Raw genomic sequence first — 54542 nt, 5'->3', positions numbered from 1 at the left:
TCGGGCGCCGCGAGCGCCCACATGCGCGCCGGCCCCGCGCCGCCGCGGGGCGAGAGCGTCTCCGCCGCGAGCCGTATCGTCGCCATTGACGACCCCAACGACCCGGAGGGGGCGCAGACCTACCGGCTCACGCTCCGGGTGTGGTGAGATGTTCGTTGAACACTTCCCGGACGACCGCGGGCAGGCCCATACGCTGGAGGCGTTCACGGCGGCGCTGCTGTTGGTCACCGGCCTCATCTTCGCGACGCAGGCGACCGCCGTCACGCCGCTGTCGGCGAGCACGTCGAACCAGCACGTCGAGAACCAGGCGTCGATCGCCGCTCAGGACCTGTTGGCGACGACCGAGGAGAGCGGGAACCTGACGGCCGCGCTGCTCTACTACGACAACGGGAGCTTCGTCGGCGGGGGCGACGACGGTATCTACGCGGGCGTGCCGCCGGAGACGCACCCGCTCCACGACCCGCTGACGGAGGCGTTCGGCGAGCGCCAGGTCGCGTTCGACATCGACGTGTACTATCCAGCAGACGGCGGCAACAGGACGACGGACGTCGAGATGGTCGACATGGGGTCGCCGACCGACAACGCGGCGACGGCCAGCATCCGCGTGGCGCTGTACGGCGACGATCGGTTCGGCGCCGACGACCAGTACGAACTCGCGAAGAACGGCTCCAACGAGGGGTACTTCGCCGCCCCGGCGGACGGGACCGGTGAGGTCCTGTACACGGTCGTGGAGGTGCGAATCACCGCATGGCAGATGTGAGTCTCTTCCGCCGCGACGGCCGCGAGGACGCCGACAGCGTCGAGGACCGGGCGCAGATCATCCTCATCACGGGGCTGACGCTCGCGGTCCTGTTCGTCGCCGTCGTCCTCCTGTTGAACACCGTCATCTACACCGAGAACCTCGCGACCCGTGGCGCCGACGCCGGCGGCGCGGAGGCGATCGAGTTCCGCGACGGGGTCACCGAGGATCTCATCGAGATCATGCACCGCGAGCACCGCAACGCGAGCGCCGGCGACGTTGGCGACGAGTTCGACGCGCGCGTCGCGACGTATGCCCGAACGGTCGCCGACCTCCGCGCCCGTGACGGGGTGATAGCCGACGTGACCGTCACGGGCACGAAACCCGGTACCCTGATTTTTCAGAACGAAACGAGCACCGGACTCCGCAACATGACTAACCGCAGCGGGACGACCCCGGACTGGACCGTCGCCAGCGACGTCAACCAAACCCGAGACTACCAGTTGACGGTTGACTCGACGCGCGTCTCGAACGACGAGTCCGGCGCGTTCGCGGTCGTGACCGAGCGGCCGGGCGCGAACTGGTCGGTGACGCTGTCGAACGACGCGCCCGACGCCATCAACGTCACGGTGAGCAACGGGACCGGCAACGGCACCACAAACGTCTCGAAGCGGTTCCCGCACGAAACGGGGGCGAACGTCACGATCGACCTGACCGCCGGGACGGTCGACGGCGATCGATTCTCCCAACTCGTCTGGGCCGAGGGGGTACAGAACGGGAACGATACCTATGACATCCGATACCGGAACGGCGACGAAGCGTTCGGAACGTACAGCTTCGTCATCGACGACCCCGACGACACGGCCTCGGACTGGTCCTCGCGGCCGTACGTCGCCGACGCGCTATACAGGGTCAATGTCGAGATCCGTCACCGGACGCCCGAATTGACCTACGGCGAGGAGGTCCGGCTCGCGCCGGGTGAGCGCGATGCGTGAGGGCCCGGGCGGGACGGACCGCGCCGTGTCCGTCACCGTCGGATACGTCATGACGCTCGCCATATCGACGCTGCTGCTCTCGGGCCTGTTCGTCGCGGGCGGCTCGTTCGTCGAGACGCAGCGCGAGCGCGCGGCGCAGGGCGAACTCACGGTCGTCGGCGAGCGAGTCGCGGCCGACTTGGGCACCGTCGACCGGCTCGCGGCGAGCGCGTCGGCCCGGGGAGAACTCACGGTCAACCGATCGCTGACGCTTCCCGACAGGGCGGCCGGCACCGTCTATCGGATACGCGTGCGCGCCGGCGACACCCGGGGGACGCTCGCGCTCGAAAGCGACCGCACCGACGCGACCGTCGAGGTCCCGTTCCGCACGAGCGATGCCGTCGACGTCCGGAACACGACCGTCGCCGGCGGCGATCTCCGCATCTGGTGGGACCCGGCCGGCGGCGACAACGGCGAAGTGGTGGTGAGCGAGCGATGACGGGGGCAGATCGCGGGGCGGCCTTCCTGACCGCCGACCGCGGCGTCAGCGAGACCGTCGGGTTCGTGCTGGTGTTCGCGCTGATCACGTCCACCATCGCCGTCACGTTCACCGTCGGCCTCGGGGGGCTGGAGGACGCCCAGCTCGCGGAGCGCGACGACAACGTCGAGCGCGCGTTCGACGTCCTCCACGACAACTTCAACGACATCGGCCGGGACGGCGTACCGAGCCGGGCGACCGAACTCCGGCTCGGCGGTGGGCGGCTCGCGTTCGACCGGGTCTCAGAGTTCCGGCTCAACGACACCGGCACGGAGACGGCGATAGTCGAGGGCGGATCGATCACGTACTACGGTGCCGGCGACACCCGGATCGTCTACGAGAACGGCGCGGTCTTCCGGATGGAGGGCAACGACGGCGTGATGGTTAAGGAACCGGACCTGCTTGTCGGGGACACGATTGTCTACTCGCTGTACGGGCTCAGCCCCCCGGCGGAGTCGGTGAGCGGCGACCGGACGGTCCTCGTCGTCGCCGAACGCACGGACCGCGAGGTGGCGATAGACGATCGGACCGCCGACCAGAACGTCACGCTCGCTATCAACTCCACGCAGGCGACGGTCTGGAAGCGGTACTACGACGGCTTCGACGGGGTGACGACGAACATGAGCGGCCCCGCAGACCTCACCGTGACGTTCGCGGCGGACGACTACGATCGGTTCGTCGTTCACCGAACGACCGCCCGCGTCGAGTTCTCCGACTGACCGGGCGTTGAGCGCGCCGGACAGCGGTCGCGGGACTCAGCCGGACTCGACGACCACGCCGTGCTTGGAGACGTGGAGGTAGCTCACGACGGGGACCGTCTCGCCGTTGAACGGCCGCCGCGTTCGCAGCGCCTCGTCGTAGTGGATCTCGATGTAGCCATCCTCGAAGGAGAACCGCCTAAAGGTGAACGAACCGTTGATTTCCATCCGGTCTTTCAGCGTCACTTCGCTTTGCGGGGCGTAGAAGACGCCGGTGAACCGGATACGCTCGGCGTCGTTTTGGCCGCCCTCCATGTCGACATCGTCCCCGCTCGAATACAGCCAGAGGTTGCTCGCCACGTCGCGGTCGGCGGCGATGTTCACGCTCCCGGTCAGATCGATCCTGCCGGTGTTGTGGATGTCGATCCGGGTGTCGTTTACCGTCGTCACCGCGGCCGTGTCCCGAAGGCTGATCGAGTCGTCGACGTACAGCGTCGCTCGACCGTTCCCGGCGGCCCTGATCGTGTTGTTTCCGCTGAGGTCGACCGCTTCGTCCACCAAGACGGTGATGTTCCCGCTCGACGTGTCGAGCTCGATCCGGCTCTCTGACCCGTCGCCGGTCAGCTCCCCGGCGACGTGGAGCGTCGCGCCGTCGGTGACGCTGAGCGTCGCCCGATCGGAGAGGGAGACGTCGCCGTCGACGTACGTGGTCTCGTCTATCACCGCCGTCTCGTCGCCGGACAGATCGATGCCAGTCGACTGTTTTGGCGCGGTGTCAGCGAGGCTTCGGTTTCGCACGCCGGCGATGCGCTGTCTGATCCCGCCTTCGACCGGCGCGAGCTCGTCGAACGCCGTCTCCGTACTTTTATTGGTAACGTTCAGCTTGTCAGACTGACCGGGCGGGATGTTGAACGACTCGGCCGTGAGGTTCCCGCGAATCTTGATCCTCTCCGTGTTCCCGCCACCCCCCCTCGTGAGCGCGAATTCGCCGCGGGTCTGGACGCTCGCGTTCTCGCCGGGCGGCTGGGAGCTGTAGGTCCCGTTCGTCGAGTTGTAGCTGTCGGCGTAGAGCCAGTCGATGTCGCCCATCCGGAGCTCCGCACGCCCCGTCGCCGAGACGCTCGCGCTGAGCGTCGGGTGGACGGTCGCCGTCCGCAGCTCGATCCGCACCCGGTCGTCCGTGAGATCAGTCACCGACGCGCTCGTCCGCGACTCGAAGAACCGACCCCACGCGTCGGCGTACTCGCTTTGAACCGTGATCTCGACGGTCACGTTGCTGTCGGCGAGCGGGTTCCCGTAGTCGGTGTTCGGGAACACCGGCCGGGCGTCGGTCGCGCTCTCGCTGATCTGAACCGTCTCGCTCAGCCCCGCCGAACCCTTCTCGATCGTCACCAGTGGGAGCGTGAGCGTCTCCGGCCCGTCGGTTCCGCGGTAGTGGAACTCGGGCGGCGACACCATCTCGGAGCGGCCACCGGTCGAGCGCCACACGCCGCCGCCCTGGTACGCGACGGTCTCGCCGCCGCGCTCGTAGACAATCGCGCCGAGCGACGTCCGGTTGGTGTACGTCCCGTTCGCCCCGCCGCTCACCTCGATCTCTAACCACCCTGCGTCCTCGTCGACGCGGAGGTCCGCGCCCCGGCCGACATCCACCCGTGCGCGCTGCGACGGCGACCCGCCGTGCGCGACGAGGCTCGCCTTGGAGTCTAACTGCGTCATCGCGCCCTCGACGCGCTGGAGGTCCGCGGTCTGTTGGGAGTCGTCGAGCGCGGCGCCGCCGAGCGCGACCGTGGTGCCGACGACCGCGACGGTCAGTCCCAACAGCAACACGGTGCCGAGCACCTCGCTCTGCGCGCGCTCGGCCGCTGCGCCGCCCGCTCCCCCGTTCATACTCGGCCCTCGCACTCGCGCACGCATAAGCGTGGACTCTCGGCTATCAGTCTCGATAGCCGAGACGGGGGCGTCCGCGGACGCCCCGCGGTCGCGCTCGGTGGCCGCCGCGGAGAGCCGTGGATATATCTCGGCGGCGACCCTTCCTGTATCCGTGACCGAGCGACTCTACCTCGCGGACGACGCGGTGACGACGTTCGAGGCGACAGTCGAGCGCGTCCTCTCGGACCCGGCCCGGATCGTCCTCGACCGGACCCACTTCTACCCGACCGGCGGCGGGCAACCGCACGACACCGGGACGATCCGGGCGACCGACGGCGACGGGGACGCTCCATGGCGCGTCGTCGACACCGAGATGGCGGACACGGTCCACCACGAGGTCGAACCGACCGGAGACGCCGGTAGTTCGGACGAGGCACCCGCGCTCCCGGAGCCGGGAACCGACGTAACCTGCGAGATCGACGCCGACCGCCGCGTGGCGCACTCGCGGTACCACACCGCACAGCACCTGCTGTCGGCGCTGCTGCTCGACGAGTTCGACGCGCAGACGACCGGGAACCAGCTGTACGCCGACCGGGCGCGTCTCGACGCGGCCTACGAGCGGTTCACCGACGACGACCTCGACCGGATCGAGGCGCGGCTCAACGAGCTCGTCGCCGACGCGCGACCGGTGTCGAGCTACACGATGGACCGCGAGACCGCGGAGGCGACGCTCGACACCGACCGGACGCGGATCGACCTCCTCCCCGACTCGATCGAGGAGCTCCGGATCGTCGAGATAGCTGGCGCGGACGAGGGCGACGAGCCGTACGACCGCACCGCCTGCGCGGGGACGCACGTCGCGAACACGTCCGACATCGGCGAGGTCGTCGTCACCGGTCGAGAGACGAAGGGGCCCGAGGAGGAGCGCGTCCGCTTCGCGCTCGCCGAACACGTCGACGTGGAATGACGGGGGAGACGCCGGCGGCCCGGTCGGCGTCCGCCCGCGACTCTTCCCGGCGCTCGCCAACGCCTCCACCCGGCGTCCGTCTGCGATCCCGCCGTTTATATACGATCCGCGGTAGGTTCGGGCATGAAGTTCTGCGACGAGTGCGGATCCATGATGAAATCCGGCGCGGGCGAGGACCACTGGGTGTGCGACTCCTGCGGGTACGAGATCGGGCGCGAGGACGGCGACGACGAGTGGACGACCCAGTCGCAGGTCGAGTCCGAGATCGTCGACGTGAGCGACGCCGAGGACAAGGGGCTCCCGACGACGACCGCGCAGTGTCCCGAGTGCGACAACGATCAGGCGTACTGGTACATGCAGCAGATCCGCGCGGCCGACGAGTCGGAGACCCGGTTCTTCGTCTGTACCGAGTGCGAACACAAGTGGCGCGAAGACGACCACTGACCGGCTCTTCGACCCTCTGACCGCCTCCCGCTGCCCGTCCGTTTTATTCCCGTCCGGAGAGATACGAGTCCATGGAGCCACCGGTCGTCCCCCGCGACCGCCTCGACGGCTGGACGCTCGTCGCGGAGGCGACGGAGCGCCCCTTCGAGGCGGGACCGGTCTCGGTCACCGCGGGCACGGCGCGCTACGAGCGCGAGACCCCGCCGCCGCGGCCGTTCCTCTTCGCGAGTCGACTCCGCGTCTCGCCGGAGACCGGACCGAACCCGGCGCTCACGCGGCTCGTCGAGTCGCGGGCCAGCGAGGGGTTCCGCGACCGCCTCGCCGAGCGGGACATCACCGACCTCGCGCGGCGCGACGAGCGACGCATCGACGTCGACGATCCGGACGCGTCGCGCGCGACGCTCACCGTGTCCCACGGGCGCTGCGAGGTCGACGGCGAACGCGTCTCGGTGGAGGCGCTGCTCGCGGTGTGGGAGGCCGGAGAGTACCTGCTGGCGGGCGGCGCGTACCCGAGCGGTGACGACTTCGAGGCGACCCGACGGGAGGTGTTGTCGCTCGTCCGCGGGGTTCGTCCCCCGGACGACGACGCGGTCGAGCGGTAGGGACCCGTCAGCAGTCGACCGCGCCGGCGCTCGAACCGATCGGCGATCCGTCGTCCTCGTAGTCGGCGTCGCCCACCGACCCGGTGAACATCGGGAACCGTAGCTCGTAGGTGTACAGCACGTCGAACGCCGCGAACGGGTCTCCGTCAGCGATCGCCTGCCGCGCGGTCAGTCGCACGCCCGCGGCGAGCGTCACGATCGGTTCGCCGCCGAGTCGCCCGGCGGTCTCGACGCCGAACTCGTTGCCCGCGGCGGGGTCGGTGAGTACGGAGAGGTGGATCACCGTCTCCATCGTCGCGCTCCCCTCGTCGCCGCCGATCGCGATCGGGTACCCCGTTCCGGCGAAACACCGCGTGATCGGGCCGACCCGACTCCCGCTCGCGTTTGCTTCGGCGCCGACGGTCCCCGGACCGCCCGCGGCCCCCGCGACCGACGCGTGGGCGCCCGCCGCCGCCAAGCGAACGACCGTTTCCGACCCTGCGGCGTGCTCCGACACCGCGGGCTGGCCCGCGGCCGCGCCGGCGCCGACGGTCGCGAGGAGGAGCAGCAACGCGAACGCGAGGGCGCGGACGCGGGTTCCTGCGGGGCGAGTCATCTGTCGACCCTTGGTTCGGCCGGGTTAAATCTCCGCGGTCGGCGGTATCAGTCGAGAGAATCGCCGCCGAGCAGCCCGTCGACGAGCATCTCCGCGGACGCGACGTTCGTCGCCAGCGGTACGTCCTTCACGTCGCAGACCCGCAGCAGCGCCGAGATGTCCGGCTCGTGCGCCTGCGCGGTCAGCGGGTCGCGGAGGAAGACGACCCCGTCGATCTGGTCGCCCGCTATCATCCCGCCGATCTGGAGGTCGCCGCCGAAGGGACCGGAGGCCTGCCGGTTCACGGAGAGGCCCGTGGCCTCCGCGATCCGCTTTCCGGTCGTCCCGGTGGTCACCAGTTCGCACTCGCCGAGGGCGTCGGTGTGCGACTCGACGAACGCGACCATCTCGTCTTTCAGCTCGTCGTGAGCGATGAGCGCGAGGCGCATACAGGGGAGTCGCGGGGGCGTCGCTTAAGCGCTGGCCTCGTCGCCCGAACCGTCCCCGCCGCGGGCCGTCCCCGCCGCTGGCCGTCCGACCCGCGCCGGAACGACCGAGCGTCACCGGCTACGCGCCGGCGACCGCCGGGACCGGCGCTCCGTCCGCGAGCGTCGTCCCCGACCACACCGGGACGAACTGCGGCATCGCGCCCGCGATCGTCACGCACACCCACGCGATCAACAGCAGGTGGACGAGACCGCCGAGTCCCGGCGCCGCGTCGATGTCGCCCGGAACTACTCACATACGCGGGAGGCGGAGCGCGTCCGCCCTCCGGCTGTCCCCGAATACGCTCGCGCCCCTCGCCGCGCGCCTACTTGAACCGGAACGTCTCCAGGTTCTTCGGCGCGAACGTCCGCATGTTGTAGTCGTGGTACAGCGACGAGGAGAGGTCCTGGACGGAACTCTCGTCGCCGTGGACGCACAGCACCTTCTCCGGGCGGGGGTTCATCGTCTTCACGAAGTTCTCTAACCCCTGCCGGTCGGCGTGGCCGGAGAAGCCGTCGACGACCTCGGTGCCCATCTCCAGCGTGAGCGTGTCGCCGCGGCTCCCGCCGCCCCAGCCGTCGACCGGGATCTCGTCCCAGCCGTTCTGGATCCGGCGCCCGAGCGTTCCCTGCGCCTGGTAGCCGACGAAGACGAGGTTCGAGTCCGGGTCGGGGCCGATGTGGCGGAGCCACGACATGATGGGCCCGCCCTCGATCATCCCCGAGGTAGAGATGACGATACACTCGTCTCCGTCGGCGACCTCCTGCCGCTCCTCCTCACCGGCGTCGATGTGGTTGAACTGGTCGGCGAGGAACGGGTTCTCGTCCTCGTGGAAGATGCGGTCTCGGAGGTCGTCGCGGAGGTACTCGGGGTATGTGGTGTGGATCGCGGTCGCCTCCCAGATCATCCCGTCGAGGTGGACGGGCATCTCGGGGATCTCACCCTCGCGCATCGCCTCCTCTAAGACGAGCATGATCTCCTGTGAGCGCCCGACCGCGAAGGCGGGGATGACGACCTTCCCGCCCTGCTCGTACGTCTCGTTGATGACCTCCTTGAGCGCCTCCTCGGAGTCCTCCTGGTCGGTCTGGTAGTCGTTGCGGCCGCCGTAGGTGGACTCAAGCACGAGCGTCTCCACGCGTGGGAAATCGTTGACCGCGCCGTTGAACAGGCGGGTATCCTCGTAGTGGATGTCGCCCGAGAACGCGACGTTGTAGAGGCCGTCGCCGATGTGGAAGTGGGTGACCGCGCTGCCGAGGATGTGGCCCGCGTTGTGGAACGTGAGCTTCACGTCCGGGGCGACATCCGTCACGTCGCCGTACTCCAGCGGGATGGTGTGTTTGATCGCGTCGCGGACCTGTGCGGACTCGTACGGCGGCGTCCGCCCGTCCTTCGCGGCGACGTCGAGGTAATCGAGCGTGAGCAGCCCCATCAGGTCGCGGGTCGGCTCCGTCGTGTAGATGGGGCCGTCGTAGCCGTACTTGAACAGGAGCGGGACCAGCGCGGAGTGGTCGAGGTGGGCGTGGGTCAGGATGACCGCGTCGAGGGTCGCCGCGCCCGCGCCGAGCGCTTCGGGCACTTGGAGGTACGGCACCTCGCCCTCCGCGCCGGGCTTGTCGCCGCAGTCGATGAGGATCCGGGTCTCGGGCGTCGAGAGGATGAATGCCGCCCGGCCGACCTCGCGGCAGCAGCCGAGCGTCGTGATCCGGACCCACTCGTCGTCGGACATCTCCTCGCGGTGGATCTGCCGGCCGACCCGTTCGAGGATGTCGCGGCGCTCCTCGCGCTCGTTCTTCAGGAAGCCGCGGACGTTCGAGACGGTCGAGGACTCTATCGGCGGCGTCCGAACGACCTCTGGGGTCCACCCGACCTCCTGGGTGATCTCGCGGAGCGTCGAGCCCCGGCGGCCGATCACCATGCCGGGCTTCTCGGCCTCGATGACGACCTCGCCGGTGTCCTCGTGGAAGTCGAGGTCTGTCACGCCGGCCTCTTCCGGGATCACGTCCCGGACCTCGTCTTCTGCCCGCGCCGGCGGCGAGAGGGCGCTCGGGTCCGGGCGGACCGTGATCCGCTTTCGGAGCTTCGAGGCCAGCCGTCGGATCAGGTCGCCGTCGCCGGCGAACCGCTTGGGGTCGCGCGTGTACACGACCAGCTCCGGTCCCTCGTATTTCACGTCGGTGACCGTGATGTCGTTCGGAATCTCCTGTTCGATCTCTGATTTCAACGTATCGAGTTGCTTGTCGACTTGACTCATATCTCACTGCGGGTCGTCGGGGCCGCCGTCGTCGAATCGCGCCGCGGGTCGCGCCGCGACACGCCGCCGATCGGTCGACCGTGACGGGTAGGCATAGTGGAAGTACTGTCCGTAGTGTTCCGTGCGGGAACAGCCAGCGAAAACCCGCTTGTCTCAGGCTACTGCCCCGCCGTTATAAAAGCCTTCGCAAAGGGCAAGCCCCGGGCGGCCGAACGCCGCCCATGCGCGTCACGCCGCAGACGGTCCGCGACGAACACGCCTGGGTCCGCGACCGCGCCGACGTCGTCGTCCCGGTCCTCAACGACACCCGCGACCGCCTCGGTCGACGGTTCGAGACGACGGTGGACGAGGTGGCGCCAGACGCCTACCGCCGCGAGGTCGACGCCGTCTTCGCCGACGGCGAGGTCGCGGTCAACGTCGCGGCCTGCGTCGGGCTCCTCCGCGACCTCGACGTGGCGGGCGACTACCCGGGCTTCGTCGTCGACGAGGTCCTCGGGCGCGAGCTGGCGGCGACGATCGCCGGCGGCCGTCCCCTCTCGCTGCTCGCGCAGGCGACGTTCCACGTCGCGGACACGCACGTGGACCGCGACGCGGCGGCCGAGGCGGACGGGGCCGGCGCCGGAACGGCCGGCGCCGACGACCTCGACGCCGCGCTCGCGGCGGGGTTCCAGACGCGGCTCCCCGGCTGGAACTGGCGGGAGGGGGAGAGCCCGTTCGCGGTCGACGCGGACGGGTGACCCGCCGCCGCCGCTCGACCGGAGCGCGCCCGCGCTACGAGGTGAAGCTCCGAATGAACCCGTAGGCCTTGTCGATCAGGGCGTCGGGGAGGAACCGCGCGAGGACGCCGACGCTCGCGACGGTGCCCGGCTGGACCCGCGCGGGCGGCTGCGTCGCGCTCGCGGCGTCGTAGATGGCGTTCGCGACGAGTTCCGGCTCGACCGAGCCGGGGCCGTCGCCGCCGATCAGCTGCGCGTCCTCGAACATCGCGTAGAACTCGTCGTACGCCTCGGTCCGCTCGATCCCCTCGCGCTCCTCGGGGTCGGCTTCCGACTCCGCGCGCTTCGAGAAGTTCGTCCGCACGGGCCCCGGCTCGACGACGACCACGTCGATGCCGAGGTCGTCGACCTCGTTGCGGAGCGCGTCCGACATCGCCTCCAGGGCGAACTTCGACCCGCTGTACACGCCGCCGCCGGGGATCGACACCCGCCCCGCGACGGAGGAGACGTTGACGATGGTCCCGTCGCGCTCGCGGCGCATCGACGGGAGGACCGCCCGGATCAGTCGGTGCGGCCCGTACACGTTCACGTCGAACTGCTCGTGGACCCGCTCCGTGGTCACGTCCTCGACCGGGCCGAACTGGCCGTAGCCGGCGTTGTTGATCAGGGCGTCGATCGCGCCCTCCTCGTCTAAGATCCGCTCGACCACGCGGTCGATGTCGTCCTGATCGGTGACGTCGAGCGTGGCGAGCTCGCAGCCCGCCTCGCCGAGCGCTTCGATGTCCGCCGGGTTCCGCGCGGTGGCGTACACGGTCCATCCCTCGTCGAGGAACGCGTGCGCCGCGGCGCGACCGATGCCCGAGGAACAGCCGGTGATGAGTGCCGTCTTCTGCACGCGTTTCCGGTCTGTCTCCGACGCAATAACTCTCCCGACGCGGGCGCGGCCGACCCGCCGCGTCCCGGTCGGCTACAGCTCCTCGGTCCGGATCCCCATCGCCTTCGACGCCGGCGCGGTCCGCTCGAACCCCCACCGCTCGTAGAATCCGTCGACGTCCGCGAAGCGGTTGACGTACGCGCCGTCGGGGGCGTTCGCGCGGAGCCACGCGACGAGCGCGCCGACCATCGCCGTCCCGATCCCCCGGCCCTGATGCGGCGGCGCGACCGCCGTGTCCGAGAGGTGGAACACCGACCCGCCGTCGCCGACGAGCCGCGCCATTCCGACCGTCGACCCGGACGCCGTCTCGACGACGTGGACGCCGAACGTCGTGTTCGGGAGCCCGCGCTCGACGGCCTCCCGGGACCGGTCTGTCATGCCCGCCTCCCGCCGGAGCCGGCGGAACGCCTCGACGGAGGGGGTCGTCTCGCGGAGCTCGTACCCGTCCGAAAGCGGTGACTCGCCGAGTCCCCGGTCGGCGTCGGCAACATCGACCGCGTCGTCGCTCATGTGTCGGCGTTCGCGGCCGCAAAAGTAGTCGCTTCGGTGCCGCGCTGGCCCGCGCTACTCCTCGTCGTCGGCCTCGTCTTCGTCGGTCGCGAGCAGGTCGCGCTCGTCGAGGATCGACTCGATCTCGTCGACCGGCCGCTCGGCGTACTCGGGGTCGTCGACGGTGATCGTCGCGACGCCGACGCCGTCCGGGGACAGCTCGCCGTCGTTCGACTGCGCGAGGGTGTCGAGCGCGAGCCCGACCGCCTCGTCCGTCGAGATGCCCTCCTCGTACTCCGTCTCCAGGTAGTCGCGGAGGTCGCTGCGGTCGGAGCCGATCGAGAGCGCCTGCCACTCGTACGGCGTGCCCGACGGGTCCGTCTCGAACAGGCGCGGCTCGCCGTTCTCGATGCCGCCGACGATGAGCGCGACGCCGAACGGGCGCGCGCCGCCGACCTGCGTGTACTGCTGGATGTGGTCGGTGATGTTCTTCGTCAGCGTCTCGATGCCGACGGGCTCGCCGTAGCGGAGGCGGTTCACCTGCGCCTGCCGGCGAGCGAAGTCGATGAGCTGGCGCGCGTCGGCGACGTGGCCCGCGCTCGCGACGCCGACGTGGTCGTCGGCCTTGTGGAGCTTCTCGATGCTCTCCGGCTCCATCAGCGGGGAGCGGGCGCGCTTGTCGGCCGCGAGGACGACGCCGTCCTCGGCGCGGATCCCGACGCTCGCCGTCCCTCGTTTCACCGCCTCCCGGGCGTACTCGACCTGGTAGAGTCGGCCGTCCGGAGAGAAGATTGTGATGCCGCGGTCGTACGCCTGCTGTTGGGATTGGCCCTGCATGATATCACTCGGTGTCGAACGTCGTCGCGCCGACGCGGTCCGACTCGGTCTCCACGTCGCACGCGTCTCCGCGCACGACCGCGGGCCGCTCGGACCCCTCGAACGCGACGTCTCGCTGTGTCGAACTGGCGGTCGCGCGACCCATATATCTTTCCTCACAGGCACGTACCGTCCCCGAAATCCCCCGCACGCGGATTCCGACCGGCTCGCCGTCGACCTCGCTCACGCAGGCCACCGCCGCGCGCGCCTCGTCGACGTGGCCGTGTCTGACCCGGACGACCGCCTCCCCGGTCCCGTCGGCGTGCGCGAACGACAGCAGCGTGAGGTCCGCGTCGGCGCTGCCGGCGTCCCCGAGGAGGTTGCCGGCGCTGTACCACAGCGCGCGCTGGAACGCGCGCCGCCCGACCTCGGCGTCGGGCCACGTCTCGATCCCGACGGCGAGGTACCGCCACCGCGGCCGGAGGTGTTTGGGGAGGTGCTTCACGGCGAGATCACGCCGGGAGTTCGCGGACGCGCTCCGCGACGATCACCGCGACCTGGTCGTGAATGCGCTCGACGACCGTCACCGCGAACCCCTCGTCGGTGAACGCCTCGACCAGCGTGCCGACCGTCGCGGGGTCGTCGACCTCGGGGCTGTAGAACGGAGCCTCGGGGTCCGGCTCCTCGAAGAAGGCGACGTCGCCGAGGACGATCCGCCGAGCGCCCGTCTCGCTCATCACGCGGATCGCCTCGCGCTTCTCGTCGTCCGCGAGGTGGTGGAGCGCGAAGTTCGAGGTGACCACGTCGACCGGTCGGTCGGCGTCGATCCCGGGGTCGCGGAACTCGCCGTACGCGAACTCGACGGTTTCGAGGCCGCGGTCGGCCGCCTTCCGCCGCCCCTCGTCCATCATCCCCTCGCTGATGTCGCGGGCGAGGACGCGCTCGGCGTCCTCGGCGAGCGCCAGCGCGATGGCCCCGGTCCCGGCTCCCAGATCGAGGACCACGTCGTCCGCCCCCGGCGACGCGTGGTCGATCACGAGGCTCGCGCAGGCCTGGTACTCGTCGCTCTTCGAGTCGTCGTACGACGCGGCCTTCTCGGAGAACCGTTCGGCGTGTTCAGCGACCGTCTTCTTCATACCTGCCACGTCGGACCCCCGGCTCTATGAAGCCCTCGGAGCGCCGCTCCCGGTTACGCTCGACGAGGTCGCCCCACGCCCGGAGCCCCGCGCGGACGGCCTCGGCCTCGAAGCCGATCGCCTCGCCGACCGCGACCAACTCGCGGGGCGCGCGGAGTCCGAGGTGCGACCGCGCGTTCGCGCTCACGACGTACGGCGCGTCGTAGTGGGCGACGATCTCCCGGAGCTTCCGGAGGTCGGCGAGCGCCCGAACCCGCTTCCCGCCGGTCTCGCGGAGCGCGGGGCCGAAGTCGAACTCGACCCGGACGCCGTTGTCCCGTGCCGCCTTCGCGAGGACGTGGTTGAAGTCGCCGCCGCCCGCCATCGGCCGGACGAGGACGTCGACGCGGGCCTGCTCGACCGCGAACCGGTTCAGCGCGTCGTCGCCGCCGACCACGCAGACCACGGTTCGGTCGGACCGGTAGTTTCCGACCGCGCCCGAGGCGCTCGTCGGATCGTCGGCGTCGATCTCGACCGCGTCGACGACGTCGATCCCGTACTCCTCGCGGAGCGCCTCCGGGCCGCGAGCCGGGCTCTCGCCGCGGTCCGCAGCGCTCGGACCGCCGTCCCCGGCCGCCGTCAGCGCGTCGCGCGTCCGCACCACGATCCCGTCGTACCCGTGCCGGGCCGCGGTGGCGGCGTGGCGCGCGACGGTTGCCTCCCCGTCGGGATAGGCGTGAACGGCCTCGTACATGCCCCGCCCTTTCGCGGCCGAGCGTATCGGCGTTGCGCTTTCGGCACCGCGACGCCGGCCGCGTCCTGTCTCCTCGCCGCGTTCGCTTCCCTCCCATCGCCGACGCGACCGCGCCCCGCGTCGTCAGGCGTCTCCGACGGACTCTTCGTCCTTCTTCCAGTCACGCCTGGCGTCCTCGCCGGTAAACCACGTCGCGATCCCGTCCGGGTCGTCCTCCTGGAAGGCGCGCCGCCGGCTCCATTCGACGGTCGCCTTCCCGAGCGCGATCGGGAGGAGGTACGGAACGAGGAGGACCGCGTCGGCGACGCCGTCGAGCAGCCCGGGAGCCAGTACCACATCGATCACGGCGATTCCGAATGTCACCGAAACGACCGTCAGTATCGCGACGACGAAGTAGAAGAAGACGACGCGCTGGGCGGCCTCGACCACCATGTACGGCGACTGGTCCTCGTAGGCGCGCTCGGCGAAGAACTCCCGACGCACCTCCCCGACCTGCGCGCCGCAGACGCCGAGCGTCGCCACTCCGACCGTGGGCGTGAGGTACGAGAGCGCCTCCCAGCCGACCGCCAAGAGCGGAAACATCATGAACGCGAACACCCCGAGCGACCGGCGGACGACGCGGAAGTTCCGCCGGTAGATCGGCGGGAGCCACGAGACGAGGTGAACCGGCTCCGCGTCGGTCTCCCACACCTCGTCTCGCTCGGCGTCCTCGTCGTAGCCGGTGATGTAGAACGAGCGGTCTTCGAGCCGGATCGGTCGCTCGGCGAACATCGCGGCGGCGGCGTGGGCGATCACGAGGGCGGCGACCTCTATCCAATACACCGCGAGCAGTTCGCCGACGCGCCAGCCGAACCCGACGACGCCGGCGAGCGGGAGGAGGTTCGTCGCGACCACGAGGGCGAGGGCCGATCGGCCCCCTGCGGGAGGGCGGGACTTCATCAGTCCAGTGTAACGGGTCGCGAGCGCAAAAATACCCGACCGCTTTTGTCCGCCCGACGGAACGCTCTGACATGCCCGCCGATCTTGAGGAGAAGACGGACCGCTACGAGCGGATGCTCGCGGACGCGCTGGCCGTCGCGGAGCCGCGCCCGCCGGCGGACACGCCGCTGGGCGAGGCCGCGGCGGACGTGACCGAGATGGCGGAGTCGTACCTCGACGACGGCCGCCACTTCCGCGACGACGGCGACCCGGTGAACGCGCTCGCCTCCTACTCGTACGGCTACGGCTGGCTCGACGCCGGGGTCCGGCTCGGGCTGTTCGCGGTGCCCGACGACACGGAGCTGTTCACGACCTGAGCGCCGGCCCGCTCCGGGGCCCGCGCTCGCCGCGCCCGACGTGAGGGACGCGCTTATGCGGCGACGGCCGTCACTGAGTCCATGGACGAACTCGCGGACCTCACCGAGCGGCTCGTCTCGATCCCATCGCACGAGGACGAGACGGCAGCGGGCGACGCGATCGAGGAGTGGCTGCGCGCGGAGACGGACGCGACCGTCGAGCGCGACGACGCCGGCAACGTGCTCGCGTTCAGGGGCGCGACCGACGACCCCGATGCCGACTCGCTCGCGCTCGTCGGCCACCACGACGTCGTCCCGCCCGCGCCCGAACAGACGGCCGGCGAGGGGACGGAGGGCGAGTACGTCGTCGATCGGCGCGACGGTCGGATCTACGGCCGCGGCACGGCCGACATGAAGGGGTCGGTCGCGGCCGCGATGCTCGCGTTCCGGAACGCGACGCCGCCGGAGGGCAGGGAGCTGATCTTCGCCTCCTTCGTCGGCGAGGAGGTCGGCGGCGACGGGGCTCGCCACGCGATCGACGCGGGGTTCGCCCCGGAACGCGCGGTCGTCGCCGAGGGGTCGACGAACTACTCGAAGCCGGGCGTGACGGACGTCGCCGTCGCCCACCGCGGCCGCCGCGGGTCGCGGCTCGTCGCGCACGGGGAGGCGGCCCACGCCTCGGAGCCGGAGGCGGGCGAGAACGCGATCTACCGCGCCTGCGACGCGATCGACGCGGTCCGCGGGCTCGACGCCCCGGAGGCGACGGTCCTCGGGAACGACGTGTCGGGGTCGCTGGCGGTCACGATCGTCGACGGCGGCGAGACGTGGAACGTGATCCCGGAGCGCTGCGAGGCGACCGTCGACGAGCGTACCGTTCCGGGCGACCGAGCCGATCTGGCTGGCGTCGCCGACGCGACGGCCGGGGTCGAGCTCGTCGTCGATCAGGACCTCCCGCCGATGGCCTGCGGCGACGCGGCGTTCGCGGACGCCGCCCTCGACGTCGCCCGCGCAGTCCACGATGAGTCGGGCTTCGACGCGCCCGAACACGTCACCAAGCCGCACGCGACCGACGCCGGCTGGCTCGCGGGGGCGGGGACCGACTGTCTCGTCTGCGGGGCCTCCGAGCCGGGCGAGGCACACACCGACACTGAGAGCGCGAGCCTGGAAGCCCTCGACCGCTGTCGTCGGATCTACATGGGGGTCGCCGAACGGGAACTGTAGTGGCCGCGAGGGGGAGGCCCCGGACGGAGCGGGGACTCACGGGCGCCTCGCGCGACCCGTATGGAAGGGGTTTTATGCGCCCCGCGGAAAGTGTGCGCCACTATGGGAGACAAGTCGAAGGCTCAAAAGAAGCGTCTGGCGAAGGCGGAGCGCCAGAACACCCGCGTCCCCGCGTGGGTCATGATGAAGACGGACATGAACGTGACGCGAAACCCCAAGCGGCGCAACTGGCGCCGGAACGACCTGGACGAGTAAATGTCGACGAACGACTTCGAGGAGCGCGTCGTCACCGTCCCGCTCCGCGACGCCAAGGAGAAGCCCGTCCAGCAGCGCGCCGACTACGCGATGAAGATCACGCGGCAGCACCTCGCGAAGCACTTCTCCGTCGACGAGGGCGACGTGATCATCGACGGCTCCGTCAACGAGGCCGTCTGGGCGAACGGGCGCCAGAACCCGCCCAGCACGGTGCGGGTCCGCGCGGCTCGGTTCGTCGAGGACGGCGAACCGGTCGTCGAGGCCGAGCACGCCGAGTAACGTGTTACGGGCGACCTTCACCGGCTCGTCGTACGTGGGCGTGTTCGCCCGCGCCGTCGACGACCTCCTGTTGATCCGACCGGACGTCGACGAGGCGCTCGCCGAGGACCTCGGGGCGGAACTCGGCGCGGAGCCGCTGCTGACGACGGTCGGGAGGTCCAACACGGTCGGATCCCTCGCGACGGGCAACGAGAACGGGATCCTCGTCTCCTCGCGCGCGACCGAGCGCGAGAAGGAGCGGATCGCGGACGCCGCCGGCGTCCCGGTGCGCGAACTCCCGGGCGAGATCAACGCCGCCGGGAACGTCGTCCTCGCGAACGACTACGGCGCGTACGTCCACCCGGACCTCTCGCGCGAATCGATCCGGACGATCAAAGACGCGCTCGACGTTCCCGTGACCCGGGGCGATCTCGGGGACGTCCGGACGGTCGGAACCGCGGCGGTCGCCAACGACACGGGCGTGCTGTGTCATCCACAGTCGACGGAGTCGGAGCTTCAAGCGGTCGAGGAGGCGCTCGACGTCCGCGCCGACCTCGGCACCATCAACTACGGCGCGCCGCTCGTCGGCTCCGGCCTCCTCGCCACCGACGAGGGGTACGTCGTCGGTGACGACACGACCGGACCGGAGCTCGGCCGCATCGAGGAGACGCTCGGCTTCATCGACTGAACCGCGCTCCGCCTTCTCCCCGCCGCCCCCTCGTCGCCGCCCCCGCTTCGCTTCGCGAACCTCACTCCCACATTTAAGAGCTACAGCGGAGTTGAGGACGGTATGCCCGCTATCGAGTGCCGCGGCCTCTCCAAGTACTACGGCGACGTCCGGGGGATCGAAGACGTCTCCTTCACCGTCGAGGACGGCGAGGTGTTCGGCTTCCTCGGCCCGAACGGCGCGGGGAAGACGACCGCGATCCGCACGCTGTTGGGGTTCCTGTCGCCGACGGACGGCGGCGCGACGCTCCTCGGGCGCGACGCCACGGACCCGGTCGCGTCGCGTCGCGCACGCGAGCGGATCGGGTACCTCCCCGGGGATCCGGGGCTCGACCGCGACCGTACGGCCGGCGCGTTCTTAGACCACCAAGCGGCGCTCCGCGGGGAGTCGAGTCGCGACCGCCTCGTCGAACGCTTCGGGCTCGACGAGTCGCGCCGCATCGGCGACCTCTCCCGGGGAAACCGGCAGAAGGTCGCGCTGGTGGCCGCGTTCATGCACGACCCGGAACTCCTGTTGCTCGACGAGCCGACCTCCGGACTCGATCCGCTGCTTCAAGAGGAGTTCGCGGGCCTCGTCCGCGAGCGCGTCGGCGACGGGGCGAGCGTCCTCCTCTCGTCCCACGTGCTGGGCGAGGTGGCGGCGTTGTGCGATCGCGTCGGCGTCCTCCGAGAGGGGCACCTCGTCGCGGTCGAGTCGGTCGCGGACCTCCGCTCTCGCGGCGGCAAGCAGGTGCGGATCCGCGTCGCCGAAGACGTCGATCGCGGCGACTTCGAGCTCCGCGGGATCATGAATCTGCGCGTCGGGGAGACCGTCTCGTTCACGTGGACCGGCGAGTACGACGCGCTGGTCGACCTGCTCTCGAGGTACACCGTCCTCGACCTCGACGTCGTCGATGCGCCGCTCGAAGAGGCGTTCATGACGTTCTACGACGGCGACGTTCCGGGACCGATCGGCGGCGGCGAGCGTCAGGAGGCCGAGGCGTCGACCAACCGCGGAGCGCACGCGGATCCGACCGCCGAATCGGGGGGTGACGAGCGATGAGCGACCGCGCGACCCCGTGGCTCGCGATCGCACGGTACGACGCCGCCGGCCGGGCCCGCGGAACGGTCGTGCTGACTGGCCTGCTCTCCTCGTTCCTGTTGGTGTTCCTCGCGTTCTTCCCGTCCCTGGCGACCGCGGACGTCGACCTCGACGCGTACGTCGAGGCGTTCCCGCCCGCGGTCCGGGAGGCGTTCGGGATCATCGCCATCTCATCTATCGAGGGCTTCCTCGCGGTTGAGTTCTACCAGTTCGCCTGGCTCCTGCTGGTCGGGCTGTACCTGGCGTACCTCGCCGGCGGGACGATAGCGGGGGACGTCGCCTCCGGTCGCATGGACCTGACGCTGTCGGCGCCCGTCGCGCGACGTGACGTCGTGATCGGTCGGTTTCTCGGACTGGTTCCGCTCGTCGTCCTCCTCAATGTCGTGCTGCCGGTCGTCGCGTACGTCGGCGTCGTCGCGGTCGGCGAGACGATCGCGGTCGAACGCCTCGCGGCGGTCCACGCGCTCGCGGTGCCGTATCACGTGGCGTGCGTCGCGGCGGGTATCGCCGTCTCGACGCTGCTCTCGCGGCCGGGGGTCGCTCAGCGGGTCGCGCTCGGGGGACTGTTCGCGCTGTTCATGTTCGACTCCCTCGTCGCCAGCACCGACTACGCCGCGGCCGGGAACGTCAGCCCGACGGCCCACTACGACCCCTCCGCGGTGTTGGTGTTGGGCGAGTACGACCTCACGGGCGCCGCAGTCCTGCTCGCCGCGACGGCCGTCCTCCTCGCGATCGCTATCGTCCGATTCCGCCGCGCGGACCTCTCGGGATGACCTCCCTCGGCACACGATTTCCGTGACGCGACGCCGTGACGGCCGTCGTCGCGGGCGGTCCGCGATGACGCGGCCGCCTGTCGCCTTTTAGGAAGATACTTCCCTGTCCCTGCCGGATCGGGGAACATGAGTACCTACACGGTGAGTGGACGGTTCCAGAGCCGAGACGGCGACCAGCCGTTCACGAAGGACATCGAGGCGGAGAACGAGGACCTCGCCCGCGAGCGGATCTACACCACGGTCGGGAGCCAGCACAACCGGAAGCGCACCCAGATCGAGATCGAGGAGGTGTCCGAGGCATGATGGGCGGCGGACAACAGCAGCTCCAGCAGCTCTCACAGGAGATCCAGGCGCTCGACGAGGAGATCGAGGCCCTCGAAGGCGAAATCGCCGACTACCGCGAGGAGAAGGCCGACATCGACGACGCCGTCGAGGCCATCAAGACCCTCGACACGGGCGCGACCGTTCAGGTCCCGCTCGGCGGCGGCGCCTACCTCCGCGCGGAGGTCCAGGACATCGACGAGGTCATCGTCTCGCTCGGCGGGAACTACTCCGCGGAGCAGGAGCAGGGCGACGCGATCGACGTCCTCCGGCGCAAGCAGGAGGCGCTCGACGACCGGATCGAGGAGACGCAGGAGGAGGTCGACGAGCTGGAGTCCGAGAGCGACGAGCTCGAACAGCAGGCCCAGCAGATGCAACAGCAGATGCAGCAACAGCAGATGCAGCAGATGCAGCAGGCCGAGGAAGGCGACGGGGAGTAAGACGGAGACTATACCGTGTTCGACGGACTGAAAGACAAGCTCTCCGGCTTCCGCGAGGACGTCGAGGAGTCGACGGAGGCCGAGGAGGACGAGGCCCCGCCCGAGGAAGCGACGACCGCCGAGAGCGGCGCCGACGCGACCGCGGAATCCCGTTCGGCGGTCGACGGCGACGCGGGCGGTTCGGACGAGTCGTCGAACGACGACGAGCCGAGTACCTTCCAGCGCGCGAAGGCGTTCGCGACAGGGCGCATCATCATCGAGGAGGAGGACCTCGAGGAGCCGCTGTGGAACCTCGAGATGGCGCTGCTCGAGAGCGACGTGGAGATGAGCGTCGCCGAGCAGATCCTCGACAGCGTCCGCGAGAGCATGCTCGGCGAGTCCCGCAAGCAGGTCGAGACGACCGGCGAACTCGTCGAGTCTGCGCTCCACGACGCCCTCCTCGACGTCATCGCCGTCGGACAGTTCGACTTCGAAGAGCGGATCGCCGAGGCCGACAAACCCGTCACCATCGTCTTCACCGGCGTCAACGGCGTCGGGAAGACGACGAGCATCGCGAAGCTCTCCGAGTGGCTCGGTGACCGAGGCTACTCATCCGTCCTCGCGAACGGCGACACGTACCGCGCGGGCGCGAACGAGCAGATCCGCGAACACGCCGACCGGCTCGGCCGCGACCTGATCAGCCACGACCAGGGCGGCGACCCGGCGGCCGTCATCTACGACGGCGTCGAGTACGCCGAGGCGAACGACGTCGACGTCGTCCTCGGCGACACGGCGGGGCGGCTCCACACGAGCGACGACCTAATGGCGCAACTGGAGAAGATTGACCGCGTCGTCGACCCGGACATGACGCTGTTCGTCGACGAGGCCGTCGCGGGGCAGGACGCGGTCAACCGCGCGAAAGAGTTCAACGACGCCGCCGCGATCGACGGCGCAATCTTGACGAAGGCCGACGCCGACTCCTCCGGTGGCGCCGCCATTTCGGTCGCGTACGTCACCGGGAAACCGATCCTCTTCCTCGGAACCGGGCAGGGGTACGACGACATCACGCGATTCGACCCTGAGGCTCTCGTCGAGAGCCTCCTCGACGAGGAGTGACCGTCGGGCGGACCGCGCCCACTCTTTCCTTTCGGTCGCCTGAGCCGTTCTCCGCGCTCACCGCACCCGGAGCGCCAGCTCTCGAAGTGGGCGCTCGCGGGGTGGTAGTCTGGTTCGACGCCCGGCGGCTCCGGCGGTACGGGGCCGCCGTCGCTCCCCGCGGGCGAGAGCTTCTCGTACCAAGGCCCGGCTGGGCCGCGGTACGTGTCGACGCAGTCGACGAACCGGTTGCGCCGCTCGCGGAATCGCTCGGCGGCTACGTCGCCGCCCCGGTCGCGGGCGCGCTCCCCGAGCGCCGCGGCCGCGCCGGTCCCTTCCGCGAGCGCCCAGCCGTACCGCTCGCCGGAACCGGGTACCGGCTCGCGGTCCGCCGGCGCCGCCGCGAGGTACGGGGCTACGTCGCGAGAGCGGTCGCCGAAGCCGTTCGCCGCGCGGGACAGCCCCGGGGTCCGACACAGAGGATGGCGGTGACCGCCGTCCCGGCGAGGACGGACAGGCCGGTGAGGGCGGCACTCTCAGGAGCGCCATCGCCGTTGCTTCACCGTCTCCCGACATGTGAGTGACGCGGTGCTTCGCCGTCAGTCGACACGCGGACCGTTCGAGCGGCGGGCCGCGCCGTCGACTATTTTCGGAAGGGTTCAGCCCACCGTGCTCGTGTGCGACCACCCCGGTATCTTCGCGACCGGCCCCACAGTTTGGATATAGCCATATACGATTTACGTGGCTGCGCTCGAACGAAACGAGTCGCTACTGGGACGACGAAATTGGAACCACTCTCACGCGAAGAGTCGGTAGACGTTCGCCTCGTAAACCTCCCGGACCTGATCCCCCCAGTTGTGCGTGTACGTGTCGATCACGTCGTCGGCGACATCGCCGCGGAGGTACTTCACCACTCCGCGGTCGCCGGTTCTGTCGCGGAGGTGCGTCGTGAAGAAGTGGCGGAAGTAGTGGGGCGTGACGTTCTCGTCGGCGCCGCCGCCGGTCCGGTACCACCCCTCCTCGCGGGCGTGCCGCTCGACGACGTGTCTGACCGCCTGCGGTTCCAATCGTTCCCCCCATCCCTCCGCGGTGCCGACGAACAGCGGCTCAGCCGGCGACGGCGAGTCCGGACGCACCGCGAGCCACGCCTTCAGCGCTCTGCGGAGTTCGTCGTCGACCGGGATCACCGTCCCGCGCTTCCGTTTGTTCGCGGCCGTTCGCACCTCCCCGTTCAGCTCCTCGCCGACGGTCGCCTCGGCGGTCACGAAAATCGAGTCCGGCCGTTCGGACAGCGCCGGGCGTCCCCCGAGCGAGTACGCCGCGTTGAGGAGGTCCGGGTCGCTGACCGACAGGTCTCGCAGGTCGAGGTTACACAGCTCGCCGACCCGCATGCCGGTCTTGAGGAGCGTCACCACCAGCGCGCGGTGGAGCGGGTGCCGGATTCCGGCGACGAACGAGCGCATCGCAGGGACCGAGACGTCGCGGCGGGCCGGGTCCTTATCGACGGTCTCGTCCATTTCCTCCATCACCAGCGTCATCGGGTTACCGTCGAAGGCCTTTACCTCCGTCATGTACCCGTAAAACCGGTGGAGGTACGCCGCGTACGTCGCGACCGTGCTGTCGGCGACGTCACCCCGCAGCGAGTGGACGAACGCCATACAGTCGCGGTGCGTCGCGGCCTCCGGATCAACGTCGTCCAGGAACGCCTCGAACCGCCGGAGGACGCGCTCGTACGCCGCCCTGGTCCGGTCCGTCTTTCCGTGGTAGGTGAGGTCTTCGAGGAAGTAGCCGACGGGGTCGTCGGGGTCCGGAGACGCTCTCGCGCTACTCATCGGTCAACACGTACCCCCCTTCTCGGCCGCTGTACCGGATCCGATTGCGCTCCTGTAGCTCGTCGAGGGTCTCCTCCAGTTCGTCCTCCACGTCGCCGACCACCGCTTGGACGAGTTCGTCCCACGAGCGGGGTCCCGATTCGAGAGCCGCGTGGACGCGCTTTTCGAGGTCGCTACCCCCGGGGTCGGCGGGCTCGGAAGGGGGCTCCTCCCGACCTTCCGATCCGGTCGGCGCGAACCCCCTCCGCCCGGCCTGAACCATCGTCCTGACGAACTCGCTCAGCGACATGTCGAGCTCGTCGGCGTGGTCGCGCCACACGTCCTTCTGTTCCGTCGGCACGTACGTCTTCACCGACTGTCGATCGCCTCCCATCGTTCTCGGACGACCGTTCTCGCTGCCGTGACTTCAATCTATCCTAGATTTCTGGATAAGTGACTTTATCTCAGTGAGCAGGACCACATTTTGGCCGGGTTGAGTTTATTATCCAACTCTCTAGCACCATTAGTTCCAACCACTAGTTATACAATCCAAGATATTCGATTGGGACACGCGATTCCCAACGGACGGCAATGTGAATCTGATCGGCCCCGGATGTCGTCCGTCGGCCCAATCGCTTTCCCCGCTCTGCGCGAGCCGTTCGGTGCGGCGACGAGAGTCGTAGTGCGAGAACGCTGGGGTAACTGGCGATAGTACTCGGCGGGTGCCGGTTCGAAACGGCACACATCGGCGCCGGACGTCGTCGCGACTCGAACGCGTACATCTCATGCCGCTATACTATCTCTGGTATCAGACGCGGATCTCCGAGTCGGCCGCCTCTCGTTCGAGCGCCCGGAGGACGCGGGAGACCGAATCGTCGGTCTCGGCCGCGTTACGCATCAGGACCGTCTCGCTCGGGAAGAGGTGTTCCCCGACGGCGAGTCCGTGTTCGCGCGCCGTCGAGCCGGTGACGGTGAGGTAGACGCCGAGACCGACCCTGGCTATCGCCGCCTCCTCCTCCTCGTCGGCCTCCGGGTAGACGAACTCCACCCCGTCGAGCGCGTCGGTCCCTAACACGGCAGTGACGAGGCGCTCGTACCGCGGCGAGATACACAGTGACCCCTCGTAGTCGGCCAGATACGCGCGGTCGTACGTCTCTCCCGGTCTGCGTCGGTCCTCGCGTCCCATCAGCGTGTGGTACACCGTGTCACCGAGACCGGTCACCACGCGCACGTCGGTGTCGACCGGGTCGATCCGGTCGTTGATGTCCGAGATGTCGCCGAGTCCGCCCCCTCGGATCCCGACGACCTCCTCTAAGACGAGGTCGGCGGAGTCGAATCCGAGCGCGAACTCGTGGGTTCGGAGCGCACGGAACGGTTCCTCGCGGCCGACGAGCTTAACCGTCACGTCGCCGAGATCCACTGTGGCGGCGTCGAACACGATTCGCCGCGGCTTGCCGTCCCGGTCGTCGCGCAGCAGCGTGTACTCCGGTTCGGCCGCCGTCGTCGGGTCAGAGTACTCCGCGAGCCGCTCGTACGGGCCCTCGTCGGCGTCGACCGACCCCTTCGTGACGGCCTTCTCGTATCGGAGCGTGTTGCTCACGCCGTCCGCGAGCCGGTCGAGGCGGTCGTCGCTCGCGACGGTCGCGATCCGCTCTAAGACCGCTTCGAGCGGGCGCCCCTTCCGGGGCACGGCGACCGGGACCGGGTCTGTCATTGCCCCATCTGCGACCGCGCGCGTAAAACGGGTTGCGTTTTTCAACCGGGGTGCCGCCGACGGCGTTCGGTGTCGCCGCTCGATCGTCGAAACGGAGCGACTACGGGCCGAACGCCTCGTTGAGCCGGGTACGGAACTCGTCGAGCTCGTCGAGGTGGTCGTTGATCTCATCTAGCTCGGCGGCAACGTCGTCGAGGTCCTCTCCGAGCCGGTCCTCGATGTCGGTGAGCCGGCTGTCCACCTCCGCGAGGTCGTCCCACAGGTCGTCGAATTCCTCGTCGAAGCGGTCGAGTCCGGACTCCACGTCGTCGACGCGCTCCGCGACGCCGGCCGCGCGGTCCTCGGCGCTTTCGGCCCGCTCTTCGGCGTTCTCGGCCCGTTCGGCCGCCCTGTCGACCTCCTCGTACAGCGTCTCCACGTCGTCGCCCAGGTCGTCGACCGTCTCCGCGGCGGCGTCCGCCGTCCCCTCCACCCGGTCGACGTCGTCGGCGAGGTCCTCGACGTCGCTCTCGACGGCCGCGACGCCGTCTCGGACCGACTCGACGGTTTCCTCGACGGACGCGACCTCGTCCTCCACGCCGCGCACGTCACCTTCCACGCTGCGAACGTCGTCTTCGACCGCCTGTACGTCGTCTTCCACGCCGCGCACGTCGTCTTCGACCGCCTGTACGTCGTCTTCCACGCCGCGCACGTCGTCTTCGACCGCATCGAGGTCGGTCTCGACGGTCTCCACGCGCTCGTCGACCGCATCGACCGCGTCGGAGGTCGACGCGACCGCGGAGTCGACGCGGGCGACGTCCGACTCGATCTCCTCGCGATCGTCTTCCGCGTCGTCGAGGCGATCGTCGAGGGCGTCGACCTCGGACTCGACGGCGTCCACACGCTCGTCGATCCCGTCGAGGATCTCTCGGGCGGTCCCCTCGCCGTCGATGAACTCCGCGAGCGCGTCGGCGTACGCCTCGATGTCGGCCACGCTCGACTGGAGTCGAGCGATCCGCACGTCGACGCTGCGCGGCACGCTCGCGTCGAACGCCCTCTCGATGGTCTCGATGTCCTCCTCGTCGGCCGCTCCGGTGCGGATCTCGGCCGCTAACGCGGCCGCGAGGCCGCCTTCGCCCGGAAGACTCGCCTCGTCCGTCTCGTCGGCTTCGTCGGTTTCGTCGAGTTCGTCGGCTTCCGTTCCGTCTTCGTCGGCGACTTCCGGCTCGTCTTCGACGGCCGACTCGGCGGCTGTGTCGTCTGTTTCGGGCGTTTCGTCGGGCTCATCGGCAGGGGTTGTCTCTTTGGCTCCGGCCTCGGGTTCGACCGCGGCGCCGACCGATTCCCCCTCATGTGGGGACACCGCGGCCGTCCCGTCGTCGGCGACCGTTCGCGGCTCGGGGGTGTCGGGCTCAGGATCGGCCTCGGTTTCGGGGCCGGCGGCGGCTTCCGTGGCGCTCTCTGCCTCCGGTTCCGGTTCAGGTTCCGGTTCCGCCGCGGGTTCCGGGCCGGGATCGCGGGCCGAGGCGCCCTCACCGGACTCCGCGGGGTCTCCCGCCAACAGTTCGTCCTCTTCCGCCATTCCGGGGAGCGTCGCGCGGTCGCCGGAGAGCACCTCTCGGACGGCGTCCGTGTCGCCGGCGCCGAGGACGTCTTCGATCTCCTCGCCGACCGGCACGTGTTCGATCACCGGCGTGCCGAGGAACCCGTCGAGGTCGGGGTCGTCGTCGCGGATCCCGAACACCGTCTCGACGGTCTCGTCGGGGTCTATCACCCGTTCGAACTCCACGCGGTGGTCCTTGTACGCGGTCCAGTTCTCGCTCTCGTACTCCGGGTGGAACCCCACTCGGTCCATCGGGAACGACTCCGGGATCCGGTCGACGATACGCACCCGTACGGGGTCCTCACGGTGTGAGGAGAGGGTGTACATCACCGCCGGCACGGGGAACGCGTCGTCCGTGAAGGATTTCTCGACGCGGATGCCGTCCTCGTCGACGGTCGTGGCCGCCTCCGCCGTCCGTTCGCTCATACTCCACGGTCCCGGAGCAGGGGCTTAAATTCCACGGGCCGGGTTTCGCCGGTGATAACCGATACGCCGCGAAAACGGCCGCTCAGCTCCCGTCTACAGGTCTATTCGATCGCCGATCTCCACGATCTCCAGCCGATCCGGAGACTCGTAGCTCCGCACGTGGTCGTGGAGCGCGGTCGGGTCGGCGGTCAGCCCCTTCCACATGTCCCAATGGGTCGGGACGAGGCGGTCGAGGCCGAGGTCGTTCGCGGCCGTCGCGATCTCGTTCTCGTCGCTGTACCACTTCGTCTGAACCGGTTCGCCCGTCTCCTTGTCCGGTATCGTGCCCTCCGAGCCGAACGCCAGGATGCCGAGGTCGATGTCGAACCGCTCCGCGAGCCCCTCGAACGTCGGCGACGGCTTGCTGTCCCCGGCGTGGAACACCGTCCCGGCGTCGTGTTCGATCACGTAACCCACCGGATGCGTGGCGTCCGCGTCGCGGGTCTCGACGACGTGAACGGTGAACTCGCCGATCCGCAGCTCGTCGCCCTCCGTCACCTCGGTGAACTGGGCGTCGTCGACCGCGTACTCGTCGGTCCACCGCTCCTCTTCGCGCGCGACCGCGAGCGAGTCGTCGGGCGCGACGAGGTCAGCGTCCGCGTTGGCGAGGATCGGCGCCTGCGAGGGCCCGTGAACGTGATCCGTGTGCTCGTGGGTGGCCAACACCGCGTCCGCGACTTCGACGTCCTCGGGGTCGAAGGGAATCGGGATCATCCGTACCGTCCGCGGCGGGTCGCCCGTGCCCACGTACGGGTCGATCCAGAGGACGGTCCCCTCGCTCCCCTTGATCGCGAAGCCGTTACAGCCCAGGTACCACAGCGCCACCGTGTCGGGGTCGGCGTCCGCGACCGCGCGCGGCAGCCAGTCGCCCCAGTCGGAGTCGGTCATACCCCGTGCTGCGTGAGCGCCGGGGGTAATAATTCCGGAGTGGGTCGGATTCGCTCGGGTGCGTCCAAATTTGTCGGACGCGCGAAGCCGGAATGTCGTTTGAGACGGAACTCGTGAATCGTATATCGCTATATCAAATCTGGGCGACGAGCGACGAGAAACACCCAGTCACGAACGGGCCCTGAGCGGTCGCGACGGCGGTCGCGGCCGTCGGGCGAGGTCACCCGCGAAAGAGTTTGACGACCTCGTCGACGACGTCCGACTCGACGGCGAGGATATACTGTTGTGACGGTTCCAGCAGCGTGTCGGGACCGGCGAGCGACTCTCGGTCCGACGTGGAGATGAGGAGACTCCCGGCCGGAAGGGCGATCTCGTCGAGCCGGCGTCCCGCGACGGGGGCGGACTCGGAGACGGTCACCTCGATGATGTCGAGGTCGGCGGTGGGGAACACGAGCGTTCGGATCTCTTCGCCGGTGAGCATATCGGCCGCGTGGTCGCCGCCGAGCGACTGCGGTAGCAGCGTGGCGTCGACGACCTCGCCGTGTTCCTGTTCGGTCCGCGACTCCGACCTGGCCAGGGTCCGGATAGCCGGCGCGAGGTGGTGCGCGGTCATACAGATCTCCGTGTTCGTCTCCGTCTCGTCGGTCAGCGCCGCGATAGCGTCGGCGTTTCGGAGATCCGCCTGCCTGAGGATCGACTGTTCGGTGGCGTCGCCGTGGATCACGGGGCCAAGGTACGCGTCGGACAGCTTCTCGACGCGGTCCGCGTCCACCTCGATCAGCAGCACCTCGTGGCCCTGTTCGGTGAGGTTCTCCGCAGTCTGGAGTCCGACTCGCCCGCCGCCGGCGATGACGAATCGCTTTGACTGGGTCATCGTGTCGTCCCTCGGCTTCCGACGGCTTTAATCCGGGCCGGATTCCGGCCCTCTGGAACAACTACCAGCGCGCTGCCGCCGGGCGGGCGTATCAGGCCCCGCCACGATTCCGCGACTCCCGAATTCACCCGGGGTATAAAGTGACGAGAGTACCAGTTTCGGGGCGTACGATGGACGATACGGGAATCGGCTTTCACGACCGATGAGCGGAAGCGAGACTCGTTCTCCGGAAGCCGAGCTCGGACTGCTCGACGCGACGATGATCGGCATGGGGGCGATGATCGGTGCCGGCATCTTCGTACTGACCGGACTGGCCGCGGAAATCGCCGGTCCGGCGGCGATCGTCGTCTTCGCGCTCAACGGGGTCGTCACCGCGTTCACCGGCCTGTCGTACGCCGAACTCGCCAGCTCGATCCCGAAGAGCGGCGGCGGGTACGCGTTCGTCCGGGAGATATTCGACGACCTCTCGTCGTTCATCATGGGCTGGATGCTCTGGTTCGCGTACATGATCGCCGGGGCACTCTACGCGCTGGGATTCGCTCCGAACTTCCTCGAACTGCTCCACGTCTACGGGGCCGTCGCTCCGCCGGAGGAGGTCGGTGACGTCATCCTTCCCGTCGTCGGCGCGCAGGTCAGCCCGGGCTTCCTGCTGGCGTTCGTCGCCGTCTTCGTGTTGGTTGCGCTCAACGCCGTCTCAACGGCCGCCAGCGGGAAGGCAGAGACGGTGTTCACGATAATCAAGGTGAGCATCCTCGTGGTGTTCGTCGCCTTCGGGCTGGCGTCGCCGATGTTCTCGGGCGCCGAGTTCCAGCCGCTGTTCCCCGCGGGCGGCGGAGCGGGAGCGGTCCTACCGGCGATGGGGCTCACGTTCATCGCCTTCGAGGGGTACGACCTCATCACGACCGTCACGGAGGAGGTCAAGAATCCCCGGGAGAACATTCCGAAGGCGATCTTTGTGAGCCTCGCCGTGACCGTGGTCGTCTACCTGGCCGTGGTCACCGTCGCCGTCGGAACGCTCGGGGCAGAGGGGCTCGCGGAGGCGGGGGAGGCCGGGATCGCCACGGCGGCGACCTCGTTCATGCCGACCGGGCTCCCGATCATCCGGAACGGCGGCGCGCTGGTCGTCTTCGGCGCCGTGTTCTCGACGCTGACGGCGCTAAACGCAGTCGTGATCGCCTCTTCGCGGGTCGCGTTCTCGATGGGACGCGAGGGGCAGTTGCTCCCCTCGTTCGGCCAGATCCACCACCGATACGGGACGCCGTTCGTCGCGATCCTCGCGAGCGCCGTGGTCATGTTGGGCTCCGTCGCGCTGCCGACGCAGAGCGCGGGGAACATGTCGAGCCTCTTCTTCCTGCTCTCGTTCGTCATCGTCAACGTCGCCGCGATCAGGCTGCGACGCGAGCGACCCGACATGAACCGTCCATACGAGATGCCGTTCTATCCGGCCCCGCCGCTGATCGGCATCGCGCTCAACCTGGTCTTGACCGGGGTGCTCGTGGAGTACCTGCTGCGGACGGACCCGTTGGCGCTAGCGCTCAGCGCGGCGTGGATCCTGCTCGGCGGCGCCGCGTATCTCGCGCTCAACAGACTGCGGGCGGAACCGGACGCGGACTCGGCGGCGGCAGACGCGACAGCCATTCCGGAGACGGAGGACTGAATCCATGACGAGTTCACTCGACATCGTGATCGCGGGCGGCGGACGTGTCGGCTTCCAAACGGCTGAGCTACTCGCAGACCACGGCCACGAGGTGACGATCGTCGAGCGGGACGAAGACGTCGTCTCCGAGATCGCAGACGAGTACGTCGCCACGGTGATCCGCGGCGACGCGACGAACCCCGACATCATCGAGCAGGCCGGCGTCGAACGGGCGGACGTCGTCGCGGCGCTCACCGGGGAGACGGGGCTCAACCTCGCGGTCTGTCTGGCCGCCAGGGAGCTCTCTCCGGGGACTCGGACGGTGGCTCGCATCGACCGGGCCGCCGGCGAGGCGTACACGCGGTTCGTCGACGCGGTGTTGTTCCCGGAGCGAGCAGGTGCCCGCGTGGCGGCGAACGAGATCGTCGGTGACGACGTCCAAGCGCTGACGGACGTGACGGGCGACCTCGACATCATGCTCGTCCGCATCGCGGAGGGAGCGCCGGCCGCCGGGAAGTCGCTCACGCAGGTCCGGTTTCCGGACGGTACCCTGGTCGTCTCCGCCGCGGACGCCCAACAGGTCGCCCGTCCCGACACGACGCTCACGCCGGGGAAGCGCTACGTCGTCGCCGTCGAGCCCGGCGTGGCCGACGAGGTGATGAACCTCCTTCAGGGGTGAGCAGGACCGACGTGTACGCCGGCTCCCAGTGACACTCTCTCCACGGGGACGTTCGGGCGGCGCGTGTGTCGTTGCGGCGACGGCCCTCTCGGGTCGCTGTCAGCGTGGGCGACGGATTGAAGCGCCGTCTGACCGTTGCTAAGCTGTATGCGTGACGACGACCTCGGAGCAGGCGGAGCGGCCGCCGACGCCGCGACCGACCCGGCCGAACCTGCCCGTCACACGACCGTTCGGGACGCCGAGTGAGCGTCCGATGGCAGTCCGTGCGCTACGTTCTCTCGTCGCTATCCTCGTCGGACCGCACGAGCTCGCGCACGCGGCGGTGGCGCGACTGGCCGGCATGCCCCCCGAGATCACGCTTCTCCCGGAACACGCGAGCGGGATTCCCTTGGGGCAGTTCGACGCGACGATTCCGCCGTCGACGTCGACGAGCGTCATTCGGGTCTGCGCGCTCGCGCCGCTCCCGATCAACCTCGCCGTCGCCGTCGGAGTGGGGACCGCGCTGCCGGCGGACTCCCCGCTCGCGGTCGCGTTGTTTCCGCTGATCGCGTACTGGGCCACGCTCTCGGGCGGGGACGTGGCCGTCGCGGCGAACCCGGTGGCGGCGCGGAACGCGGGTCGGTTTCGCGCGCCGGGACGGTGGTGGCAGACGGTCGCGTCGCTCCTGCTCGTGCCCCCAGTGGCGGTCGCCGTCGCGGTGTCGCTGCTCGTCGACCTCCCACCGCCGGTCTCCCCCTAGCGGCCACTCCGCCGGACCCGCGTCGGCACCGGTCGCGTAACGAGCGGTCGGCCGGCTGCGAGGGCCTTTCGCGGTCGATACGGGCCGATCGCGACCGAGGATTTAATCCTCCGCAATTAGTATGCTATACTGTACCATGTGTCACGGACGCACTCCGCGAGAGTGGACGCGAGACGAAGAGGCGACGACCGAGGAGACCGCCGAAGACCCGTCGCTGTCCGAACCCGACGAGGCGACGGACGTCGAGATCCTCACGGACGGCGGCGACGACGAGTAACCCGGCGGTCGACTCGCCGGTCGCCGTCGCGCCACTGCTTTTTCGAGGCGATGCCGACCACCGACCGCCGACGCCGCGATCCGTGAGGAACGCTTAGGAGCGATCCGGTACATGGATCCCGCATGGAGCTACGCCCCGACCTGAGCGGACGGACCGCCCTCGTGACCGGCAGCGCGAAGCGCGTCGGCCGCGAGCTATTGCTTTCGATCGCCGACTGCGGCGCCGACGTCGTGGTACACTACAACGAGAGCGAGGCGGCGGCGACCGCCACCGCCGAGGAGGTCCGCGAGCGAGGCGGGACCGCAGTCACCGCTCAAGCCGACATCACCGACCCGGACGCCGTCGACGAGCTGTTCGACACGGTGGAGGCCGAGGTCGGGTCGGTCGACATCCTCGTCAACAACGTCGGCGACTTCGACGCTCGCCACTGGAGCGACATCGAGTGGGAGTCGTGGCGGAACGTGGTCGAGACGACGTTCTACGGCACGGTGCTCTGCTCGCGTCGGGCCCTGCCCGCCATGCGCGACCAGGGGTGGGGCCGAATCGTGAACCTCGGCTTCGCCGACAGCGACCGGATGCACGCCCACCCCGTGAACTTCCCCTACTTCGTCGCGAAGACGGGCGTGCTCATGTTCACGCGGATGCTGGCGGCGGACACCAGCGACGACGGGATCACGGTCAACGCCGTCTCGCCGTTCGCCGTCTCGAACACCGAGGCCGGCGTCGAGGACTTCCCCCGCGGCCGCCCGGCGGGCTTCGAGGACGTCGCCGCGCCGCTCCGGTTCTTCCTGAGCGACGCCGCCGCGTACGTCAGCGGCGAGAACGTCGCCGTCGACGGCGGGCGACTGCCGGAGTTCGACGCCTGACTGGGAGGACTCCGGCCCGTCACGGTGGCGCCCGCGCCTCCGGCGGGCGACGAGCGGGGCGAACGGACGACCGACCTCGACCGGAGCAACGGTTAATATTATCTGACACGTGAGAGGCGTATGGCTATTCTCGCTGCCATCAGCGACGACGACCGCTACGAGGCGGTGATCGAGACCGCGGCGCGGCTGGCCCAGGCGACCGGTCAGTCGCTGACGGTCGCCCACGTCATCAGCAACGCGAGCGCGTCTGGGGCGGAGCGGAGCTTCCGCGACGAGATCGAGTCGTTCGTCGAGGATATCGGCGTGGGGACGACGGTCACGCTCGAACATCTCGACCGGAGCGGGCTTCGGTCCGGAACGGCGGTCGGGAAACAGCTCGTCGATATGTCGGACGACGTCGCCGTCGAGCACATCGTGATCGGGCACCGGTCGAAGGGCCAGTTGGCGTCGCTCCGAGAGGGGAACACCGCGTTCGCCGTCGCCGAGGGAGCATCGGTGCCGGTGACGATCGTCCCCGGCGCGACGGGCGAGTGAGCGACTGGCACGGGTCGGCTGCCCGCCCCTCGCGGTCCGCGCAGTCACGGGCCGACCGACTGGCGGCGATCGGACCGACGGGGTATCGGCGCCGTCGCTATCGCGTCGACAGCGAGCCCGGCGTCCACTCGGCACCGTCGAGCTCGCGGTGCGTGAACGGGACCGCGTCCTCGCCGCTGTAGCTCGCGACGAGGTGGCCGTCGCCCTCGAGGTAGTACTTGTACGTGGTGAGCCCCGCCAGTCCGACCGGCCCGCGGGCGTGGATCTTGCCGGTCGAGATGCCGACCTCGGCGCCGAGCCCGTAGCGGTAGCCGTCCGCGAACCGCGTCGACGCGTTGTGGAACACGCTCGCGGCGTCGACGCCGGTCATGAACGTCTCGGCCGTCTCGGCGTCCTCGGTGAGGACCGACTCGGTGTGTTTCGATCCGTGGTCGTTGGCGTGTTCGACCGCGGCGTACACGTCGTCGACGACGGCGATCGACAGTTCGAGGTCGCCGTACTCGGTGTCCCAGTCGTCGTCGGTCGCGGGCTCGATGTCGACGACCTCGCGGGTCCGCCGGTCGCCGCGCAGCTCGACGCCGGCCGCCTCGTACCGCTCGACGAGACCGGGGAGGAACGCGTCGGCGACGGACTCGTGGACGAGCAGCGTCTCGACGGCGTTACACACCGCCGGGTACTGGACCTTCGCGTCGAAGGCGACGGCTTCGGCCATCTCCAAGTCGGCCGCCTCGTCGACGTAGACGTGGCAGATCCCCTCGGTGTGTCCCAACACGGGGATCTGGGTGTTCTCCTGAATGTAGGAGACGAACTCCGAGGAGCCGCGCGGCATGACGAGGTCGACGCGGTCGTCGAGTTCGAGCAGGCGGTCGACCTCCTCGTGCGCCTCGATGAGCGCGGCCCAGCCGTCGGGCAGGTCGGCGGTCGCCTCAACGATCGCCTCGTACAGCACGCGGTTCGACTCGCTGGCCTCGCTGCCTCCTTTGAGGACGACGGCGTTGCCGGACTTCAACGCGAGCGCCGCGATCTGGACCAGGGCGTCGGGCCGCGACTCGAACACGGTCGCGACGAGGCCGATCGGCACGGCGACCCGGTACAGCTCCAGGTCCTCGTCGAGCTCGCGCGCCGCGAGCGTCTCCCCGAGCGGGTCGTCCTGTGCGGCGACCGACTCGACCATCGAGGCGATCTCCTCGATCTTCGTCTCGTCGAGCTTCAGGCGGTCGACTAAGGCCTGCGTGTACTCCCCCTCGGCGAGCATCCGCTCCGCCTCCTCGACGTCGACCGCGTTCGCGTCGAGTATCTCGGACTCGCGCTCGCGGATCGCGTCGGCGATCGACCGGAGCGCCTCGTTCCGCGTCGCCTCGTCGGCGTTCGCGAGCCGGAGCGCGGCGCGTTCGGCCCGCCGGGCCAGCTCGTCGGTGTCGGCCTCCACGTCGGTGTCCGGTTCCGTGTCGGTGTCACTCATCGTCGTCACCAGTCTCTGGCACGAATAGCGTGCCCGTCGGCTTACCCGCTACGATCCGCGCTAACACGTCGCGCTCGGCGGAGCCCGCGATGATCGCTGGGATCCCGTTGCGGCTCACGTCGTGGGCGCCCTCCACTTTCGTCCGGATCCCGCCGAAGTCGGTCGCGGTGCCGTCGCCGACGATCTCGCGGAGCCGCTCGTAGCCGTCGTCGACCGCCTCGATCAGCTCGGCGTCCGCGTCGCGCTTCGGGTTCCCGGTGTAGACGCCGTCGACGTCGGTGAGCGTCACGAGGAGGTCGGCGTCGAGACCGATCGCGATCGACGCCGACAGCATGTCGTTGTCGCCGATCCGGAGCTCGTCGGTCGCCACCGCGTCGTTCTCGTTGACCACGGGGACGACGCCCCACGACAGCAGCTTCTCGACGGTGTTGGTGAAGTTGTCGAACCGCTCCGGCGCGTCGAGGTCCGTGCCCGTCACGAGGATCTGCGCCACGTCCTGGTCGAACCGCTCGAAGCTCTGCGTGTAGTGGCGCATCAACAGCCCCTGTCCGACCGTCGAGAGCGCCTGGCTCTCGGCGATCGAGTCGACCCCGTCGCGCGACTCCGGTCCCACGTCGAGCCGTCCGGTGCCGGCGCCGACCGCCCCCGAGGAGACCAACACGACCTCGGTGCCGCGCTCGCGGAGGTCCATCACGTCGGCGACGAGCTTGTCGAGCTTCACGCGGTCGAGCCGGGAGTCCGCGTCGGTCAGGGAGTTCGTTCCGGCCTTGACGATCACCCGGTCCGCGCCGGCCGCCTCCCGCCGAGCGGCCTCAACGCGCTCGGGGTCTGCCGTGCCGACTCGCTCGACGCTCGCGTCCTCAGGCATCGTCGAAGGCCTCGGCGAGCTCTCGAGAGCGACGCTCCGCGGCCGCGACGGCGTCCTCGACCGCCTCGTCGGCGTCGCTGTCCCAGAGCACGTCCATCCCCTCGATCGTCGTCCCGTTGGGCGAGCAGACCGCGTCGATCAGCTCGTCGACGCTGCGGTCGTCGCGCAACACCGTCTCCGCGGCGCCCTTGAACGTCTGGGCGGCCAGCGTCTCCGCCTGCTCGGGGTCGAGTCCGCTGTCGATCCCGCCCTGCTTCATCGCGTCGATCAGGTAGAAAGCGAACGCGGGGCCGCTGCCGTTGACGGCGGTCGAGACGTGCATCAGCGACTCGTCGACCTCGACGAACTCCCCGACCGCGTCGAGCATCTCGCGGACCTCGTCGGTGAGGCCCGCGTTCGTCGCCGCCGCGGCCATGTCACCCGTCTCGGCGGCGAGGTTGGGCATGATCCTGACGACCGGCGCGTCCGTGCGCTCGGCGACGAACTCGCGGGGGAGCCCCGCCGCCAGCGTCACGAGCTGCTGGTCCGCCCGGAGGTCGAGGTCGTCGAGAACCGCCGGCGCCACGTCGGGCTTCACCGCGAGGACGACGATGTCGGCGTCGCGCGCCGCCGCCACGTCCTCGGTCGTCTCGTCGACGGCGTCTTCGATCGCGGCGAGCGCCTCGGGGTCGAGGTCGATCGCCGTGAGGTGGTACCCCTCCGCGCGGGCAAGCCCCCTGAGCAGGGCGCCGCCCATGTTCCCGCAGCCGATAACGCTCACACGAGTCATTTGGCTCTACGGAGTCGACCGGAGGACATACCAACTGCGGTTTTCGCAAGTTTCCGCGAACGGCCGCCGATCGGCCGCTCCGGACCGCTCAAACGAGATCCGCGTACAGCGAGCGGTACCGGTCGGCGATCGCGTCGAGCGAGAACTCCTCACTTCGCGCCGCGGCGTTGGCACCGAGTCCCGCCCGACGGTCGGCGTCGCGGAGCTCGTCTAGCGCGTCGACGAAGCCCTCGACGTTGTCTCCGGGGGCGTCAGTGACGTCCGCGCTCGCGGCGCCGTCTCCACCGCCCTCGCTGCCCACCTTCAGACATTCCTCGCCGTCTTCCAGCCACGAGAACGTCTCGATGTCGCGCACGACGAGGGGTTTCCCGGCCGCCATCGCCTCCAGCAGCGCGATCCCCTCGTTCTCCTCGTGGGTCGGGAAACAGAACACGTCGCCCGCGGCGTACGCGCCTCGGATGTCGTCGACGAACCCCGTGAACGTACAGTTCGACGGCGCCTCGTCGATGAGCCGCTTCGTCTCGCGGCCCTTCAGCGATCGGTCGACGTGGCCGAACCACGCGAAGTCGACGTCCGGCATCCGATGGGCCGTCTCGACGAACGTCTCTAACCCCTTCCGCTTGATCACGTGGCCGACCATGAACACCGTCGGCGGGTCGAGGTCGTAGCGCTCGCGGTACTCCGCTTCCAGCGACTCGAAGCCGTCGAGCTTCTCGCGGTCGACCCCGTTCGAGACGACCGTCGTCGGCACGTCCGCGTACCCGCGGATCACGTCGCGGTTGTACTCGGAGGGACAGACGAGCCGGTCTGCGAGCCCGTACGCGCGCCGGAGGTACGGCTTCAGCGGTCGCGCGAGCGCGTTCGTGAACCGGAAGCTGTCGCCGAAGTCCTCGGCGGTGACGTGGGTGTGCGCGACGACGGGCACGCCCGCCTTCCGGGCGCGCCGCGCGTACCAGACCGAGCGCGGGCCCATCAGATTGAGGTGGAGTACGTCGGCGTCCAGCGTCGGCTCCGTGGTGTACTCGATCCCGACCCGGTCGAACATCTTGCGCTGGTGGTCGACGGACGCGGCCATCCCGCCGGTGACGTGCTCCTCGAACTCGAAGTAGTGGCTGACCTTCATCGGAGACACCGGCGGTGGACCCGGTTGGAGCCGATCACTCGACTTCCAGCCACGGGACCTCCATCAGCGCGGGGATGTACGTCTCGATGTGGTGTTCCCAGACGCCCTCCTCGCCGAACGCCTCGCCGTGGTCGGCGGTGACGACGACGTCGCCGTCGAGTTCCTCGACGAGCTCCGAGACGCTCTCCAAGGCGATCCGGAGGTTCTCCTCGTACATCGACAGCGCGGTCACGCGCGTGCCGTCCGTCACGAGGTCCTTCGGGTCGAGTTCGAGCCACAGCCCCGCCTTCTGGGCGAACTCGCTGTCGTCCAGCCGGCTCTCGATCTTCGGCCGGACTGTGTCGCTGAGCGAGGAGAGCAGTCCGCCGTCGTCGTCGCCGCCGTCGCTCGCCTCCTCTTCCCCCTGCTCTCTGATCCCCTTCTGGATCTGCTTGAGCTTCTGCCCCTTCCCGCGGGAGAGGTAGGGAGCGTGCGGCTGCATGTAGTGGAGGACGGTGCGGTCGGCGCGCTCGACCGCGTCGAGGTTGTTCCGGTACGCCCGGGTGAGCCCCTCCGGCGGGACGGTGCCGAGATCGTCGTCCCACTGGGTCTTCCAGACGTCGTGGATGTCGCTGATGTGCTCGGAGGCGGTCCACTCGTAGTCACAGCTGGCGCCCCACTTGAGCTCGTTCAGCGGGATCCCGAGGTCGTTGATGAACGGGTTCCCGGAGAAGTACGCGATGTCGTGTTCGCCCGTGAACGTGCGGTAGGCCCACTCCGGCGTCGACGACCCGACGCTCTCGCGCTTTTCGAGCGTCCCGTCGAGGTACTCGTCGTACACGTCGGCGAACACGTCGTACCGGCACGCGTCGAGCACCAGACAGTAGTCCCAGTCCGACTCGAGGAACCGCTGATCTTCCATTGGGTGAGTCGTCGGCCCGCCGGTACGTATGTATTCCCATTCGGCGCCTCCGGGGTCGAGAGGGCCGCGCGGCGGCCGCGAAGCAGACGTTTCAAGTTCGCTACCGACCCACCCCGTCTATGGAAGGCCCACAACGGCGCGCGCTAATCTTGGGGGCTGGCGGCGCGGTCCTCCTCCTCGCGGTGCTTTTCGTCGTCGTCGGGGTCGATCGCGTCGTCGACGCGCTCGCCCGCGCCGACCCGGCGCTCGTTGCCGCGGCCGCCGGACTGGGACTCTGCTGGCTCGCCGCGTGGAGCCTCATGCTGCGCGCGGTGTTGGGCGCGCTCGACGTCGAGATGTCCGTCCCGACCGCGTTCCTCGTGTACAGCGGCGCCGCGTTCGCCAACAACGTCACCCCGTTCGGGCAGGCCGGGGGCGAGCCGGTCGCCGCCGCGCTCATCTCGAAGGTGGGCGAGGCGCGCTACGAGACGGGGCTCGTCGGCATCGCGAGCGTCGACGTGCTCAACGTCGTCCCCTCCGTCTCGCTCGTGTTCCTCGGCGTCGGGTCGTACGCGGCCACCACCGCGGTCGGCGACCGCGTCGGGTTCGCCGTCGCGAGCGCGGTCGGCCTGATCGCCGCGATCGTCACGGCGATCGCCTTCATCTGGCGCTACCGCACCGCCGTCGTCGACCGCGTCCCCGGCGCCGTCGGGCCGTTCCTCGGGCGGTTCGAGCGTTTCGACGCCGAAACGATCGAGGCGGGGCTCGCCGACCGGCTGGGGAACTTCTTCGCCGACATCGAGCGCGTCGGCACGGACCGGCGGCGGCTCCTCGGCATCGTCGCCCTCTCGCTCGTCGGGTGGCTGTTTCAGGCGGCCGCGCTCACCGTCGCGTTTGCCGCGGTCGGGCACCCGGTCTCGCCGTTGATCCCCGTCTTCGTCGTCCCGCTGTCGTACGTCGCGGGCGCGACGCCGCTCCCGGGCGGACTCGGCGGCATCGAGGCCGCGCTCGTCGGCCTCCTCGTGCCCACGACCGGGGTCGCCGCGTCCGCGATCACCGCCGCGGTCCTGGTCTTCCGCGGCGCGGTCTACTGGCTCCCGATGGTGATCGGCGGCGCGTCGGCCTCCGCCCTCGGGGTCAAGGCGTTCGAGTAGCGCGGGTCGTCACGGCCGATCCGTTCGTCTGCGCACTGCCGCGCCGGCGACGAATGCCGCGCTCCCGAGCGTGAGAGCGACCACGAGAGCGACGACCGGGCCGATCCGGAGCCCGGTCAGCAGTTCGGCGCGGGGACGCAGAGCGACGACGGACGGACGCGGGACCGCGTACCCGCCGTCGCCGAGCGTATCGCCGCGGGCGAGCGCAGCGAGCGGCGGGACGACGAAGACCCAGGTCGCGAGGAAGACGGCTCCCCAGCCCACGAGGAGGCCGCCGCGACGTCGTCCGGCGTCCCCGGCTGCGCCGACCGCGACGGCGATGAGGGCCGCCCAGAGGGGATAGCGTCCGGCGGCTCCCGTCGGCTCCCACGGGAGGACGACGAGGAGCGAGGCGGCGACGAACGCGGCCGCGACGACGCCGAGGGCGCGTTTCGGCGTCCGATCGGTGCTGAGGAGGAGGGTCCGGGAGACCATATCGGGGTCTCGGAGCGAGCGCACAAAAACGGCGGGTGCGGCTTCGCCCGGAGTACCCCAGTCTCAGAAGAAGAGCCACAGCACGAGCAGCACGTACAGCGTCACCAGGGCGATGATCGTCAGGCGGATGAGGATGTTGACGCTGAACACGAGCCCGTTGTAGTCATTTTTCAGCAGCTTCACCGGCTCCGTCCGTCGGCTCGCGAACCCCACGGTCGCGGGCGCGACGTCGTCGACGGCGCGGTCGACCGCGCGCTCGATGGCGTCGAGGTCGGACTCGCGCATGTTGGCCAGCTCGTGGATCGACGCGTGGGTGTCCGTCGAGAAGGGGATCACGGCGTCGAACTCGTCGCGGTACGCGTCGGCGGTCGCCCGCACGTCCGGGGTGAGGCCGTTCGTGTCGACGCCGATCCAGAGCACCTCCTGTCCGTCGACGGACTCGACCATCGCCAGCGCGTTCTGTGCGGTCCGCGTCACCGCGAAACCGGCGGCGTAGCCGTCGGCGAGGTCGGCCGTCGCGAGCCGGTCGCGGAAGTCGTCGAACGCGCGCTTCAGCCGGTCGGCCTCGGCGGAGCCGTACTGTATCTCCACCTCGGGGCCGTTCTGGATGTCGTGTCTGTGCTGGTCGATCAGCAGCACCTCGTCGTGGTCCACGTCGCGCATGAACACGCCGGTGTCGTAGTCGTCGATCCCCTCGCCGTGGAGGACGATCACCTGCCGGTCGCCGATCCGTCGGCCGTGGAACCTGACGTCCGCGTACCCCTCCCGCTCGCCGTACGACTCGGTGACGAGCCGCGAGACTCGCTCCGTCCGGTCCGGGTCCGCGACCGCGTCGAGGATCCGCTCCGCGTCCGCCGGGTCCGAGAGGTCCTCCTTGTGGGTACACGGGACGTGGAAGAAGAAGCCGGCGTCGCCGTCCGCGGCGGCTCCGCCGTCGGCCGCGACCGCGGCGCGGTCGGTCGCGCCGTCCTCGCCCTCCCGAGCGCCGTTCAGCGCGTCGATCAGGTTCCCGCTTAGCTGGCCGCCGCCGAACCCGCCGAGCGGACCGGGGTGGACCCACGGCGCCGCGACGGTGAGCCGGTCCCCGTTGTCGACCGCGAACGTCTCGACCGCGGGGCGGGCCTCGACGCCCAAGTCGAGCGACTCGCGGTCGTTCCGGAGCAGTCCGGAGGTGAGCGCGAACGCGGAGACGTCGGTGTTGCTCCGGATCAGGTAGTCGACGACGAGGAGCACCAACACGAGGAACCCGGCCGCGATGAGCAGCGACGCGAACGCGAACACGTGGCGGTACGTCGAGAAGCCGAGCTCGCTCCCGCCCAGCGCGTAGAAGGCGGCGATGAGCAGGGCCGGCTCGGCGAGCGACGCGAGGAGGATCCGGTCGGAGCGGTCGATCCCCGTCGAGACGACGAGCACTAGGATGTTGAGCAGGTACAGCGTGATGAAGCTCAGCCAGATGATGCTCCACGCGTTCCCGACGTTGTCCGCGCCGGAGAGCACGAGCGCGTACACGAACAGGACGAACTGCGAGGTGAGCGCGAGGAAGTAGCTCCACGGCCGCGGGTAGCCGTCGAGGACGCGGGGGAACAGCTCCGCGGCGACGACGAACGGGACGAGGAAGATGAGGACCGCCACCGGCACGATCCGCGACGGGTCCAGAGCGAACGGCGTGAAGACCGTTATCGCCGCGACCGTGGCGACGCCGTACACCCCGCTCAGAAGGACGAGCGCGGCGGCCTGAACCCGGAGCCGCGGCACCGAGAACACGAGCCGCTGGAAGGCGTCGACGTTGTCCGCGCCCATCTAGCCGGTCACCCCGTAGATCGATTCGAGCTCGTCGACGGTCTGCTCCACCGAGAACCGCTCGACCGCCGCGCGGGTGTCCCTGTCGCCGTCGAGGCAGTCGCGGACCGCGCGCTCCATGTCGTCGAGGTCGTCCAGCGCGAACCGCGCGCCGTTCTCCGGACCGATCGTCTCGTCGAACGGCGCCACGTCGGCGGCCGCGACCGGGGTGCCGCAAGCGTTCGCCTCCAGCGTCGAGAGCCCGAGCGTGTCGCAGGTCGAGGCCGTGACGAAGACGTCGAGCGCGGCGTAGAAGTCGGGGAGTTCCTCCCGCGGGAGGAAGTCGTGGAACCGGACGTTCGCCGGGGCGTCCGCCTCCAGCTCCGCCCGGACCGGCCCTTCGCCGACGAGTTCGAACCGCGCCTCGGGGAGCCGCGCCGCGAGCCGGAGAATCTCGTCGACGTTCTTCTTGCGGGTCATCCGACCGCTGTACCCGACGACGGGCCGGTCGTCTCCGTTCGGTCCCCCGTCGGCCGCCAGCGAGTCCGCGCCGGCGTTCTCGCGGGGGCGGAACCGGTCCATCTCGATGCCGACCGGGAGCCGGTACGGCTTCACGTCGCGGCGGATCCGCGAGGTCGAGGCGGTGACGCAGTCGAACGCGTTCAAAAAGCGGTTCTCGTAGGCGACGTACGCCCGTCCCGCGAGCGCGGCGAGCCGTTCGGACTTGAGCCCCTGGACGAAGTAGTCCTCCACGGGGGTGTGATGGGTGTACACCGAGGTGGCGCCGTACCGCTTCGCGTACCGGAGCCCCATCAACCCAGTCGACGCCGGGCCGTGACAGTGGACGACGTCGAGGTCGGGGAGCGTCGAGAGGCGGCGGTAGGTGGGGAAACGGTACTGCCGGTAGAACGGGTTCGGCAGCGAGCGGACCGGGATCTCGCCGTCGTCGGGCTCGTGGCTGCTCGCGGGGTAGACGACGTACACGTCGTGGCCCCGCGCTTCGAGGCGCTCGCGCCACGCCTGTATGGTGTAGGTGACGCCGTCGATCCCGGGGAAGTAGCTGTCTGTGAAGAAGCCGATGTTCATGGTGGCGTCTGTCGGTCGTGCGGTCGCGGTCGGCCGCGGCCGCCGGGGCGGACTCGGCGCGGAGGGGACGAGCCGGGTACGTCGGCCGCGGAGGGGGTTGCCGGGGCGGCCGGGCCGGCGAGGGGTACCGATGCCACAGTTATTCGCCGAGTTCTCCACCTGACCGCTTCAACATTTTCATTTCCGAAGCGCGGCGGGCGCAGCGCTGTCGAGGTGGCTCTGACCCCGACCGCTTAATCCCCGGGCGCTCGAACCGCCGAGCATGATCACGACCGACCGCATGGCGGCCGTCGACGCCAACGCGGCCGCGCTCGGCGTCCCGCGCAAACAGCTGATGGAGTCGTCCGGCAACGCCGTCGCCCGCGAAGTGCGGGCCGTCGCGGACCCGGGTGCCGCCGTCGCGCTCGTCTGCGGCCGCGGGAACAACGGCGGCGACGCCCTCGTCGCGGCGCGGTTCCTGAAGCGGTACGACGTGACGGTCCACCTGCTCGGACGCCCCGCGACGATCCGGACCGACATCGCGCGGGAGAACTGGGCGGCGGTTGAAGCGACGGAGATCACGACCGAGACGGTCACCGACTCCCGCGACTTCTCCCTCGCCGCTCCCGACGGCGACGGCCCGGACGTCGTCGTCGACGCGATGCTCGGCTCCGGGGTCTCCGGCGGCCTCCGCGAGCCGGAACGAACCGCCGCCGCGGCGATCAACGCGACCGACGCGACGGTGATCGCGGTCGACGTGCCCTCCGGGATCGACGCCGACACCGGCGAACCGACCGGCGAGGCGGCGACCGACGGTCCGGCCGACCCAGTCGCCGTCGACGCCGACCGCGTGGTGACGTTCCACGACGAGAAGCCCGGACTCGACGCCGCCGGCGTCACGGTCGCGGACATCGGGATCCCGGCCGCCGCGGAGCGGTTCACCGGCCCCGGCGATCTCCTCGGGCTCGACCGCGATCCGGACTCGCACAAGGGGGACAACGGCGAGGTGCTGGTGGTCGGGGGCGGACCGTACACCGGGGCGCCGACGCTGTCCGCGCTGGCCGCGCTCCGCGCGGGCGCCGACCTCGTCCGCGTGGCGTGCCCCGAGTCGGTCGCCGGCGCGGTCCAGGGGTTCTCGCCGAACCTCATCGTCCGCGCGCTGCCCGGCGACCGCGTCGGGCCCGCCCACGTCGACCGGGTCGCGTCGCTCGCGGCCGAAAGCGATGTCACTGTCCTCGGCCCGGGCCTCGGCGGCGGCGACGGGGCTCGGGAGTTCGTCCGCGAGTTCCTGACGGGCTACGACGGACGCGGCGTCGTCGACGCCGACGCGCTCCGGGTCGTCCCCGAGGTCGACACCGACGCCGACCTGATCTGTACGCCGCACCAGGGCGAACTCGTCGACATGGGCGGAGAGAGGGCGTCAGACCCGGACGAGCGCGCGGAACTGGTCGACGAGTTCGCGGGCGGGCTGGGCCACACGCTGCTCGTGAAGGGCGCTGTCGACGTGGTCGCCGACGGCGACGAGACACGGCTCAACCGCACCGGGAACCCCGGCATGACGGTCGGCGGGACGGGCGACGTGCTCGCGGGGACGGTCGGCGCGCTGGCGGCCGTGACGGAGCCGTTCCGGGCGGCCGCGGTCGGCGCGTACGCCGTCGGCCGGGCCGGCGACGCGGCCGCGGAGGCGAACGGCGCGGGGTTGGTGGCGACGGACTTACCCGATCGGCTGCCGGAGGCGATGCGTGATGAGTGAGGAGGACGCGGTCCGGTCCGGCGACGGAAGCAACGGAGGCGACGGCAGCCCGGACGACCTGACACACACCGACGACGCCGGCGACGTCCAGATGGTCGACGTGGGCGCGAAGCCCGACAGCAGCCGGCGAGCGGTCGCCCGCGGGGAGATCCGGCTGACGCCGGGGACGATCGCGGCGGTCGAGGCCGACGCGGTCGAGAAGGGCGACGTGCTCGCGACCGCCCGGATCGGCGCCGTTCAGGCGGTGAAACACACCTGGGAGACGATCCCGATGTGCCACCAGATCCCGATCACGAACGTCGACGCCGAGTTCGCGGTCGGCGACGACCGGATCGAGCTGACGGTCGCGGTCGAGACCACCGGCAAGACGGGCTGTGAGATGGAGGCGCTGGAGGGCGTCACGACCGGGCTCAACACCGTCTGGGACATGGTGAAGGCCGCGGAGAAGGACGCCGACGGCCAGTACCCCGACACGCGGATCGCGGACGTGAAAGTGGTCGACAAACGGAAGGAGACGGTCGACGCGTAGCCGCGGCCCGGGAGGCCGCCGCGGTTCGCCTCAGCGGTCGAGGAACGGCGGGACCACGACTTCGGCACGCTTCTCGTCGCCGCGCACGACGACGCTCACCTCGGTGCCGGCGTCGGCGTACGACTCGTGGAGGTACCCCAGCCCGATCGGCTCGTCGAGCGTCGGGCTCATCGTCCCGGAGGTGAGCTTCCCGACTCTGGTGAGGTCCCCGTCGGTGACGGCGTACCCGCCGCGGGGCACGCCGCGCTCCGAGAGCCTGACGCCGACGAACTTCTCGTCGACGCCCTGCTCCTTCTGGACCTCCAGCGCGTCGCGGCCGACGAACTCCGTGTCGAGCTTCACGACGAAGCCGATCCGCGCCTCGTACGGGGTCCGGGGCTCACCCTCGGGATCGAAGTCCTGTCCGGACAGCAGGAACCCCATCTCGGTGCGGAGCGTGTCGCGCGCGCCGAGGCCGCACGGCTGCGCCTCGCGGGGCGCGTCGACGAACGCCTCCCAGACGGCGCCGGCGTCAGCGGCCGGGCACATCACCTCGAAGCCGTCCTCGCCGGTGTAACCGGTGCGCGCGACCCAGCTCTCGACCCCCGCCACCGCCGCCACCGCCGCCTCGAACTTCGAGAGGTCGACGACGCGGTCGCGGGGCGTGGCCTGGTCGAGGGCGTCGGCCGCGTCGGGGCCCTGGACCGCGAGCATCGCCCAGTCCCCCGTGGCGTTCGCGACGGTCGCGTCGAGCCCCCACTCGTCGCGGTGCGCGGTCCAGCGGTCGGCCATCTGTCCGTCGTGGCCCGCGTTCGGTACGAAGAGGTACGCCGGGTCGCCGCTCGGCGCGTCGAGGTCGCCGCCGTGGTCGCTCTCCAACGCCGCGAGCGACGCCGCCCCTTCCCCGGCCGGAGTCCCGTCGGGGAGCCGGTAGACGACCGTGTCGTCGAGCATCACGCCCTCCCCGTTCGTGATCGCGGCGTACTGGGAGTCCCCGGGGTCGAGCGCGCGCACGTCGTTGGTCGTGAGTCGGTTCATCAGTTCGGTCGCGTCCGGGCCGGCCACCTCGATCTCGCCCATGTGGGAGACATCGAAGACGCCGACCGACTCGCGGACCGCCGCGTGTTCGGTCCGGATCGAGTCGAACTCGACGGGCATCTGCCAGCCGCCGAAGTCGGTGAACTTCGCACCGCGCGCGTCGTGGGCGTCGTGGAGCGGAGGGAGACGGTCGGTCATACGCGCACCCTCTCCCGGGCGAGCCTAAGGTGTTGTGACAGCGGCGGTCCGCGCGTCCGCGGCGGGCCCGGCCGCGTGGCCCCCACCACCTCGAGCGACAGCCTCAAGCGGTCGCCGTGCCGTCTCCCGACCGTGAGCAGTTCCCGTCCCGACACCGCCGCCGCGGTGGCGCCCGCGGTCGCCGTCCTCCTCGTCGCGGTCCTGCTCGGCGCCGTCGTGGGCACGTGGCCGCCGTTCGTCGCGGTCGAGAGCGGCAGCATGACTCCCGGCGTCGAGCGCGGCGACCTCGTCGTCGTCACGGCCGCCGACCGAACGCCGTGGGGCGACCTCTCGAGCGCCGCCGACGCGGACGCGCCGACGCGGCTCGGCGGACCGGGAGACGTGGTCGTTTACGCCGTTCCGGGCGCCGGGGGTCGCCCGGTGTTCCACCGCTTGGCGTTCCCCGTGGAGGCGGGCGAGGACTGGACGGAGCGGGCCGACCCGGACCTGCTCTCCGGCGACTGCGGGGAGCTCTCAACCTGTCCGGCGCCGTACGACGGGTACGTCACGCGCGGGGACGCGAACGGGCTGTACGACCAGAGCGCGGGCATCGCCCCGGTCGTCCCCGAGGAGTGGATCGCCGGCAAGGCGCTGTTCGCGGTGCCGAACCTCGGCTGGACACGGGTGGCGATCGACGCGGCGGCCGCGCGGTACGGCGGGGTCGCGACCGGAGTGGTCCTCGTCGGTCTCGCGGGACTGGCCGGCGGACTCGGCGCGCTGCTCTTGGGACGGCTCGGTCGGGGACGGCGGCGGTGAGTTGTCTCGGCGGGAGCGATTCTCTCATGAAAACTCGCGACCGCCGGTAGCCGTCTTTCATACAATTCGGTGCGGCCGGCGCGAGGAGCGCGTGGGAGGTAGCGGTGAGGGAGGGGCGACCGCGGGGAGCCCCGAGCGAACCGCGAGGTCGGCGTTCAGCTATACGCGGCCGCCGGCGTCGCCCGACCGCTATCGCGTCGAGGGCGATCCGGCGTCCGTCTCGTCGTCGTCGCTCCCGGCGGCGTCGCTCTCGTCGCCGTCGAGCGTCACGGAGCCGTTGGCGGCGTTGCGGAGCGCGTCCGAGCGCCCGAACTCCCCGGGCGCGATGGCGAGCGTCCGGATCCCGTAGCCGTTGGCGGTCTCGACGACCGGCTTGAAGTCCGTGTCGCGCGAGGCGATCGCGAGGGTGTCCATTCGGTTCTCGGCCGCGAACCGCGCGGCGTCGACCGCGAGCTTCACGTCCACGTCGCCGCTCGTGATCACGACCTCGAAACCACGGGCCTCCGCGGCCTGAATCAGCCCCGGCGTCGCGTGCTCGTCGAGGTAGAGCCGGGTCGTCACCAGCGGGCCCTCGGCCTCGGCGGCCAGCCGCACGTCGTCGAGGTCCACGTCGAACTCCTCGCGCAACACGTTCGGGCCGTCGACGAACAGCGCCACGCCGTCGGTGTTCGCGTCCGTCGCGCGCTCGCCGGTCGTCCCATCGCTGCGGCCCGCCTCGCCGTCAGCGGTCGTCTCGCCCTCGGGCCCGTCGCCTCGGTCCATGAGCGGGCTTCGCCGCGGCCGGAAATAGGTATGCTGATTCGCGAGCGCTCTCGACGAGCGCCTCCCGCCCGGTCTCGGTGTGTCGTCTGCCCAGTTATCCCCGGCAATTCGTCCGACCGACTTGGCGCTTCAACACCTTATATCCGTATTACGACCTGCCTCACGTCCGTAGTGAATATACGGAGACTTGAAATAGGATGTCCAATAATAGCGAGATAAGATGTCTCAATCAAACGCGTACACCGTTATTTCCGCACAGAACGATCACGATTGTACCACTGTACGTGCCCATCCACGCAACGAGACGTTCCACGTCGTCGACTACGCCGACGAGGACGCCCGCGAGCGCGTCGCCGACCTGCCGGTAGGGTCGGTCGTGAAGATGGAACTCTCCCGCGCCGGGCGTCGGAGCAACGTCTGGCGCGCCGAGTCGGTCAAGACCGCGCAGACCGACGGCGGCGAGTCCCGCTGACGCCGGACCGGCGGCCGCACCGGAACCGCGGCCGCAACGCCGCAGTTTCGAGCCCGAATCGTGACCGATTACGACACTTATATGCCTCGTATGGCGGTACCACGATTCGATGGTGGAAACGCTCCTGGCGGTCGGGGTCGTCGCGTCGGCGTTCGTCGGCTTCAACATCGGCGGCTCCTCGACCGGCATCGCGTGGGGACCTCCCGTCGGGGCCGGCATCCTGAAGAAGACGACCGCCGCGGGACTCATGACGGCGTTCGTCTTCCTCGGCGGCTGGACCGTGGGGCGAAACGTGATGGACACGCTGAGCGGCGGGATCATCACGACGGAGCTCTCGCTCTCGGCGGGTGTCGCCGTGTTGTTCTTCATCGGACTCGGGATCCTCATCGCGAACATCTTCGGGGTCCCCGTGCCGACCTCGATGACGACCGTCGGAGCGATCGCCGGCCTCGGACTGGCGACCGACACGCTCGACTACGCGACGGTCTCGCGGATCATCTCGTGGTGGATCGTGACCCCGATCATCGGGTTCTGGGTCGGCGTCGTGATCGGTCGGTACGTCTACCCGGCGGTGAACCGGCGGGTCCACATCGAGAAGTCCCCCGGCCCGCTGCTGCGACTCGACCGGGAGGGCGGGGTACCGAAGCCGGAACTCGGCCCGAACACGACGGTGACGGAGCTCATCAGCACGGTCGTCGTCCTCCTCATCGGCTGTTACATGTCGTTCAGCGCCGGCGCGAGCAACGTACCGAACGCCGCCGCGCCGCTGGTCAGCGGCGTCGGAGGGCTTCCGGAAAACACCGCTATCGGGATCGCCACGCTCGCGATCGGACTCGGCGGCTTCACGATCGCCCGCCGCACGATGGAGTCGGTCGGCGGCGAACTGAGCGACATCCCCCTGCTCGCGGCCCTCTTCGTGATGACGACGGCCTCGACGATCACGACGGTCCTCTCGTACCTCGGGATCCCGATCAGCCTCGTCATGGGCACGGTGATGACGATCGTCGGCATCGGGTGGGGACGCGCGACGCGGCCGGTCACCGTTCAGGAGGCGGTCACCCGGAACACCGGGGACAACGAGATCGTCCCCGGCGCGATAACCGTCTCGGAGGACGAAGAGGAGCGGTCGGCGCCGATCGGCGAGGCGGAACCGGAGGCGGTGTTGGAGGCCGGCGACCTGTTCAACCCCCGAGCGGTGCTGAAGTACATCTCGATGTGGATCATCGGCCCGTCCGTGTCGACCCTGCTGGCCTACGGGTTCTTCGTCCTCGTTCCGGGCGTCGCCTGACGGCGCGCGAACCGCCCGTTCAGTCCCGCGTGAGCCGCGGGTTCGTCACCGCGCCCTCCGCGGCCGAGGCGAAGTCGCGGCCGTACTTCGCGAGGATGCCGCCCTCGTAGGGCGGTTCGGGCGCGTCCCACGCCTCGCGGCGCTCGTCGAGCTCCTCGTCGGAGAGGTCCACGGTCAGGTCGCGCTCGGGGATGTCGACCGTGACGTGGTCGCCGTCCTCGATGAGCCCGATCGGACCGCCGACGGCGGCCTCGGGCGCGACGTGGCCGATCATCGGACCGCGGGTGCCGCCCGAGAAGCGGCCGTCGGTGAGCAGCGCCACGTCGTCCTCGTGGCCCGCGCCGACGACGGCGGCGGTGACGCCGAGCATCTCGCGCATGCCGGGGCCGCCGCGGGGCCCCTCGTTGCGGATGACGATCACGTCGCCGGACTCGATCGCCCCCGACTGGACGTACTCCATCGCGTCCTCCTCGTTCTCGAACACGCGGGCGGGGCCCTCGTGGTAGAACTCGTCGTCGCCAGTCACCTTCAGCACCGAGCCGTCCGGCGCGAGGTTGCCGTCGAGGATCTTGATGGCGCCCTCCTCCTCCTTCGGGTCCTCGACGGGGTAGAGGAAGTCGGCCTCGATATCGTCGTCGGCCGGGAGTTCGCCGCGCTCCTCCAGGGCCGCGATCTCCTCGGCGAGCGTCCGGCCCGTCACGGTCATCGCGTCGCCGTGGAGCAGGTCGGCCTCAAGTAGGCGGCGGAGCACGACCGGCACGCCGCCGACCTCGTGGAGGTCGTTCATGACGCGGCTCCCGCCGGGCTGGAGGTTCGCGATCTTCGGCGTGCGCCGGGAGATCTCGTCGAAGTCCTCGATAGAGAGGTCGACGTCGGCCTCGCCCGCGAGCGCGAGCAGGTGGAGGACCGCGTTCGTCGAGCCGCCCATCGCGGTCTGGGCCGCGATCGCGTTCTCGAACGACTCGCGCGAGAGGATGTCGGAGGGGCGGCGGTCGTTCTCGATACAGTCCATCGCCAGCTCGCCGGCGCGCTCGGCGACCGCGTAGCGCTCCTCGTCCTCCGCCGGCGGCGAGGCCGATCCGAGCGGCGCCAGCCCGAGCGCCTCCGACAGCGACGCCATCGTGTTCGCGGTGAACATCCCGCCACAGGAGCCCGCGCCGGGGCAGGCGTGCCGCTCTAACTCGTCGAGTTCGTCGGCGTCCATGTCGCCCTGCGCGTACGTGCCGACGCCCTCGAACACCTGGACGATCGTCACGTCGCGGCCGTCGTGTTGCCCGGGCATGATCGAGCCGCCGTAGAGGAAGACGCTGGGGAGGTCCGTCCGGATCGCGGCCATCATCATGCCGGGGAGGTTCTTGTCGCAGCCCGCGACCGTCACGAGGGCGTCCATGCGCTCGCCGAAGGAGACGAGCTCGACGGAGTCGGCGATCACCTCCCGCGAGATCAGGCTCGCCTTCATCCCCTCCGTCCCCATCGAGATGGCGTCGGAGATGGTGATCGTGCCGAACTCGATCGGCATCCCCCCCGCCGCGTCGATGCCGTCGAGCGCGGCGTCCGCCACGTCGTCGAGGTGGACGTTACACGGCGTGATGTCGGCGGCCGGGTTCGGCACGCCGACGATCGGCGACGAGAGGTCCTCGTCGTCGAACCCCATCGCGCGGAACATGGCGCGGTGCGGCGCCTTGTCCGGCCCCTCTGTCACCTCGCGGCTCGGCAGGTCCTCGTCTTTCGTCCCGGCGAATCGGTCCGCGTCCTCCCGGCGACGACGCCGCTCGCCGTCGTCCGATCTCGACTGCTGTTCGCTCATACCCGACCCTGTCGCTCGGGGGTCTTAAACCGCCGCGTCGGGGCGAGGGTTGCTCGGCGGGGATCGCGGTTCCCCCCGCACGGAGTCGGCTTCCGGAAGCGGGGCTCGACACCCGTTATTCGACAGACGGTAACGTATTGAACTCGCCCCTCGTCGTCGGTCGCGTATCAGCATGTCCGTCGCAAGCGCGGCCCGTCGCGTCGACGAGGATGACAGCCAGTTCCCTGCGCACGGGCCGGTTGAGGCATGCCTCGGCTACCTCCTGTTCTACATCCTCGTCGATCGCGTGACACCGCCCGTCTTCGAGGCGTTCGGCAACACGGCCCTCTGTCTGCCGTCCTCGTTCGTCCGGTTCGGGCTCGCGGCCGCGCTGTGGTTCGTGCTCGTGGTGACAGCGGTCGACCAGGCGCGGCGGCTCGCGGCGCTCGGGGTCGGCACGTACGACGACCCCGGACTGCGCGTGCGGTCGCGCGTCGTACCGTCGTCGCCACGAACCACGGGGTATCTGCTCGCGCTGATCGCGGACACCGCCGTCGCCATGGTAACGTTCGACGGAGCCGCTCTGGTCACCGAACGATCGTGACCGGAACCGGCGACCGCCTGGCAACCGTTTCGGCCACGTTCCCCACGAGGAACCGGCGCGTCATGCGGCGGCGGTCCGCCCCGTGAGCGCCGATCACGACCGTGTCGTAGTCGCCCGCCCGATTGATGATGTTCCGGGCCGGGTGGCCGATACCCACGACCGTGTCTATCTCTCGCCCCCGCTCGGCGGCCGCCGCGCGCGCCCGCTCAAAGGCGGGCTCGGCGCGTTCGGCGGCGGCCTCGTCGATGTCGTCCGCAAGGGCGAGGTCCGTCGCTTCGCCGAACATCGAGGAAGGGACACCGACGACGTGTAACACGGTGACGTCGGCCTCCGGAAAGCTGTCGAGCGCGTACGCGAGGGCCTCCACCGAGTGGTCGGAGTCGTCCATCGGGACGAGGATGCGTGAGACCATACCGCAGGTCAGACCGCCTACCCACCTAAGTCTCTTCCTCAGACGACGCCCGGGACGAGCCGATGGGATCCGTGGCGCCGCCCCGTCAACTCCCCGACACGTCGGTCACGGACCTGCTTCCGCCGCGACGGCGTCGGAGTCGAACGACCAGACCGTCGACACCGCGGCCGCGCCGGCCGCGTTGCCCGTCGCCACCAGTTCCCCGAGATCCGAGGCGCCCGGCCCCTCGCGGCGATGACCGCACCGGCGAACGCGTCGCCGGGCTCCGGCGGCTCACACCCGCGCTTTCAGCTCCACTCGGTAGCCGAACGGGTCCCTGACGTACACCGCGCCGGCCTCGCCGGTCGCGCCGAGCGGGGAGTCGAGCCGCTTTTCGACCTCGACGCCGGCGTCGGCCAGCTCCGCTTCGATCTCCTCGACCGACTCCTCGACGACGACCGCGACGTGGTCGTAGTTCGTCCTCGCCGGCCGCTCGAACTCGGCGGTCGGCCACAGGTGGATCACCGCGGTCGCGGAGAGCCGCACGTCGAAGAAGGGCTTCTCTCCGGCCGCGTACAGCGCGTCCTCGATGCCGAAGCCGAGCGCCTCGCCGTAGAACTCGCGGGCCGCGTCGGCACCGCCTTCCGGGATGCGGAGGTTGACGTGGTCGATATTGCGTGCCTTCACGGGGGAGTGTTCGGCGTCCGGGCGCAAAAGTCGTCGGGCCGGGTACTGCCGGTCCGCGTCCGGCCGGAGACGTGGCGGTCGGCGACGGCGGGGCGGTCCTGCGAACTGCGAACGTCCGCGGCACACTTATACACAGTCATGTAAACATCGCGCATGTCAGTCCTCGAACTCCCCGCGGCGACACTGCTCATGGGCGGGATAGCGGGGTCGGGAACGGCGGGCGGCATGGGGG

Annotated in this window: 62 protein-coding genes (1 of these 62 running past the window's edge); 32 read left to right on the top strand and 30 right to left on the bottom strand. The window is 69.9% G+C overall.

Translation table 11 applies throughout. The features are described from left to right. The 5 genes in view from EXE52_RS11680 to EXE52_RS11660 are tightly spaced (at most 1 nt apart) and all read left to right on the top strand, a layout consistent with a single transcriptional unit that may run on beyond the window. A protein-coding gene (locus EXE52_RS11680; protein ID WP_089307617.1) for a hypothetical protein crosses the window boundary here: on the top strand, positions 1–147 show its final stretch. It extends 381 nt beyond the left edge of the window; only the last 147 of its 528 coding nucleotides appear in the window; the start codon falls outside the window, past its left edge; it ends in the stop codon at positions 145–147. A 1-nt stretch (position 148) separates the two neighbouring features. Beyond that, on the top strand, positions 149–760 hold the full coding sequence (locus EXE52_RS11675) for a hypothetical protein (protein WP_089307618.1): 612 nt from the start codon (positions 149–151) through the stop codon (positions 758–760). Then, positions 748–1734: a hypothetical protein gene (locus EXE52_RS11670; RefSeq protein WP_089307619.1), complete on the top strand. Its 987-nt coding sequence runs from the start codon at positions 748–750 to the stop codon at positions 1732–1734. Before EXE52_RS11675 ends, EXE52_RS11670 begins: the two co-directional genes overlap by 13 nt. Further along, complete coding sequence (locus tag EXE52_RS11665) at positions 1727–2212, top strand: hypothetical protein (protein WP_089308081.1); 486 nt, start codon at positions 1727–1729, stop codon at positions 2210–2212. The genes EXE52_RS11670 and EXE52_RS11665 overlap by 8 nt, the downstream gene beginning before the upstream one ends. Continuing rightward, positions 2209–2970: a hypothetical protein gene (locus EXE52_RS11660; protein WP_089307620.1), complete on the top strand. Its 762-nt coding sequence runs from the start codon at positions 2209–2211 to the stop codon at positions 2968–2970. The genes EXE52_RS11665 and EXE52_RS11660 overlap by 4 nt, the downstream gene beginning before the upstream one ends. 36 nt (positions 2971–3006) lie before the next feature. Here the strand turns inward: EXE52_RS11660 and EXE52_RS11655 are convergent, their stop codons facing one another. Next, positions 3007–4836, bottom strand: coding sequence for a hypothetical protein (locus EXE52_RS11655; protein ID WP_089307621.1), 1830 nt, complete (start codon positions 4834–4836; stop codon positions 3007–3009). A 154-nt stretch (positions 4837–4990) separates the two neighbouring features. On the opposite strand from EXE52_RS11655, the gene EXE52_RS11650 reads away from it, so the two are divergent. The 3 genes from EXE52_RS11650 to EXE52_RS11640 all read left to right on the top strand — a co-directional run bounded on the left by EXE52_RS11650 (position 4991) and on the right by EXE52_RS11640 (position 6831). Beyond that, complete coding sequence (locus tag EXE52_RS11650; RefSeq protein WP_086216495.1) at positions 4991–5785, top strand: alanyl-tRNA editing protein; 795 nt, start codon at positions 4991–4993, stop codon at positions 5783–5785. Between the two features lie 123 nt (positions 5786–5908). Continuing rightward, positions 5909–6229: a transcription factor S gene (locus EXE52_RS11645; RefSeq protein WP_049929490.1), complete on the top strand. Its 321-nt coding sequence runs from the start codon at positions 5909–5911 to the stop codon at positions 6227–6229. A 71-nt stretch (positions 6230–6300) separates the two neighbouring features. Then, the gene (locus EXE52_RS11640; RefSeq protein ID WP_089307622.1) at positions 6301–6831 is read left to right on the top strand and encodes a hypothetical protein; all 531 of its coding nucleotides are present in this window, start codon (positions 6301–6303) and stop codon (positions 6829–6831) included. 7 nt (positions 6832–6838) lie between these two features. Here the strand turns inward: EXE52_RS11640 and EXE52_RS11635 are convergent, their stop codons facing one another. The 3 genes from EXE52_RS11635 to EXE52_RS11625 form a co-directional block, all read right to left on the bottom strand. Further along, a complete protein-coding gene (locus EXE52_RS11635; RefSeq protein ID WP_089307623.1) occupies positions 6839–7426 on the bottom strand; it encodes a hypothetical protein in 588 nt (195 codons plus the stop codon). A 47-nt stretch (positions 7427–7473) separates the two neighbouring features. After that, positions 7474–7854 carry a methylglyoxal synthase gene (locus tag EXE52_RS11630; protein WP_049929493.1) on the bottom strand — a complete coding sequence of 127 codons (381 nt, stop codon included), beginning with the start codon at positions 7852–7854 and terminating at the stop codon, positions 7474–7476. Between the two features lie 362 nt (positions 7855–8216). Next, positions 8217–10142: a beta-CASP ribonuclease aCPSF1 gene (locus tag EXE52_RS11625; protein WP_049929494.1), complete on the bottom strand. Its 1926-nt coding sequence runs from the start codon at positions 10140–10142 to the stop codon at positions 8217–8219. A 221-nt stretch (positions 10143–10363) separates the two neighbouring features. Here EXE52_RS11625 and EXE52_RS11620 point away from each other — a divergent pair, with 221 nt between their 5' ends. Next, positions 10364–10879, top strand: coding sequence for a hypothetical protein (locus tag EXE52_RS11620; protein ID WP_086219613.1), 516 nt, complete (start codon positions 10364–10366; stop codon positions 10877–10879). A 34-nt stretch (positions 10880–10913) separates the two neighbouring features. On the opposite strand, the gene EXE52_RS11615 is transcribed toward EXE52_RS11620, so the two are convergent. From EXE52_RS11615 to EXE52_RS11585, 7 genes are all read right to left on the bottom strand, one after another. Continuing rightward, the gene (locus tag EXE52_RS11615) at positions 10914–11753 is read right to left on the bottom strand and encodes an SDR family oxidoreductase (protein WP_233127158.1); all 840 of its coding nucleotides are present in this window, start codon (positions 11751–11753) and stop codon (positions 10914–10916) included. A 72-nt stretch (positions 11754–11825) separates the two neighbouring features. After that, the gene (locus tag EXE52_RS11610; RefSeq protein ID WP_049929498.1) at positions 11826–12302 is read right to left on the bottom strand and encodes a GNAT family N-acetyltransferase; all 477 of its coding nucleotides are present in this window, start codon (positions 12300–12302) and stop codon (positions 11826–11828) included. A 54-nt stretch (positions 12303–12356) separates the two neighbouring features. After that, the gene (gene psmA, locus EXE52_RS11605) at positions 12357–13118 is read right to left on the bottom strand and encodes an archaeal proteasome endopeptidase complex subunit alpha (RefSeq protein WP_049929499.1); all 762 of its coding nucleotides are present in this window, start codon (positions 13116–13118) and stop codon (positions 12357–12359) included. Positions 13119–13122: 4 nt separating this feature from the next. Continuing rightward, positions 13123–13602: an Rpp14/Pop5 family protein gene (locus EXE52_RS11600; protein WP_049929501.1), complete on the bottom strand. Its 480-nt coding sequence runs from the start codon at positions 13600–13602 to the stop codon at positions 13123–13125. A gap of 7 nt (positions 13603–13609) precedes the next feature. Then, the gene (locus tag EXE52_RS11595) at positions 13610–14233 is read right to left on the bottom strand and encodes a class I SAM-dependent methyltransferase (RefSeq protein WP_089307624.1); all 624 of its coding nucleotides are present in this window, start codon (positions 14231–14233) and stop codon (positions 13610–13612) included. Further along, the gene (locus EXE52_RS11590; protein ID WP_089307625.1) at positions 14214–14966 is read right to left on the bottom strand and encodes an RNase P subunit p30 family protein; all 753 of its coding nucleotides are present in this window, start codon (positions 14964–14966) and stop codon (positions 14214–14216) included. The genes EXE52_RS11595 and EXE52_RS11590 overlap by 20 nt, the downstream gene beginning before the upstream one ends. A gap of 123 nt (positions 14967–15089) precedes the next feature. Continuing rightward, positions 15090–15905, bottom strand: coding sequence for a DUF6498-containing protein (locus tag EXE52_RS11585; protein WP_049929504.1), 816 nt, complete (start codon positions 15903–15905; stop codon positions 15090–15092). Positions 15906–15976: 71 nt separating this feature from the next. On the opposite strand from EXE52_RS11585, the gene EXE52_RS11580 reads away from it, so the two are divergent. From EXE52_RS11580 to ftsY, 10 genes are all read left to right on the top strand, one after another. Then, complete coding sequence (locus EXE52_RS11580; RefSeq protein WP_086216485.1) at positions 15977–16261, top strand: DUF357 domain-containing protein; 285 nt, start codon at positions 15977–15979, stop codon at positions 16259–16261. Positions 16262–16342: 81 nt separating this feature from the next. After that, a complete protein-coding gene (locus EXE52_RS11575; protein ID WP_089307626.1) occupies positions 16343–17461 on the top strand; it encodes a M20 family metallopeptidase in 1119 nt (372 codons plus the stop codon). A gap of 102 nt (positions 17462–17563) precedes the next feature. Next, positions 17564–17716 (top strand): 50S ribosomal protein L39e, encoded by a 153-nt coding sequence (locus tag EXE52_RS11570; RefSeq protein WP_004050128.1) that lies wholly within the window; start codon positions 17564–17566, stop codon positions 17714–17716. Beyond that, positions 17717–17995: a 50S ribosomal protein L31e gene (locus EXE52_RS11565; protein ID WP_049929507.1), complete on the top strand. Its 279-nt coding sequence runs from the start codon at positions 17717–17719 to the stop codon at positions 17993–17995. It begins immediately after the preceding gene. Between the two features lies 1 nt (position 17996). After that, on the top strand, positions 17997–18662 hold the full coding sequence (locus tag EXE52_RS11560) for a translation initiation factor IF-6 (protein ID WP_049929508.1): 666 nt from the start codon (positions 17997–17999) through the stop codon (positions 18660–18662). Between the two features lie 102 nt (positions 18663–18764). Next, positions 18765–19742: an ABC transporter ATP-binding protein gene (locus EXE52_RS11555; RefSeq protein ID WP_086219605.1), complete on the top strand. Its 978-nt coding sequence runs from the start codon at positions 18765–18767 to the stop codon at positions 19740–19742. Next, positions 19739–20554, top strand: a complete 816-nt coding sequence (locus tag EXE52_RS11550; RefSeq protein WP_086216356.1) for an ABC transporter permease subunit — start codon at positions 19739–19741, stop codon at positions 20552–20554. Before EXE52_RS11555 ends, EXE52_RS11550 begins: the two co-directional genes overlap by 4 nt. Positions 20555–20680: 126 nt before the next feature. Then, positions 20681–20857 carry a 50S ribosomal protein L18Ae gene (gene rpl18a, locus EXE52_RS11545; RefSeq protein WP_049929511.1) on the top strand — a complete coding sequence of 59 codons (177 nt, stop codon included), beginning with the start codon at positions 20681–20683 and terminating at the stop codon, positions 20855–20857. Further along, a complete protein-coding gene (gene pfdA / locus EXE52_RS11540) occupies positions 20857–21315 on the top strand; it encodes a prefoldin subunit alpha (protein ID WP_049929512.1) in 459 nt (152 codons plus the stop codon). The genes rpl18a and pfdA overlap by 1 nt, the downstream gene beginning before the upstream one ends. Positions 21316–21330: 15 nt before the next feature. After that, complete coding sequence (gene ftsY / locus EXE52_RS11535; protein ID WP_089307627.1) at positions 21331–22410, top strand: signal recognition particle-docking protein FtsY; 1080 nt, start codon at positions 21331–21333, stop codon at positions 22408–22410. 776 nt (positions 22411–23186) lie between these two features. On the opposite strand, the gene EXE52_RS11520 is transcribed toward ftsY, so the two are convergent. From EXE52_RS11520 to EXE52_RS11495, 6 genes are all read right to left on the bottom strand, one after another. Continuing rightward, positions 23187–24221, bottom strand: coding sequence for a tyrosine-type recombinase/integrase (locus EXE52_RS11520; RefSeq protein WP_089307628.1), 1035 nt, complete (start codon positions 24219–24221; stop codon positions 23187–23189). Next, complete coding sequence (locus EXE52_RS11515) at positions 24214–24594, bottom strand: DUF5805 domain-containing protein (protein ID WP_049929516.1); 381 nt, start codon at positions 24592–24594, stop codon at positions 24214–24216. The genes EXE52_RS11520 and EXE52_RS11515 overlap by 8 nt, the downstream gene beginning before the upstream one ends. Positions 24595–25008: 414 nt before the next feature. After that, positions 25009–25914, bottom strand: coding sequence for a hypothetical protein (locus EXE52_RS11510; protein WP_089307629.1), 906 nt, complete (start codon positions 25912–25914; stop codon positions 25009–25011). A gap of 100 nt (positions 25915–26014) precedes the next feature. After that, positions 26015–27922 carry an alanine-zipper protein gene (locus EXE52_RS11505; protein WP_089307630.1) on the bottom strand — a complete coding sequence of 636 codons (1908 nt, stop codon included), beginning with the start codon at positions 27920–27922 and terminating at the stop codon, positions 26015–26017. A 93-nt stretch (positions 27923–28015) separates the two neighbouring features. Next, positions 28016–28849, bottom strand: a complete 834-nt coding sequence (locus EXE52_RS11500; RefSeq protein ID WP_089307631.1) for an MBL fold metallo-hydrolase — start codon at positions 28847–28849, stop codon at positions 28016–28018. Positions 28850–29069: 220 nt separating this feature from the next. Beyond that, positions 29070–29723: a TrkA family potassium uptake protein gene (locus EXE52_RS11495; protein WP_086216363.1), complete on the bottom strand. Its 654-nt coding sequence runs from the start codon at positions 29721–29723 to the stop codon at positions 29070–29072. A 202-nt stretch (positions 29724–29925) separates the two neighbouring features. On the opposite strand from EXE52_RS11495, the gene EXE52_RS11490 reads away from it, so the two are divergent. The 6 genes from EXE52_RS11490 to EXE52_RS11470 all read left to right on the top strand — a co-directional run bounded on the left by EXE52_RS11490 (position 29926) and on the right by EXE52_RS11470 (position 34454). Beyond that, positions 29926–31380 (top strand): APC family permease, encoded by a 1455-nt coding sequence (locus tag EXE52_RS11490; protein ID WP_049929521.1) that lies wholly within the window; start codon positions 29926–29928, stop codon positions 31378–31380. Positions 31381–31384: 4 nt separating this feature from the next. After that, positions 31385–32038: a TrkA family potassium uptake protein gene (locus EXE52_RS11485; protein ID WP_049929522.1), complete on the top strand. Its 654-nt coding sequence runs from the start codon at positions 31385–31387 to the stop codon at positions 32036–32038. Between the two features lie 253 nt (positions 32039–32291). After that, positions 32292–32777 carry a hypothetical protein gene (locus tag EXE52_RS11480; RefSeq protein ID WP_089307632.1) on the top strand — a complete coding sequence of 162 codons (486 nt, stop codon included), beginning with the start codon at positions 32292–32294 and terminating at the stop codon, positions 32775–32777. A gap of 136 nt (positions 32778–32913) precedes the next feature. Next, a complete protein-coding gene (locus EXE52_RS18290; RefSeq protein ID WP_155120025.1) occupies positions 32914–33054 on the top strand; it encodes a hypothetical protein in 141 nt (46 codons plus the stop codon). 122 nt (positions 33055–33176) lie between these two features. Beyond that, positions 33177–33920, top strand: a complete 744-nt coding sequence (locus tag EXE52_RS11475; RefSeq protein WP_049929524.1) for an SDR family NAD(P)-dependent oxidoreductase — start codon at positions 33177–33179, stop codon at positions 33918–33920. A gap of 120 nt (positions 33921–34040) precedes the next feature. Continuing rightward, positions 34041–34454 (top strand): universal stress protein, encoded by a 414-nt coding sequence (locus EXE52_RS11470; protein WP_086216367.1) that lies wholly within the window; start codon positions 34041–34043, stop codon positions 34452–34454. Between the two features lie 97 nt (positions 34455–34551). Here the strand turns inward: EXE52_RS11470 and EXE52_RS11465 are convergent, their stop codons facing one another. The 5 genes from EXE52_RS11465 to EXE52_RS11445 all read right to left on the bottom strand — a co-directional run bounded on the left by EXE52_RS11465 (position 34552) and on the right by EXE52_RS11445 (position 39577). Beyond that, positions 34552–35925, bottom strand: a complete 1374-nt coding sequence (locus EXE52_RS11465) for a glutamate-5-semialdehyde dehydrogenase (protein ID WP_089307633.1) — start codon at positions 35923–35925, stop codon at positions 34552–34554. Then, positions 35909–36784, bottom strand: a complete 876-nt coding sequence (gene proB, locus EXE52_RS11460; RefSeq protein WP_086216369.1) for a glutamate 5-kinase — start codon at positions 36782–36784, stop codon at positions 35909–35911. Before proB ends, EXE52_RS11465 begins: the two co-directional genes overlap by 17 nt. Next, positions 36777–37553, bottom strand: coding sequence for a pyrroline-5-carboxylate reductase (proC, locus tag EXE52_RS11455; RefSeq protein WP_080508529.1), 777 nt, complete (start codon positions 37551–37553; stop codon positions 36777–36779). Before proC ends, proB begins: the two co-directional genes overlap by 8 nt. Before the next feature lie 88 nt (positions 37554–37641). After that, complete coding sequence (locus EXE52_RS11450) at positions 37642–38676, bottom strand: glycosyltransferase family 4 protein (protein ID WP_089307634.1); 1035 nt, start codon at positions 38674–38676, stop codon at positions 37642–37644. Positions 38677–38710: 34 nt separating this feature from the next. Then, on the bottom strand, positions 38711–39577 hold the full coding sequence (locus EXE52_RS11445; RefSeq protein ID WP_049929532.1) for a hypothetical protein: 867 nt from the start codon (positions 39575–39577) through the stop codon (positions 38711–38713). Positions 39578–39696: 119 nt separating this feature from the next. Between EXE52_RS11445 and EXE52_RS11440 the strand changes: the two genes are divergently transcribed. Further along, entirely contained in the window at positions 39697–40710 is a 1014-nt protein-coding gene (locus EXE52_RS11440; RefSeq protein WP_089307635.1) for a lysylphosphatidylglycerol synthase transmembrane domain-containing protein, read from the top strand. 9 nt (positions 40711–40719) lie between these two features. On the opposite strand, the gene EXE52_RS11435 is transcribed toward EXE52_RS11440, so the two are convergent. The 3 genes from EXE52_RS11435 to EXE52_RS11425 form a co-directional block, all read right to left on the bottom strand. Then, a complete protein-coding gene (locus EXE52_RS11435; protein WP_089307636.1) occupies positions 40720–41184 on the bottom strand; it encodes a hypothetical protein in 465 nt (154 codons plus the stop codon). Positions 41185–41247: 63 nt separating this feature from the next. Further along, positions 41248–42984 (bottom strand): DUF2070 family protein, encoded by a 1737-nt coding sequence (locus tag EXE52_RS11430; RefSeq protein WP_089307637.1) that lies wholly within the window; start codon positions 42982–42984, stop codon positions 41248–41250. Next, positions 42985–44049, bottom strand: coding sequence for a glycosyltransferase (locus EXE52_RS11425; protein WP_089307638.1), 1065 nt, complete (start codon positions 44047–44049; stop codon positions 42985–42987). It lies immediately after the preceding gene. 262 nt (positions 44050–44311) lie between these two features. On the opposite strand from EXE52_RS11425, the gene EXE52_RS11420 reads away from it, so the two are divergent. After that, complete coding sequence (locus EXE52_RS11420) at positions 44312–45781, top strand: NAD(P)H-hydrate dehydratase (protein ID WP_089307639.1); 1470 nt, start codon at positions 44312–44314, stop codon at positions 45779–45781. Continuing rightward, the gene (moaC, locus tag EXE52_RS11415) at positions 45774–46310 is read left to right on the top strand and encodes a cyclic pyranopterin monophosphate synthase MoaC (protein ID WP_089307640.1); all 537 of its coding nucleotides are present in this window, start codon (positions 45774–45776) and stop codon (positions 46308–46310) included. Before EXE52_RS11420 ends, moaC begins: the two co-directional genes overlap by 8 nt. Positions 46311–46340: 30 nt before the next feature. Here moaC and EXE52_RS11410 read toward each other — a convergent pair whose 3' ends face one another. Then, entirely contained in the window at positions 46341–47525 is a 1185-nt protein-coding gene (locus EXE52_RS11410) for a glycine cleavage system aminomethyltransferase GcvT (protein WP_086220634.1), read from the bottom strand. Between the two features lie 132 nt (positions 47526–47657). Between EXE52_RS11410 and EXE52_RS11405 the strand changes: the two genes are divergently transcribed. Continuing rightward, positions 47658–48320 carry a S26 family signal peptidase gene (locus EXE52_RS11405; RefSeq protein WP_049929542.1) on the top strand — a complete coding sequence of 221 codons (663 nt, stop codon included), beginning with the start codon at positions 47658–47660 and terminating at the stop codon, positions 48318–48320. A gap of 189 nt (positions 48321–48509) precedes the next feature. Here the strand turns inward: EXE52_RS11405 and EXE52_RS11400 are convergent, their stop codons facing one another. Continuing rightward, positions 48510–49082, bottom strand: a complete 573-nt coding sequence (locus EXE52_RS11400; protein WP_049929543.1) for an NYN domain-containing protein — start codon at positions 49080–49082, stop codon at positions 48510–48512. A gap of 220 nt (positions 49083–49302) precedes the next feature. On the opposite strand from EXE52_RS11400, the gene EXE52_RS11395 reads away from it, so the two are divergent. Both EXE52_RS11395 and EXE52_RS11390 read left to right on the top strand, forming a co-directional pair. Further along, a complete protein-coding gene (locus EXE52_RS11395) occupies positions 49303–49554 on the top strand; it encodes a hypothetical protein (protein WP_049929544.1) in 252 nt (83 codons plus the stop codon). A 109-nt stretch (positions 49555–49663) separates the two neighbouring features. After that, the gene (locus EXE52_RS11390; RefSeq protein WP_049929545.1) at positions 49664–50842 is read left to right on the top strand and encodes an inorganic phosphate transporter; all 1179 of its coding nucleotides are present in this window, start codon (positions 49664–49666) and stop codon (positions 50840–50842) included. 19 nt (positions 50843–50861) lie between these two features. On the opposite strand, the gene ilvD is transcribed toward EXE52_RS11390, so the two are convergent. Next, the gene (ilvD, locus tag EXE52_RS11385) at positions 50862–52649 is read right to left on the bottom strand and encodes a dihydroxy-acid dehydratase (protein WP_086216832.1); all 1788 of its coding nucleotides are present in this window, start codon (positions 52647–52649) and stop codon (positions 50862–50864) included. A 172-nt stretch (positions 52650–52821) separates the two neighbouring features. Here ilvD and EXE52_RS11380 point away from each other — a divergent pair, with 172 nt between their 5' ends. Next, on the top strand, positions 52822–53232 hold the full coding sequence (locus tag EXE52_RS11380; RefSeq protein ID WP_089307641.1) for a hypothetical protein: 411 nt from the start codon (positions 52822–52824) through the stop codon (positions 53230–53232). Here the strand turns inward: EXE52_RS11380 and EXE52_RS11375 are convergent. Together EXE52_RS11375 and EXE52_RS11365 are read right to left on the bottom strand one after the other, a co-directional pair. Continuing rightward, complete coding sequence (locus tag EXE52_RS11375; protein ID WP_049929548.1) at positions 53216–53644, bottom strand: universal stress protein; 429 nt, start codon at positions 53642–53644, stop codon at positions 53216–53218. The two genes, EXE52_RS11380 and EXE52_RS11375, sit on opposite strands and share 17 nt — an antisense overlap. 273 nt (positions 53645–53917) lie before the next feature. Continuing rightward, entirely contained in the window at positions 53918–54310 is a 393-nt protein-coding gene (locus EXE52_RS11365; protein ID WP_089307642.1) for a VOC family protein, read from the bottom strand. Between the last annotated feature and the right edge of the window lie 232 nt (positions 54311–54542).

It is taken from the genome of Halorubrum sp. CGM4_25_10-8A (assembly GCF_005435025.1).
GTDB lineage: Archaea > Halobacteriota > Halobacteria > Halobacteriales > Haloferacaceae > Halorubrum > Halorubrum ezzemoulense.
Note: the sequence above shows the minus strand (reverse complement) of the source record. Positions and strands in the feature narration are given on the sequence as shown.

Coding starts and splice junctions, on each gene's coding strand:
- EXE52_RS11590 (WP_089307625.1), bottom strand. CDS start 14,966: ATGTACGAGGCCGTTCACGCCTATCCCGACGGGGAGGCAACCGTCGCG.
- EXE52_RS11550 (WP_086216356.1), top strand. CDS start 19,739: ATGAGCGACCGCGCGACCCCGTGGCTCGCGATCGCACGGTACGACGCC.
- EXE52_RS11490 (WP_049929521.1), top strand. CDS start 29,926: ATGAGCGGAAGCGAGACTCGTTCTCCGGAAGCCGAGCTCGGACTGCTC.
- EXE52_RS11515 (WP_049929516.1), bottom strand. CDS start 24,594: ATGGGAGGCGATCGACAGTCGGTGAAGACGTACGTGCCGACGGAACAG.
- EXE52_RS11380 (WP_089307641.1), top strand. CDS start 52,822: ATGTCCGTCGCAAGCGCGGCCCGTCGCGTCGACGAGGATGACAGCCAG.
- EXE52_RS11410 (WP_086220634.1), bottom strand. CDS start 47,525: ATGACCGACCGTCTCCCTCCGCTCCACGACGCCCACGACGCGCGCGGT.
- EXE52_RS11435 (WP_089307636.1), bottom strand. CDS start 41,184: ATGGTCTCCCGGACCCTCCTCCTCAGCACCGATCGGACGCCGAAACGC.
- EXE52_RS11575 (WP_089307626.1), top strand. CDS start 16,343: ATGGACGAACTCGCGGACCTCACCGAGCGGCTCGTCTCGATCCCATCG.
- EXE52_RS11430 (WP_089307637.1), bottom strand. CDS start 42,984: ATGGGCGCGGACAACGTCGACGCCTTCCAGCGGCTCGTGTTCTCGGTG.
- EXE52_RS11520 (WP_089307628.1), bottom strand. CDS start 24,221: ATGAGTAGCGCGAGAGCGTCTCCGGACCCCGACGACCCCGTCGGCTAC.
- EXE52_RS11625 (WP_049929494.1), bottom strand. CDS start 10,142: ATGAGTCAAGTCGACAAGCAACTCGATACGTTGAAATCAGAGATCGAA.
- EXE52_RS11630 (WP_049929493.1), bottom strand. CDS start 7,854: ATGCGCCTCGCGCTCATCGCTCACGACGAGCTGAAAGACGAGATGGTC.
- EXE52_RS11505 (WP_089307630.1), bottom strand. CDS start 27,922: ATGAGCGAACGGACGGCGGAGGCGGCCACGACCGTCGACGAGGACGGC.
- EXE52_RS11670 (WP_089307619.1), top strand. CDS start 748: ATGGCAGATGTGAGTCTCTTCCGCCGCGACGGCCGCGAGGACGCCGAC.
- EXE52_RS11565 (WP_049929507.1), top strand. CDS start 17,717: ATGTCGACGAACGACTTCGAGGAGCGCGTCGTCACCGTCCCGCTCCGC.
- EXE52_RS11375 (WP_049929548.1), bottom strand. CDS start 53,644: ATGGTCTCACGCATCCTCGTCCCGATGGACGACTCCGACCACTCGGTG.
- EXE52_RS11425 (WP_089307638.1), bottom strand. CDS start 44,049: ATGAACATCGGCTTCTTCACAGACAGCTACTTCCCCGGGATCGACGGC.
- EXE52_RS11440 (WP_089307635.1), top strand. CDS start 39,697: ATGGAAGGCCCACAACGGCGCGCGCTAATCTTGGGGGCTGGCGGCGCG.
- EXE52_RS11665 (WP_089308081.1), top strand. CDS start 1,727: ATGCGTGAGGGCCCGGGCGGGACGGACCGCGCCGTGTCCGTCACCGTC.
- pfdA (WP_049929512.1), top strand. CDS start 20,857: ATGGGCGGCGGACAACAGCAGCTCCAGCAGCTCTCACAGGAGATCCAG.
- EXE52_RS11620 (WP_086219613.1), top strand. CDS start 10,364: ATGCGCGTCACGCCGCAGACGGTCCGCGACGAACACGCCTGGGTCCGC.
- EXE52_RS11645 (WP_049929490.1), top strand. CDS start 5,909: ATGAAGTTCTGCGACGAGTGCGGATCCATGATGAAATCCGGCGCGGGC.
- EXE52_RS11580 (WP_086216485.1), top strand. CDS start 15,977: ATGCCCGCCGATCTTGAGGAGAAGACGGACCGCTACGAGCGGATGCTC.
- EXE52_RS11390 (WP_049929545.1), top strand. CDS start 49,664: ATGGTGGAAACGCTCCTGGCGGTCGGGGTCGTCGCGTCGGCGTTCGTC.
- EXE52_RS11445 (WP_049929532.1), bottom strand. CDS start 39,577: ATGGAAGATCAGCGGTTCCTCGAGTCGGACTGGGACTACTGTCTGGTG.
- proC (WP_080508529.1), bottom strand. CDS start 37,553: ATGACTCGTGTGAGCGTTATCGGCTGCGGGAACATGGGCGGCGCCCTG.
- EXE52_RS11675 (WP_089307618.1), top strand. CDS start 149: ATGTTCGTTGAACACTTCCCGGACGACCGCGGGCAGGCCCATACGCTG.
- proB (WP_086216369.1), bottom strand. CDS start 36,784: ATGCCTGAGGACGCGAGCGTCGAGCGAGTCGGCACGGCAGACCCCGAG.
- rpl18a (WP_049929511.1), top strand. CDS start 20,681: ATGAGTACCTACACGGTGAGTGGACGGTTCCAGAGCCGAGACGGCGAC.
- EXE52_RS11585 (WP_049929504.1), bottom strand. CDS start 15,905: ATGAAGTCCCGCCCTCCCGCAGGGGGCCGATCGGCCCTCGCCCTCGTG.
- moaC (WP_089307640.1), top strand. CDS start 45,774: ATGAGTGAGGAGGACGCGGTCCGGTCCGGCGACGGAAGCAACGGAGGC.
- EXE52_RS11470 (WP_086216367.1), top strand. CDS start 34,041: ATGGCTATTCTCGCTGCCATCAGCGACGACGACCGCTACGAGGCGGTG.
- EXE52_RS11640 (WP_089307622.1), top strand. CDS start 6,301: ATGGAGCCACCGGTCGTCCCCCGCGACCGCCTCGACGGCTGGACGCTC.
- EXE52_RS11450 (WP_089307634.1), bottom strand. CDS start 38,676: ATGAAGGTCAGCCACTACTTCGAGTTCGAGGAGCACGTCACCGGCGGG.
- EXE52_RS11495 (WP_086216363.1), bottom strand. CDS start 29,723: ATGACCCAGTCAAAGCGATTCGTCATCGCCGGCGGCGGGCGAGTCGGA.
- EXE52_RS11660 (WP_089307620.1), top strand. CDS start 2,209: ATGACGGGGGCAGATCGCGGGGCGGCCTTCCTGACCGCCGACCGCGGC.
- ilvD (WP_086216832.1), bottom strand. CDS start 52,649: ATGAGCGAACAGCAGTCGAGATCGGACGACGGCGAGCGGCGTCGTCGC.
- EXE52_RS11635 (WP_089307623.1), bottom strand. CDS start 7,426: ATGACTCGCCCCGCAGGAACCCGCGTCCGCGCCCTCGCGTTCGCGTTG.
- EXE52_RS11395 (WP_049929544.1), top strand. CDS start 49,303: ATGTCTCAATCAAACGCGTACACCGTTATTTCCGCACAGAACGATCAC.
- EXE52_RS11555 (WP_086219605.1), top strand. CDS start 18,765: ATGCCCGCTATCGAGTGCCGCGGCCTCTCCAAGTACTACGGCGACGTC.
- EXE52_RS11475 (WP_049929524.1), top strand. CDS start 33,177: ATGGAGCTACGCCCCGACCTGAGCGGACGGACCGCCCTCGTGACCGGC.
- EXE52_RS11420 (WP_089307639.1), top strand. CDS start 44,312: ATGATCACGACCGACCGCATGGCGGCCGTCGACGCCAACGCGGCCGCG.
- EXE52_RS11655 (WP_089307621.1), bottom strand. CDS start 4,836: ATGAACGGGGGAGCGGGCGGCGCAGCGGCCGAGCGCGCGCAGAGCGAG.
- EXE52_RS11510 (WP_089307629.1), bottom strand. CDS start 25,914: ATGACAGACCCGGTCCCGGTCGCCGTGCCCCGGAAGGGGCGCCCGCTC.
- psmA (WP_049929499.1), bottom strand. CDS start 13,118: ATGCAGGGCCAATCCCAACAGCAGGCGTACGACCGCGGCATCACAATC.
- EXE52_RS18290 (WP_155120025.1), top strand. CDS start 32,914: ATGTGTCACGGACGCACTCCGCGAGAGTGGACGCGAGACGAAGAGGCG.
- EXE52_RS11485 (WP_049929522.1), top strand. CDS start 31,385: ATGACGAGTTCACTCGACATCGTGATCGCGGGCGGCGGACGTGTCGGC.
- EXE52_RS11610 (WP_049929498.1), bottom strand. CDS start 12,302: ATGAGCGACGACGCGGTCGATGTTGCCGACGCCGACCGGGGACTCGGC.
- EXE52_RS11400 (WP_049929543.1), bottom strand. CDS start 49,082: ATGGACCGAGGCGACGGGCCCGAGGGCGAGACGACCGCTGACGGCGAG.
- EXE52_RS11570 (WP_004050128.1), top strand. CDS start 17,564: ATGGGAGACAAGTCGAAGGCTCAAAAGAAGCGTCTGGCGAAGGCGGAG.
- EXE52_RS11480 (WP_089307632.1), top strand. CDS start 32,292: ATGGCAGTCCGTGCGCTACGTTCTCTCGTCGCTATCCTCGTCGGACCG.
- EXE52_RS11500 (WP_089307631.1), bottom strand. CDS start 28,849: ATGACCGACTCCGACTGGGGCGACTGGCTGCCGCGCGCGGTCGCGGAC.
- EXE52_RS11595 (WP_089307624.1), bottom strand. CDS start 14,233: ATGAAGAAGACGGTCGCTGAACACGCCGAACGGTTCTCCGAGAAGGCC.